Source organism: Collinsella sp. SGI.178 (genome assembly GCF_050313495.1).
GTDB lineage: Bacteria > Actinomycetota > Coriobacteriia > Coriobacteriales > Coriobacteriaceae > Collinsella.
Window position 1 is genome coordinate 1 of sequence record NZ_JBNPLM010000010.1, and the last position, 57,671, is coordinate 57,671.

At 59.5% G+C, this 57,671-nt stretch carries 49 protein-coding genes (1 of these 49 running past the window's edge); 15 read left to right on the top strand and 34 right to left on the bottom strand.

Features of this window, described 5'->3' with window-relative positions; all coding sequences use genetic code 11:
• The 26 genes from ACQRAQ_RS04340 to ACQRAQ_RS04465 all read right to left on the bottom strand — a co-directional run.
• Positions 1–1,212: LCP family protein (locus ACQRAQ_RS04340; RefSeq protein ID WP_427794049.1), on the bottom strand; the 1,212-nt coding region annotated here is incomplete at its 3' end.
• A gap of 12 nt (positions 1,213–1,224) precedes the next feature.
• Positions 1,225–2,508, bottom strand: a complete 1,284-nt coding sequence (gene murA / locus ACQRAQ_RS04345) for a UDP-N-acetylglucosamine 1-carboxyvinyltransferase (RefSeq protein ID WP_154518387.1) — start codon at positions 2,506–2,508, stop codon at positions 1,225–1,227.
• Positions 2,509–2,596: 88 nt separating this feature from the next.
• Positions 2,597–2,989: an ATP synthase F1 subunit epsilon gene (gene atpC, locus ACQRAQ_RS04350; RefSeq protein WP_154518384.1), complete on the bottom strand. Its 393-nt coding sequence runs from the start codon at positions 2,987–2,989 to the stop codon at positions 2,597–2,599.
• Positions 2,990–2,992: 3 nt separating this feature from the next.
• Complete coding sequence (atpD, locus tag ACQRAQ_RS04355; RefSeq protein WP_427747819.1) at positions 2,993–4,447, bottom strand: F0F1 ATP synthase subunit beta; 1,455 nt, start codon at positions 4,445–4,447, stop codon at positions 2,993–2,995.
• Positions 4,447–5,355, bottom strand: coding sequence for an ATP synthase F1 subunit gamma (gene atpG / locus ACQRAQ_RS04360; RefSeq protein ID WP_427747818.1), 909 nt, complete (start codon positions 5,353–5,355; stop codon positions 4,447–4,449). Before atpG ends, atpD begins: the two co-directional genes overlap by 1 nt.
• Positions 5,356–5,360: 5 nt before the next feature.
• Positions 5,361–6,959 carry a F0F1 ATP synthase subunit alpha gene (gene atpA / locus ACQRAQ_RS04365; protein WP_427719698.1) on the bottom strand — a complete coding sequence of 533 codons (1,599 nt, stop codon included), beginning with the start codon at positions 6,957–6,959 and terminating at the stop codon, positions 5,361–5,363.
• Complete coding sequence (locus ACQRAQ_RS04370) at positions 6,959–7,435, bottom strand: F0F1 ATP synthase subunit delta (RefSeq protein WP_117770553.1); 477 nt, start codon at positions 7,433–7,435, stop codon at positions 6,959–6,961. The genes atpA and ACQRAQ_RS04370 overlap by 1 nt, the downstream gene beginning before the upstream one ends.
• Positions 7,425–8,027 carry a F0F1 ATP synthase subunit B gene (gene atpF / locus ACQRAQ_RS04375; RefSeq protein WP_117716380.1) on the bottom strand — a complete coding sequence of 201 codons (603 nt, stop codon included), beginning with the start codon at positions 8,025–8,027 and terminating at the stop codon, positions 7,425–7,427. Before atpF ends, ACQRAQ_RS04370 begins: the two co-directional genes overlap by 11 nt.
• 15 nt (positions 8,028–8,042) lie before the next feature.
• On the bottom strand, positions 8,043–8,237 hold the full coding sequence (locus ACQRAQ_RS04380) for an ATP synthase subunit C (RefSeq protein ID WP_022094262.1): 195 nt from the start codon (positions 8,235–8,237) through the stop codon (positions 8,043–8,045).
• Between the two features lie 124 nt (positions 8,238–8,361).
• Positions 8,362–9,165: a F0F1 ATP synthase subunit A gene (gene atpB / locus ACQRAQ_RS04385; RefSeq protein WP_195234836.1), complete on the bottom strand. Its 804-nt coding sequence runs from the start codon at positions 9,163–9,165 to the stop codon at positions 8,362–8,364.
• A 3-nt stretch (positions 9,166–9,168) separates the two neighbouring features.
• A complete protein-coding gene (locus ACQRAQ_RS04390) occupies positions 9,169–9,480 on the bottom strand; it encodes a hypothetical protein (protein ID WP_055286330.1) in 312 nt (103 codons plus the stop codon).
• Positions 9,481–9,761: 281 nt separating this feature from the next.
• Positions 9,762–10,409 carry a uracil phosphoribosyltransferase gene (gene upp, locus ACQRAQ_RS04395; RefSeq protein ID WP_040359658.1) on the bottom strand — a complete coding sequence of 216 codons (648 nt, stop codon included), beginning with the start codon at positions 10,407–10,409 and terminating at the stop codon, positions 9,762–9,764.
• A 121-nt stretch (positions 10,410–10,530) separates the two neighbouring features.
• Positions 10,531–12,072, bottom strand: a complete 1,542-nt coding sequence (glpK, locus tag ACQRAQ_RS04400) for a glycerol kinase GlpK (protein ID WP_154518372.1) — start codon at positions 12,070–12,072, stop codon at positions 10,531–10,533.
• Complete coding sequence (locus ACQRAQ_RS04405) at positions 12,026–12,829, bottom strand: L-threonylcarbamoyladenylate synthase (RefSeq protein WP_427747817.1); 804 nt, start codon at positions 12,827–12,829, stop codon at positions 12,026–12,028. Before ACQRAQ_RS04405 ends, glpK begins: the two co-directional genes overlap by 47 nt.
• 209 nt (positions 12,830–13,038) lie before the next feature.
• Complete coding sequence (locus ACQRAQ_RS04410; RefSeq protein ID WP_427747816.1) at positions 13,039–14,289, bottom strand: N5-glutamine methyltransferase family protein; 1,251 nt, start codon at positions 14,287–14,289, stop codon at positions 13,039–13,041.
• Between the two features lie 632 nt (positions 14,290–14,921).
• The gene (gene prfA, locus ACQRAQ_RS04415; protein ID WP_154518366.1) at positions 14,922–15,989 is read right to left on the bottom strand and encodes a peptide chain release factor 1; all 1,068 of its coding nucleotides are present in this window, start codon (positions 15,987–15,989) and stop codon (positions 14,922–14,924) included.
• 299 nt (positions 15,990–16,288) lie between these two features.
• Positions 16,289–17,716: a M20/M25/M40 family metallo-hydrolase gene (locus ACQRAQ_RS04420; protein ID WP_427794050.1), complete on the bottom strand. Its 1,428-nt coding sequence runs from the start codon at positions 17,714–17,716 to the stop codon at positions 16,289–16,291.
• 72 nt (positions 17,717–17,788) lie between these two features.
• Positions 17,789–18,574 carry an amino acid ABC transporter ATP-binding protein gene (locus ACQRAQ_RS04425; RefSeq protein ID WP_427794051.1) on the bottom strand — a complete coding sequence of 262 codons (786 nt, stop codon included), beginning with the start codon at positions 18,572–18,574 and terminating at the stop codon, positions 17,789–17,791.
• A gap of 22 nt (positions 18,575–18,596) precedes the next feature.
• Positions 18,597–19,745 carry an amino acid ABC transporter permease gene (locus tag ACQRAQ_RS04430; RefSeq protein WP_427794052.1) on the bottom strand — a complete coding sequence of 383 codons (1,149 nt, stop codon included), beginning with the start codon at positions 19,743–19,745 and terminating at the stop codon, positions 18,597–18,599.
• Positions 19,746–19,754: 9 nt separating this feature from the next.
• The gene (locus tag ACQRAQ_RS04435) at positions 19,755–20,681 is read right to left on the bottom strand and encodes a transporter substrate-binding domain-containing protein (protein WP_427794053.1); all 927 of its coding nucleotides are present in this window, start codon (positions 20,679–20,681) and stop codon (positions 19,755–19,757) included.
• Positions 20,682–20,968: 287 nt separating this feature from the next.
• Positions 20,969–21,862 (bottom strand): aldose 1-epimerase family protein, encoded by an 894-nt coding sequence (locus tag ACQRAQ_RS04440; protein WP_427719707.1) that lies wholly within the window; start codon positions 21,860–21,862, stop codon positions 20,969–20,971.
• A 114-nt stretch (positions 21,863–21,976) separates the two neighbouring features.
• Complete coding sequence (locus tag ACQRAQ_RS04445; protein ID WP_427794054.1) at positions 21,977–22,843, bottom strand: hypothetical protein; 867 nt, start codon at positions 22,841–22,843, stop codon at positions 21,977–21,979.
• A 125-nt stretch (positions 22,844–22,968) separates the two neighbouring features.
• Positions 22,969–24,285: an ATP-binding protein gene (locus tag ACQRAQ_RS04450; RefSeq protein WP_427727717.1), complete on the bottom strand. Its 1,317-nt coding sequence runs from the start codon at positions 24,283–24,285 to the stop codon at positions 22,969–22,971.
• Positions 24,286–24,423: 138 nt separating this feature from the next.
• Positions 24,424–24,705, bottom strand: coding sequence for a hypothetical protein (locus tag ACQRAQ_RS04455; protein WP_427794055.1), 282 nt, complete (start codon positions 24,703–24,705; stop codon positions 24,424–24,426).
• Positions 24,706–24,929: 224 nt separating this feature from the next.
• The gene (locus tag ACQRAQ_RS04460) at positions 24,930–26,492 is read right to left on the bottom strand and encodes a PTS transporter subunit EIIC (protein WP_427794056.1); all 1,563 of its coding nucleotides are present in this window, start codon (positions 26,490–26,492) and stop codon (positions 24,930–24,932) included.
• Positions 26,493–26,574: 82 nt separating this feature from the next.
• Positions 26,575–27,900 carry a 6-phospho-alpha-glucosidase gene (locus tag ACQRAQ_RS04465; protein ID WP_427794057.1) on the bottom strand — a complete coding sequence of 442 codons (1,326 nt, stop codon included), beginning with the start codon at positions 27,898–27,900 and terminating at the stop codon, positions 26,575–26,577.
• Positions 27,901–28,198: 298 nt separating this feature from the next.
• On the opposite strand from ACQRAQ_RS04465, the gene ACQRAQ_RS04470 reads away from it, so the two are divergent.
• The 9 genes from ACQRAQ_RS04470 (at position 28,199) to ACQRAQ_RS04510 (ending at position 37,004) form a co-directional block, all read left to right on the top strand.
• The gene (locus ACQRAQ_RS04470; RefSeq protein WP_117757480.1) at positions 28,199–28,948 is read left to right on the top strand and encodes a MurR/RpiR family transcriptional regulator; all 750 of its coding nucleotides are present in this window, start codon (positions 28,199–28,201) and stop codon (positions 28,946–28,948) included.
• 824 nt (positions 28,949–29,772) lie between these two features.
• On the top strand, positions 29,773–31,311 hold the full coding sequence (locus ACQRAQ_RS04475; protein WP_117743464.1) for an ATP-binding cassette domain-containing protein: 1,539 nt from the start codon (positions 29,773–29,775) through the stop codon (positions 31,309–31,311).
• Positions 31,312–31,768: 457 nt separating this feature from the next.
• Positions 31,769–31,996 carry a hypothetical protein gene (locus ACQRAQ_RS04480; RefSeq protein ID WP_427719661.1) on the top strand — a complete coding sequence of 76 codons (228 nt, stop codon included), beginning with the start codon at positions 31,769–31,771 and terminating at the stop codon, positions 31,994–31,996.
• A gap of 154 nt (positions 31,997–32,150) precedes the next feature.
• On the top strand, positions 32,151–32,366 hold the full coding sequence (locus tag ACQRAQ_RS04485; RefSeq protein WP_117743463.1) for a hypothetical protein: 216 nt from the start codon (positions 32,151–32,153) through the stop codon (positions 32,364–32,366).
• A 126-nt stretch (positions 32,367–32,492) separates the two neighbouring features.
• Positions 32,493–33,758 carry a hypothetical protein gene (locus ACQRAQ_RS04490; protein ID WP_427794058.1) on the top strand — a complete coding sequence of 422 codons (1,266 nt, stop codon included), beginning with the start codon at positions 32,493–32,495 and terminating at the stop codon, positions 33,756–33,758.
• Positions 33,759–33,927: 169 nt separating this feature from the next.
• Positions 33,928–34,449: a Rep family protein gene (locus tag ACQRAQ_RS04495; RefSeq protein ID WP_117743461.1), complete on the top strand. Its 522-nt coding sequence runs from the start codon at positions 33,928–33,930 to the stop codon at positions 34,447–34,449.
• Between the two features lie 63 nt (positions 34,450–34,512).
• Positions 34,513–35,118, top strand: a complete 606-nt coding sequence (locus ACQRAQ_RS04500; protein ID WP_117734894.1) for a hypothetical protein — start codon at positions 34,513–34,515, stop codon at positions 35,116–35,118.
• A 72-nt stretch (positions 35,119–35,190) separates the two neighbouring features.
• A complete protein-coding gene (locus ACQRAQ_RS04505; protein ID WP_427794059.1) occupies positions 35,191–36,396 on the top strand; it encodes a tyrosine-type recombinase/integrase in 1,206 nt (401 codons plus the stop codon).
• A gap of 161 nt (positions 36,397–36,557) precedes the next feature.
• Complete coding sequence (locus ACQRAQ_RS04510) at positions 36,558–37,004, top strand: low molecular weight protein-tyrosine-phosphatase (RefSeq protein ID WP_117743459.1); 447 nt, start codon at positions 36,558–36,560, stop codon at positions 37,002–37,004.
• 170 nt (positions 37,005–37,174) lie between these two features.
• On the opposite strand, the gene ACQRAQ_RS04515 is transcribed toward ACQRAQ_RS04510, so the two are convergent.
• Complete coding sequence (locus ACQRAQ_RS04515; RefSeq protein ID WP_117763846.1) at positions 37,175–37,504, bottom strand: TIGR04076 family protein; 330 nt, start codon at positions 37,502–37,504, stop codon at positions 37,175–37,177.
• Positions 37,497–38,321: a PfkB family carbohydrate kinase gene (locus tag ACQRAQ_RS04520; protein WP_117743457.1), complete on the bottom strand. Its 825-nt coding sequence runs from the start codon at positions 38,319–38,321 to the stop codon at positions 37,497–37,499. Before ACQRAQ_RS04520 ends, ACQRAQ_RS04515 begins: the two co-directional genes overlap by 8 nt.
• A 548-nt stretch (positions 38,322–38,869) precedes the next feature.
• On the opposite strand from ACQRAQ_RS04520, the gene ACQRAQ_RS04525 reads away from it, so the two are divergent.
• From ACQRAQ_RS04525 to ACQRAQ_RS04540, 4 genes are all read left to right on the top strand, one after another.
• Complete coding sequence (locus tag ACQRAQ_RS04525) at positions 38,870–39,376, top strand: MarR family winged helix-turn-helix transcriptional regulator (protein WP_427794060.1); 507 nt, start codon at positions 38,870–38,872, stop codon at positions 39,374–39,376.
• Complete coding sequence (locus ACQRAQ_RS04530; RefSeq protein WP_427794061.1) at positions 39,369–41,210, top strand: ABC transporter ATP-binding protein; 1,842 nt, start codon at positions 39,369–39,371, stop codon at positions 41,208–41,210. Before ACQRAQ_RS04525 ends, ACQRAQ_RS04530 begins: the two co-directional genes overlap by 8 nt.
• Positions 41,203–43,122, top strand: coding sequence for an ABC transporter ATP-binding protein (locus ACQRAQ_RS04535; protein ID WP_427794062.1), 1,920 nt, complete (start codon positions 41,203–41,205; stop codon positions 43,120–43,122). The genes ACQRAQ_RS04530 and ACQRAQ_RS04535 overlap by 8 nt, the downstream gene beginning before the upstream one ends.
• Before the next feature lie 344 nt (positions 43,123–43,466).
• The gene (locus ACQRAQ_RS04540) at positions 43,467–45,614 is read left to right on the top strand and encodes a Tex family protein (RefSeq protein ID WP_427794063.1); all 2,148 of its coding nucleotides are present in this window, start codon (positions 43,467–43,469) and stop codon (positions 45,612–45,614) included.
• A gap of 224 nt (positions 45,615–45,838) precedes the next feature.
• Here the strand turns inward: ACQRAQ_RS04540 and ACQRAQ_RS04545 are convergent, their stop codons facing one another.
• Positions 45,839–46,543 (bottom strand): transaldolase, encoded by a 705-nt coding sequence (locus tag ACQRAQ_RS04545; RefSeq protein ID WP_427794064.1) that lies wholly within the window; start codon positions 46,541–46,543, stop codon positions 45,839–45,841.
• A 193-nt stretch (positions 46,544–46,736) separates the two neighbouring features.
• Entirely contained in the window at positions 46,737–47,564 is an 828-nt protein-coding gene (locus ACQRAQ_RS04550; RefSeq protein WP_427794065.1) for an HAD-IIB family hydrolase, read from the bottom strand.
• Between the two features lie 75 nt (positions 47,565–47,639).
• Here ACQRAQ_RS04550 and rlmKL point away from each other — a divergent pair, with 75 nt between their 5' ends.
• On the top strand, positions 47,640–50,207 hold the full coding sequence (gene rlmKL, locus ACQRAQ_RS04555; protein ID WP_427794066.1) for a bifunctional 23S rRNA (guanine(2069)-N(7))-methyltransferase RlmK/23S rRNA (guanine(2445)-N(2))-methyltransferase RlmL: 2,568 nt from the start codon (positions 47,640–47,642) through the stop codon (positions 50,205–50,207).
• A gap of 95 nt (positions 50,208–50,302) precedes the next feature.
• Here rlmKL and ACQRAQ_RS04560 read toward each other — a convergent pair whose 3' ends face one another.
• The 4 genes from ACQRAQ_RS04560 to ACQRAQ_RS04575 all read right to left on the bottom strand — a co-directional run bounded on the left by ACQRAQ_RS04560 (position 50,303) and on the right by ACQRAQ_RS04575 (position 55,889).
• On the bottom strand, positions 50,303–51,016 hold the full coding sequence (locus tag ACQRAQ_RS04560) for a response regulator (RefSeq protein ID WP_427727663.1): 714 nt from the start codon (positions 51,014–51,016) through the stop codon (positions 50,303–50,305).
• Positions 51,017–51,020: 4 nt separating this feature from the next.
• On the bottom strand, positions 51,021–52,646 hold the full coding sequence (locus tag ACQRAQ_RS04565; RefSeq protein ID WP_427794067.1) for a sensor histidine kinase: 1,626 nt from the start codon (positions 52,644–52,646) through the stop codon (positions 51,021–51,023).
• 187 nt (positions 52,647–52,833) lie between these two features.
• Complete coding sequence (locus ACQRAQ_RS04570; RefSeq protein WP_427794068.1) at positions 52,834–54,861, bottom strand: KUP/HAK/KT family potassium transporter; 2,028 nt, start codon at positions 54,859–54,861, stop codon at positions 52,834–52,836.
• Positions 54,862–55,019: 158 nt separating this feature from the next.
• The gene (locus tag ACQRAQ_RS04575; RefSeq protein WP_427794069.1) at positions 55,020–55,889 is read right to left on the bottom strand and encodes a nitroreductase family protein; all 870 of its coding nucleotides are present in this window, start codon (positions 55,887–55,889) and stop codon (positions 55,020–55,022) included.
• A 213-nt stretch (positions 55,890–56,102) separates the two neighbouring features.
• Between ACQRAQ_RS04575 and ACQRAQ_RS04580 the strand changes: the two genes are divergently transcribed.
• On the top strand, positions 56,103–57,671 hold the 5' portion of the coding sequence (locus tag ACQRAQ_RS04580) for an LTA synthase family protein (RefSeq protein ID WP_427794070.1). It continues 732 nt past the right edge of the window; the window shows 1,569 of its 2,301 coding nt (coding positions 1–1,569); its start codon is at positions 56,103–56,105; the stop codon falls past the right edge of the window.

The following is a 57,671-nucleotide window of genomic DNA, read 5'->3' on the forward strand; positions in this document are numbered from 1 at the left end:
GCCGTCGCCAGTGGGCTCCTCGTAATAATATGAGCTGTAATCCGAATCGTCCGAATAACTAGAATCGTCCGAGCTTTCCGACGAACCGGCCGTACCGTAGGCGTAATCGTCAGAAGTATGGTTGCTCAAATCACCGATTGTGGAGCTGGTTCCGTCGGATAGGCCCATGGTGTTTGGTCCCTTAGGATCCTTGCCGGCATCGACGCGCGCCATCATCTCCTTAAGCTCGTCCTCGTAGACAAAGACATAGCTCTGGCCGTCGATCATGGTGGTTTCATCTGCGTAGGAAGGCAGATTCGCCGAATAGATGCCATCGACATCCATGCCGCGCATAGCATTGACCGTAGACACGATGTCCTGAACGCTCATATCGGTCACAAGCATATCGGACAGCGAATTAACCAGGTCGAAGACCTTCGTAGCATCAAAGTTGTTGAGAATCTGGTTGGCAAGGGCACCAAGCACCTGGCGTTGGTGACGCATGCGCGTATAGTCGCCGTCGGCATAGGTATAGCGGCAACGGGCATAGGTGAGCGCGGTAGCACCGTCCATGTGCTGCTGGCCTGCCGTAATCTTAATGTCCAGATGCTCGGGGTCATCGACATCGTCGGTGGCGTTGATGTCGATACCGCCCACAGAGTCAATCAATGATTGCATACCGTCAAAGCTAACCTCGGCATAGTGGGAAATCTGCACGCCGCACAGCTCATTGACCGCTTGAACCATGGCCTCGGCACCGCCATAGGTATGGCAGGCGTTGATCTTCATGGTTTCGCCGTTATAGACAACCTTGGTATCACGTGGAATGGATATAAGCGTAGCCTGCTTTTGCGTAGGGTCGATGCGCGCCAAGATAATTGAATCGGAGCGATACGTGTCCTCGCCCGGACGACCATCGGTACCCAAAAGAAGCACGTAGAACGGATCCTTGGCCTCATTGGTATCCACCAAGATATGGCGCAGATTGTCGGTAATGACATTGGAATCGCCGAGCTTGCCCATAATGTTGGCGAACCACAGCCCGGCGGCAGTCGTAGCGCTCAACAGCACGCCAAGCACGGCGATAAGCGCAACGCGACGGATTGTCTGGCCGCGGCGGCGCTGACGAGCGCGCTCGGAGTAGCGTGCAACATTATCGCGACTGTAGATCTTGGCCTGTGCGCCGGTTGAAGGTCTTCGAGTATCCGCTAAGGGCTTCTTATTATTAAACATAGGCAACCTGCATTAGTAGATGACGGGATCGGGAACCGTGGCGTGCTCGACGTTTGCACCAAGTGCCTGCAGTTTTTCGACAAACTGCTCATAGCCACGTTTGATGTGATGGATGGCCGAGACCTCGGTAACGCCGTCGGCGATAAGGCCAGCAACGACGAGCGCGGCGCCGCCGCGCAGATCAGGCGAGGTAACCTGTGCACCCGAGAACCCCTTGACGCCATGAATCATGGCGTGATGGCTTTCGATGCGGATATCCGCGCCCATACGGACCAGCTCCGACGCGAACATGAAGCGGTTCTCGAAGATATTCTCGGTAATCACAGAGCTGCCATCAGCAAGAGCGGAAAGCACCATGATCTGCGCCTGCATGTCCGTCGGGAAGCCCGGGAACGGGAGTGTCTGAATATCGACCGGCCTGATGTGCTCGACACGACTCACGTGAACGCCATTCTCGATTCGCTCACACTCGATACCCATGAGCTCCATCTTCTTGAGCACCATGCCCAAGTGAATGGGGCAAAAGCCCGTAACGTCGACACCGCGGTCATCGGCCATCAGAGCACCGGCAACGATAAAGGTGCCGGCCTCGATGCGGTCGCCCACCACGCGATGGGTAACGGGATGCAGCTCGTCCACACCTTCGATGGTCACGACGGGCGTGCCGGCGCCAACAATCTTGGCGCCCATCTCGTTGAGCATATTGGCAAGGTCGACGATCTCGGGCTCGCGAGCCGCATTATCGATAACCGTAGTGCCTTGTGCGCGCACGGCCGCCATGATGAGGTTCTCGGTAGCGCCGACGCTGGCAAATTCAAGCGTAACCGTGGTACCACGCAGCCCCTGAGGAGCGTTGGCATTGATGTAACCGTGTGCAGTGTCGAATTCTACGCCCAGCGCCTCAAGACCCAAGATGTGCATGTCGATCTTACGGGCACCCAGATTGCAGCCACCCGGCATGGCAATCTTGGCACGATGGAAACGGCCCAGCAGGGGACCCATCACGGCCGTGGAGGCGCGCATCTTGGCGACAAGCTCGTAGGGAGCCTCCCAGGAATCAACCTGAGAAGTGTCGATCTCGAGCGTATGCTCATCGAGAACGTCAATCTTGGCGCCCATACCCTTGAGCACCTTGCCCATAACATGGACATCCGAGATATCGGGCACGTTCTGCAGCGTCGTCTTCCCCGGTGCCAGAAGCGTTGCCGCCATGAGTTTGAGTGCAGAGTTCTTTGCACCCGAAACGGGCACGGAGCCTCCGATGGTGTGGCCACCTTCAACACGGATAATATCCAAGGTCTACCCTTTCAAAAAGCATGCCCGGGATGGCTGGGCCATCCCGGGCATGATGTGTTCGCAAATGGTCGAACGCCAAATCGTTTGACTATTGGGCAAGCATGAGCTTACACCATGCGATTTCATTATAGAGGTAGGCGCGGCGTGCATCATCCTCCGACAAATTACCCAGCTTCTCTTCAAAACCTTGAATATCAGCTTTAAGCTTGTCGGCATCGACGGTCGCCAAATCGCAAGCGCGCTCGGCGAGAACGGTCACGACATCGTCCGCAACCTGGGCATAGCCGCCGGCCACGGCAAACGTGTGGTCGACAGTGCCCATGGCCTTATCGGAGACGCGAACGTAACCGCGGTCGATCGTGCAGATCTCGCTGGAGTGAGCAGGCAGAACGCCAAACTCGCCATCCGTGGACGGAATCGACACAAACGCAGCGTCGCCCTCATAGGCGCAGCTCACGGGGCACACGATGCGGATACGCATAACCTACTTCTCCCCCATCTTGCGGGCGCGCTCGCGCACGTCCTCAATCGTGGAAGCATAGCGGAAAGCCTGCTCGGGCAGGTCATCGGCCTTGCCGTCGACAATCTCGGCGAAGGAGCGGACGGTATCCTCGACGCGAACGTAGACACCGGGGTTGCCGGTGAACTTCTCGGCAACGTGGAAGGACTGCGAGAGGAACTGCTGAATCTTACGAGCGCGGTTGACCGTAAGGCGCTGCTCCTCGGACAGCTCGTCCATACCCAGAATGGCGATGATGTCCTGAAGGTCGGAGTACTCCTGCAGGAGCTCCTGGACCTTAACGGCGACACGGTAGTGCTCCTCGCCGACGATCGAGGGATCGAGGGCGTCGGAGGAAGACGCGAGCGGGTCGATGGCCGGGAACAAGCCGAGTGACGAAATGCTACGCGAAAGAACCGTAGTGGCATCGAGGTGCGTAAACGTCGTGGCGGGAGCCGGGTCGGTCAGGTCGTCTGCGGGGACGTAGACAGCCTGAACGGAGGTGATGGAGCCCGTCTTGGTCGAGGTGATGCGCTCCTGAAGGTCGCCCATCTCGGTAGCCAGCGTGGGCTGGTAGCCAACGGCGGACGGCATACGACCCAGAAGGGCGGAAACCTCGGAACCGGCTTGGGAGAAGCGGAAGATGTTATCGATGAACAGCAGAACGTCCTGACCACGATCGCGGAAGTACTCGGCGGTGGTAAGGCCGGCCAGACCGATGCGCAGACGCGCTCCAGGCGGCTCGTTCATCTGACCATAGACCAAGCAGGTCTTGTCGATAACGCCCGAATCGCTCATCTCGAGATAAAGGTCGGTACCCTCACGGGTACGCTCGCCGACGCCGGTAAACACCGAGGTGCCACCGTGCTCCTGAGCGAGGTTGTTGATGAGCTCCTGAATCAGAACGGTCTTGCCGACGCCGGCGCCACCGAACAGACCAGTTTTGCCGCCACGGATGTAGGGCTCGAGCAGGTCGACGGCCTTAATGCCGGTCTCGAAAATCTCGGTCTTGGTAGTGAGCTCGTCAAAGCGGGGCGCTGCATGGTGGATGGGATAGAACTCCTCCACCTCGGGCATGGGCTTGCCGTCGACGGGCTTGCCCATGACGTTCCAGATGCGACCGAGTGTCTTGGGGCCAACGGGCATCTTCATGGGCTCACCGGTATCGGTGGCGATGAGGCCGCGCTGCAGGCCGTCGGTCGAGGACATGGCGACCGTGCGGACGACGCCGCCCGGAAGCTGGCTCTCGACCTCGAGGATCGTGCTCAGGTGACCGATCGGGGTCTCGGCCTCGACCGTGAGCGCGTTGTAGATCGGGGGCACCGCGCCGTCAAACTTGACGTCGACGACAGGACCGATAATACGCACGATGCGACCATCACCGGCAGTCGTCTTCTTGGTGGCTTCCTCGACCGCAAGCTTTACGGTGTTATTAGCCATTACTGTTCCTCCAATGCTGAGGCTCCGCCGACGATCTCGTTAATCTCGGTCGTGATCGAAGCCTGACGCACGCGACTATACGTGCGGGTAAGGGTCGAGATGATCGCGGTGGCGTTTTCCGTCGCGGAGTGCATCGCCTTGCGGCGTGCACCCTGCTCGGCGGCAGCCGAATCGATCAAGGCCTGGTAGATGACCGTCAGGATATACGACGGTACAAGCTTGCCGAGAACATGCTCGGGAGAGGGCACGAACTCGAATGTGGACGAGATACGCTTAGGGGCGTCGGCCTCGTTCTTACGCGGACCGTGGGCCATAGCGATCATCTCGGGATCGAGCGGCAGCAAGTGCTCGACGCGAAGCTCCTGATCCACGCGGTTCTTGGCGTGGTGGTAGACAAGCTCGACACGGTCAAGCTCACCGGCACGATACGCATCGCAGATATGAGAGGAGATCATGCGGGCCTGATTGAAATCGGGCTCAGAGGAGTTGCCCTCAAAGTGCATGATGACGTTTGCGCGGTCACGGAAATACGTGGCCGGTTTGCGCCCACACGCGATGATCTCGCACTCGATGCCGTCGTTCGCCCAAGAAGCGGCGAGCTTTTCGGCCGTGCGCTCCACCGTCGTATTGAAACCGCCGGCAAGGCCGCGGTCCGAGGCGATAACGACAATCAGGCCATGCTTGACGCTCTCATGCTTCTGCAGCATGGGATCGGTGCCCGAACAGGAGGCGTCGCCGGCGACCGTCAACATGACGTCGGTCAGCGCCTCCTTATAGGGTTCGGCCTGCTTGGAGCGATCGAGGGCACGACGGATCTTGGCCGTAGAGACCATCTCCATCGTGCGCGTGATCTGCTTGGTCGTGGTAACCGAGGAGATTCGCTTCTTAATGTCGCGAAGGTTGGCCATAGGGCTTAGTTCTCCTCTGATCCAGTCGTATCGGCATGGTGTTTGGCCATGAACTGCTGCTTAAAGTCGCCGATGACGCGCAGGAGCTCAGCCTTGGTGTCATCGTCGATCTTCTTGGCGCGAACCTTGTCGAGCAGCGAACCAAAGCCGTTGTCCAGGTACTCGATAAGCTCGGCGCGGAAAGGCAGCACGTCGGCAATCTCGAGATCGTCGAGGAAGCCCTCGTTGCCTGCAAACAGAACTGCAATCTGCTCGCCAACCTCAAACGGTTTGTAGCGCGACTGCTTAAGGAGCTCAGTCATGCGAGCGCCATGGGTAAGCTGCTTTTGCGTGGCCTCGTCGAGGTCGGAGCCGAACTGCGTAAAGCCGGCGAGCTCCTGGTATGAAGCGAGGTCCAGACGGAGGTTGCCGGCGACCTGCTTCATAGCCTTGGTCTGTGCGTCGCCACCGACGCGGGACACGGAGATGCCCACGTCGACTGCCGGGCGCTGACCCTGGAAGAAGAGCTCGGACTGCAGGTAGATCTGACCATCGGTAATGGAAATGACGTTGGTCGGAATGTAGGCCGAGACGTCGCCGTCCTGGGTCTCGATGATCGGCAGAGCCGTCATGGAGCCGTAACCGTTCTTCTTGGACATCTTGACGGCACGCTCGAGCAGACGAGAGTGCAGGTAGAAGATGTCGCCAGGATAGGCCTCGCGTCCGGGCGGACGATGCAGCGTCAGCGACATCTGACGGTAGGCCACAGCCTGCTTGGACAGGTCGTCGTAGATGACAAGCACATGGCCGCCGGGGTTGGTCTCGCTGGCGGGCTTGCCGTCCTCGCCGTTGTACATGAAGAACTCGCCGATAGCGGCACCGGCCATAGGCGCGATGTACTGCATAGGGGCGGAATCGGCAGCGGTGGCCGAAACGATGATGGTGTAGTCGAGCGCGCCGTGCTGAGCGAGGGTCTCGCGGATGTTGGCAACCGTGGAGGCCTTCTGGCCGATAGCGACGTAGATGCAGACCATGCCCTTGCCACGCTGGTTGAGGATAGCGTCGATGGCGATAGCGGTCTTACCGGTCTTACGGTCGCCGATGATAAGCTCGCGCTGGCCGCGGCCGATAGGCACCATGGAGTCGATAGCCAACAGGCCAGTCTGAACCGGCTCGCATACCGGGGTACGGTCGATGACACCGGGGGCCTTGAACTCGATAGGACGACGGTGCGTGGCGACAATGTCACCCAAACCGTCGATGGGCTGGCCGAGCGGATTGACGACGCGGCCGAGCATGGCACGGCTCACGGGGATATCCATAATGCGGCCAGTGGTGCGGCACTCGTCGCCTTCCTTGATGGAGTCGACGGCACCGAACAGAACGGCGCCGACCTCGTCACGGTCAAGGTTCTGGGCAAGGCCGAAGACGGTCTCACCGGTATCGGAGCTCTTGAACTCCAGAAGCTCGCCTGCCATGGCGCTCTTGAGGCCGGAGACGCGCGCGATGCCGTCACCTACCTCGTCGACCGTTGAAACCTCATGCGTATCGACCGTCGCGGAGAGGTTCGTGAGCTGCTCCTGCAGTTTCTTGGCGATATCCTGGGCATTGAGGGTTTCGGACATTAGGCTTCACCTCCGTACGAATTAGCAGAGTTTGCGAGGGTCTCCTGTGCGATGCGCAGCTGCGTCTTGACGGAAATGTCACGACGCTCGCCGCGGGCCTCGAGCACCAGGCCGCCCACGATAGACGGATCGACCTGCTCGATAAGGAATACCTTGCGGCCGAAGTCCTGCTCGCATTTCTTAGTGATGGTTTGACGCAGCTCGTCGTCGAGCGGGATCGCCGTGGTGACGGTCACGCCCACTACATCCTCGTCTTCCTCGGCAACATACTTAAAGGCAGCTGCCACCTTGGGAAGAAGGTCGAGCTGGTCGCGCTTGGACATGGTGTCGAGCACGGCGATGATCTCGGGGCTGGCGGAAGCCAGGCGCTCGATCATCTCGAGGTCCTCGAACACATGGTTCTCGGCCTTGGCGGCTTCCATGAGGGAGCGCGCGTAGGTCTCGAGCACCTTGTCCTGATAGCGGCTAGTCGGCATTCAGGCTACCTGCTTCCTGGATGTAGCGCTCGATGAGCTTCTTCTGCTCGGTCTCGTCCTCGAGTGCCTCGCCCACGATCTTGGTGGCGACGGCAACGGACAGGTCGGCGATGGAGCTCGCGGCACCGGCGTAGATGGACTTGCGCTCGTCCTCGACGGTCGTATGGGCCTTGGCGATGATCTCCTCGGCCTCCTTGTGAGCAGCCTCGATGATACGGGCGCGCTCGGACTCGGCGTCCTTACGGGCCTCGAGAACAATGTCGGCAGCCTGACGACGGGCGTCGGTGACGATCGAATCGGACTCAGCGCGCTTGGCGATGGCCTCCTGCTTGGTCTTCTCGGCCTCATCGAGGCTCTCCTCGATCTTCTTGCCGCGCTCCTCCATGGTTTTCATGATGCCCGGCAGGGCGACCTTTGCCAGCACGATCCAGATGATCAGGAAGGCGATAAGCGCCGGGATGAACTCCGCCATCTTAGGGATGAGGATGTCCGCACCGGCAGCGCCGTCCTCGGCGAACGCGGAAACCGGCATAAGCAGCGCGGCCGCGGACGCGGAGAGTGCGATCGCGCTCTTCTGGGATGAAAGATTCATACTTGACGCTCCGTGCTATTTAACGATCAGCGCGACAACGAAGCCGATCAGAGCCAGAGCCTCGCCGAAGGCGGAGCCCATGATGAAGACGGTGAACACGCGGCCCTGGACCTCAGGCTGACGGGCCATAGCACCCGTAGCACCCAGAGCAGACAGGCCGATAGCAAGACCAGCGCCGATAACACCGAGACCGTAACCGATAACTCCCACGATTCCTCCTTTGTCGTGCGTGTCTTATTTCACGCAGGATAACCTTTTTATAACTGCCGGGCTCCATGGGTACGGGCACCGGCGGTTTAACGAATTGCCTTACCTTTAAGGCGCGAACGGAAGACTACTCCTCCTCCGCGACCTCCTCTGCCTCGGAGACATACACGGCGGTAAGGACCGTGAAGACGTAAGCCTGGATGGCGCCGACCACAAGCTCGATCGCATAGATCAGGATGAGGATGGCAAGCCAGGCCAGCGAAGGCAGGGCGCCGACGGCGTGGGCCGCGGAAACCTGCTGAAGCAGCGGCTGCATGAACATGCTCGCCATGATGGCGAACGAGCCCATGACCACGTGTCCTGCGAACATGTTGCAGAACAGACGGACGGCGAGCGTGATGAGGCGCAGGAAGGTCGAGAAAAGCTCGACGACCCACACAAGGACGTTCATCGGGAAGCTCACGCCCTGCGGGGCGAGGCTCTTGATGTAGCCGATCACGCCGTGAGCCTTGCATCCGTAGTAGATGAAGTACACGAAGGCGAAGATGGCGAGCGCGGCGGTGGAGCCGATTGCGCCGGTGCCGGGCTTCATTCCCGGAATCAGGCCGATCATGTTATTGATCAGGATGAACAGGAAAAGCGAGCACAGGAACGGGAAGTGCTTCTTCCAGTTCTCACCCACGACGCCCTTGCCGATATCGTTCTCGACGTACTCGATGATGTACTCGAAACCGTTGACGAAGAAGCCCTTGGGAACCAGGGTCTGTTTCTTCTTGAACACGGCCAGGACGATCAGGAGCACGATCGTGGAGACGATCAGCCAAAACGAGTACTGCGTGATGCCGCAGCCCAGATCGCCCACGACAGGGGTGGAGCTGAACTCGCTGACCAGATGATTAATCTCATCAGGCAGCTTTTCAAAAATTTCCACGACTTACCTTTCGACCTCATGAGGATCTCGCAGCGCCTTGGCGACACGAACCGTGCAGGCGGCCATAAAGGCCACGAAGCCGATCGCCTCGCCCAGGAGGAACATGCGAAATGCCTCTCCGAACAACACAAACACAACCAAGGTAAAGACGAGCAGGGCGATTGCCGAGACCGCCAGACTCACCATACCCTTGAGCATGTCCGCATTCTGTTTATCGTCAAGAACCGGCTTGAGCGTAAAGACAAAGGGAAGAAAGGCGACCGCGCCCGCGATGGCGCCTGCAACGATAGCGAGCAGATCGGCTATCTGAAACACTGGCGTCCTCACTTTCTTTTTTAACGCTTCACAGAACAGTTCCCGCCAAACATTGGTGACTATTGTACGAGCCAATCGCTAAAGTACAACCGAAAAAGCATCGGTTAATACGCACCTGTTCGTTTTCTTAAGACCTTCTTTATGCCGCAGGTACGGTAATACGTTTTTCTCGAACCCTGCAGGGCAAAACGTCCGTTAACAGGAGTGCGCGCGGTCGACTTTTGTTCGTCCGCGCGAACCGTTTCTTCGTATTTGCAGCCGCGGCCGTCTTAGCCCAGCGACTAGAGCGTGCCGTAGATGCGGTCGCCGGCGTCGCCGAGGCCGGGAACGATGTAGGCAGCCTCGTTAAGATGGTCGTCGATGGCACAGGTGTAGATATGCACATCTGGGTCCTTCTCGGTCAGCGACTTGAGGCCCTCGGGGGCCGCGACGATGCACAGCATGCGGATGTCCTTGACACCGCGCTCGCGCAGGTAGCTGATGGCCATCTCGGCCGAACCGCCCGTGGCGAGCATGGGGTCGACAACCAGGCAGATGCGCTGGTCGATATCCTTGGGCATCTTGCAGTAATACTCATGCGGTTCGTGGGTAACCTCGTCGCGCTCCATACCGATGTGTCCCACGCGAGCGGAGGGCACCAGGTCGAGGATGCCGTCGACCATGCCAAGGCCCGCACGCAGGATGGGCACGATGGCGAGTTTCTTGCCGGCGAGCTGTTTGAACGTGGCGGTAGTGATGGGAGTCTCGACCTCGACGTCTTCCATAGGCAGGTCGCGCATGGCCTCGTAGCCGTCAAAAAGCGCGAGTTCGCGCACGAGCTGGCGGAACTGATTGGTGCCGGTGTTTTTGTCGCGCAGGATCGACAGCTTGTGCTGAACGAGCGGATGATCGACAAGCGTCACACGGGACGCATCGTAGGTGACGGTCATGGGTCTTGCCCCTTTCGTTGCGGCCACAAAATGGCCTTGCTGACAAGGCGCGCAGCAATGTTGCCGCCGCGCGCCATACACAAGTTTAGCGGTTTGCTGTATCGAGTGGCCCGTCGCAGCCCTACTGTGCGGTACTGAGCGAGCGCTTGACCGCATCGCGCCAGCCCGCAAGGTTTTGCTCGCGGCGCTCGGCGGACATGTGGGGAAGGAAGGTCCTAACAATCTGGGCATTTTGCTCCAGCTCTTCCAGGTCTTCCCAATAGCCGACGGCAAGGCCCGCCAAGTACGCGGCACCGATTGCCGTGGTCTCCACCGTCTCGCATTGCAGCACGGGGATATCCAGCAGGTCGGCCTGGAATTGCATGATGAACTCGTTGCGCGACGCGCCGCCATCGACAGACAGGCGTTCGATCGAAAGCCCCACGTCCTGCTCCATGGCGCGCAGCACGTCGTAGCTCTGATATGCCATGGATTCGCAGGCGGCACGTACGATGGTCGCACGGCTCGAGGCGCCGGTCAGACCGCACACGATACCGCGGGCACGCGGGTCCCACCAGGGAGCGCCCAAACCCGCAAAGGCGGGAACGAAGTAGCAGCCCTCGTTGTCGTTAATCGAAGCGGCGAGTTGTGCCGACTCGCTCACGCTCGAGATGATGCCCATGTTGTTGCGCAGCCAGTTCATGGTGGAGCCGGCGGCAAAGATGGAACCCTCGAGTGCATAGCTGATCTTCCCGTCCGCGGCGATACCGATGGTGGAGACCAGACCGTTCTTGGATTCGACGACCTCGTCGCCGGTGTTCATGAGCATAAAGCAACCAGTACCATAGGTGTTTTTGGTCTGGCCGGGATGGAAACAGCAGTGGCCGAACAGCGACGCCTGCTGGTCGCCCGCCACGCCCATGATGGGTGGCATGTTGGTCATGATGTCGCTCGCGACGCGGCCGTAGTCGCCCGAACTCCAACGAACCTCGGGCATCATGGAACGTGGAACGTCAAAGAGCGCCAGCAGGTCGTCGTCCCAATCGAGCGTATGGATATTAAAGAGTGCCGTGCGGCTGGCATTGGTGTAGTCGGTGGCAAACACCTGGCTGCCGGTGAGGTTGTAGATGAGCCAGGTGTCGATGGTGCCAAACATGAGGTCGCCCGCCGCCGCGCTCTCGCGTGCGCCGTCGACGTTGTCGAGAATCCACTGCACCTTGGAGGCCGAGAAATACGGGTCGAGCGTAAGCCCCGTGCGGGAGCGCACCAGCTCTTCTGCGCCCTGCTCAACCAAATTATCGATCAGAGACGCGGTGCGACGGCACTGCCATACGATGGCGTTATAGATGGGCTGGCCGCTCACGCGGTCCCAGACCACCGTGGTCTCACGCTGATTGGAGATACCGATGGCGGCGATGCGATCGGAATGAATCCCGCTCTTAAACTGAACCTCCATCATGACCGCAATCTGGCTGGCAAGGACCGCCATGGGGTCTTGCTCCACCCAACCGGGACGCGGGAAGCTGGTTTTGACGCTGCGGCGCGCTTGGGCGACGATGCAGCCGTACTCGTCGACGATGGTCGCAAGTACCGAGGTGGTGCCGCAGTCGAGCGCCATGATGTAGGAACCGCCAAAGTCAAACGAGGCATCTTCCATGCCCAGACTGCCCAGATTCAACGACATCGCTTACACCTTTCTGTTGCATCGGGTCGGACAGGACCCGCTCAATCTCTGACGCGGGAAGTGCGCCTTGGCGCAGGATCTGGAGCCCGCCGTGCTGGAACGACACGATGGTCGAAGCGTCGCGGCACGGCGTCTCGCCCGCGTCGACGGCCACGTCGACCCCTTCTAGAATGCGGTCTTCAACGTCGGCAAAGCTTGCCGGCGCGGGCGCGCCGTGTGTATTGGCGCTCGTACAGGCAAGTGGGCTGCCACAGGTGCAGATGAGCGCCTGTACCACGGGCGATGCCGACGCGCGAAGAGCCACCGTGTCGTCGGCGGCACGCATAAAGGTCGGCACGCAGGGAGCCGCCTTGACCACAATAGTCAGGGCGCCCGGCCAGCATCGTCGGGCAAGTATGCGTGCCTCTTCTGGGATATCCACGCCGTAGCGGTCGAGGGCCTCGGCATCATCGACCAGCCAGGCGACCGTTTGGGTGAGCTCACGCTGCTTGAGGGTAAAGATGCGACGGTAGCCGGTACCGAGCGCGGGCACCGCGGCGCCGTTGACGGCAGCCTGCGGATCGCGCGGCCACGGCAGAGATTCGCTTGTATCTTGGGGCACGGCGTCCGAGAAGGCGTTGACTGCCACAGCGACGCCATAGACGGTCTCGGTCGGGATCAGGGCCAGGCCGCCACGGCCGAGCACCTCGGCCGTACGCTCGACGGCGAGCCGATGCGGCTCGCGCGCTCCCTCGAATACCCGATAGACCGTCTGCATGTGTATGCCAGCCCCTTACGCTCTGGTGAAAGTTTGTTTACTGAGGGGCATTCTCGCACGAAACGTTTAACCTATTTGTCCACAGCGCATGTTGGTTTGGTGAGCGGCTATAGCAGTCGGTGAAAGTGAGGGGTAATTGAGCCGTGACAAGCCTCTTTACATTTCCGGCGCAGCGCTCCCACCGCCGCGCCGCCAATACGCTTCGTACTTTACTGACGTTGTTTGGGCTCGGTGACGATAGCTCGAACGATGCGGGGACGATCGGTGAGGTCACGGACGATGCGTACGTCCGAAAGACCCGCCTGGCGGCAGAGCTCGGCCGCGGCGTCGAGGGCGCCCTCATAGAGCTCGCAGGCAAACAGGCCGCCGGCGCGCAGCATATAGGGCGCCGCATTGAGCAGGCGGCGGAAGATATCAAGGCCATCGGCTCCGCCCTCGAGCGCCAAATCGGGCTCAAAGTCCTTGACCTCGTGCGGCAGCGAGCGCATGACGTCAGTCGGGATATAAGGCGGGTTGGAAACGAGCACGTCGAAGGTGCCCCACTCCTCGCGGGGGATAGAGCTCACCAGGTTCGTGAGGCTGAAGGCGACCTCATCGGACGTAAGCCCGAGTGCATCGCGGTTTTTGGTGGCCAGGTCGATGGCGCGCGGCTCGATATCGGTAGCGGTGCAGGCGACATGGCCGCGACGCTCCCAAGCAAGGGAGAGCGAAATGCAGCCCGTGCCGCAGCCGACCTCGAGAACGCGGGCAATGCGGGGGTCGGCAGGCACAGACGCGGCGGCATCCTGCACTAGGGCCGTCTCTTGTTCGACGCCTTCGATGGCAATGCCGTATTCGTCGAGCTCGGGCTCAGCGACTTCCACGGTCTCGGCCTCAGCTGCCTGCGCGGCGGCTTCCTCGGCCTCACGATCGGCCAGCTCCTCGGCATAAGCTCGGCTGCCCAGCACGTCTCCGCCCAACGCCGCCTCATCGGCAGCCGTGAGGTTGGCGGCACGACGCTCGGCGGTCGCGCGTTCGTCAGCCAATGCGACTTCGGCTTTACGCGCCTGCTCGACCTCGTCGTTCCATGGCAACTCTACGCGCTGGCGGGTGGCAGCCTCGGGGCTCAGAACCTCGGCATCCAGATAATTGAGGACTTCCTCGACGAGCATCTCGGTCTCGGGACGTGGAATGAGCACGCCGGGGGCGCACGCGACGTCGATCATGCGGAACTGCGTGCTGCCGGTGATGTACTGCAGCGGCTCGCCCTTGGCGCGACGGACAACCGCCGCGTGCATGGTCTCGAGCTGCGCTGCATCGAGCGTGTCGTCCATACGCATATATAAGTCGATGCGCGCTAGGCCCGTGGCTGCGCACAACAGCCACTCGGCAGAAAGCCGGGGGTGCTCTTCGCCGCGCTCGGCTAGGTACTCCTTGGTCCACTCGAGACAACGCCTGATGGTCCAGATCTCGTTTGCCATGGGTCCTCCCCCCTTAAGCGCCGGGCGGCGCGCGAATGTCGGAGCAGATTGTACGCGAGGGCGGCACGCGGCGAGAGACGATTGGAAGCGATTATCGAGAATCAGCCCAGAATTTTGCACCGGGCTCGGTCAAAGTGTTCATTCGCCGACGTCTAGATTTGCATTCGTCAAGCTTTTGGCAAGGTTGCCCCAAAACTAACCAATATCTAACCAAGAACTTGCCAAATCACTTGACGAGCGACGCACCAAAAAGGGCCCCGCGACTTCTTGGACGATATTTCGAGCAATATTTTCAATTGCTGATGAAGGCTGTTAATTACTTTGAGTAGGTAGGCAGCTTAATTTCCAACAAAGTAGATTAAATAAACTCGAAAAGTAATTTACCCAACCTAGTCATTTAAGAACGTCCCCAATGACTGCCTCTAAGGCGCCGCAGGCTGAGCATAAGTCCCCAATGACTACCCGCCGCAGGTAGAGGACGGACAGCGCGCGCCGTCCAGGGCGAATAAGTTGGCATGGAAAAAGCAAGGCATAGACCTTCTGGTCATGCCTTGCCTTTTGAATGACAAATTGTCGCCCTGGGCGGCGCGCAGCGTCGGCCGGTCCGCCGTTCGGTAGAACGGCGGAACCTACTACACGGCCTGTGCCAGCTTCTCGGCACGCTCGGCGGCGGCAAGCGCCTCGATGACGGCACCGAGTTGGTCGCCCAGAAGGACGCCGTTGTAGGTGGAGTTGAAACCGATACGGTGGTCGGTCACGCGGTCCTGGGGCTGGTTGTAAGTACGGATCTTCTCGGAACGGTTTCCGTGGCCAATCTGGCTCTGGCGCTCGGCGCCGAGCTCGGCCTGCTGCTTCTCGAGTTCCATCTCGTACAGACGGGCACGCAGCATCTGCATGCAGACCTCGCGGTTTTGAATCTGGGAACGCTGCTCCTGCGACTGCACCACGGTATTGGTGGGCAGGTGGGTAATGCGCACGGCGGAGTAGGTGGTGTTAACGCACTGACCGCCAGGACCGGAGGCACAGTAGGTATCGATGCGCAGGTCGGACTGGTTGATCTGAACGTCGATCTCCTCGGCCTCGGGAAGCACGGCGACAGTTGCCGTGGAGGTCTGGATGCGGCCCTGGGACTCGGTCTTGGGAACGCGCTGGACACGGTGCACGCCGGACTCGAACTTCATGACGGAGTAGACACGGTCGCCCTCGACCTTGAACTCGATGGACTTAAAACCGCCGGCCTCGCTGGGGCTGGAGTCGAGCACGGTGGTCTTCCAGCCACGCGACTCGCAGAAGCGTTGGTACATCTTGTACAGGTCACCGGCGAAAATGGCCGCCTCGTCGCCACCTGCGGCGGAGCGGATCTCGACGATGGTGTTCTTGTCGTCATTGGGGTCACTCGGGATGAGCATGTACTTGATGTCTTCCTCAAGCTGGGGAAGCTTGTCCTCGTTCTCGGAGATGTCCATCTGGAGCATCTCCTTCTCGTCGGCATCGGTAGTGTCACGGAGCATTTCTTTGGCAGCCTCGATGTCGTCGAGCGCGCCGATGTACTCGCGCGCAGCGGCAATGAGGTCGGACTGGTGCGCGTACTCCTTGTTGAGACGCGTGAACTCCTTGATGTCGGAGGCGACGGCCGGGTCGGAAAGCTTCTTCTCGAGCTCCTCGTAAGCCTTGATGATCTTTTCGAGCTTGTCGCGCATGGCGGAACTCCTTTATATGCGTGAAGGTGAAAATCGGCGGAATTGATGGGGCGCATGGCGCCGTTGCGGGGTAAGCCCAGCTAGAACATGTCGATTTTCAGATACATGCGCATCCCTTCGCGTATAGGGTACATAGTTGCGGTCTAACCCATATATGATAGCGTGCGCAGGCAAACCTGCATATAACCCGCACGGAATGAGTGGACGTAGTCGTTGGGGACGTTCCTTAACGACGAGTCGTTTAAGAACGTCCCCAACGACTACAACGGCTAACAAAGGGACTGTCGCTTTGTCACATTCTAGAGCGTTTGAAGCAGAGCGATGAAAAAGTGGACACCTTGGAGGTAGGCACGGCGGGTAATGCGCTCGTTGGTGCCGTGGACACCGCGATCGCACTCGTCATCGTCGACCACAAACGCCGAAAAGCGAATGCATTCAGAGCAAATACGCTGATAGTTAGCCGCATCGGTGGCACCGATCACAGTTGAGGGCACAATGCCGACAGCAGCCCCGCCCGCCGCATTCGGTACGTTTTCCTCCGCCCCCTTTTGATCACGAAAGTAGCGGGCGGCAATAGTGCGAACGGCCTCGAGCCCCGGTCCGCCAACACGTGGGGACGGCGAAGGTTCTGAGCTGCCGGGGCCAAGTTCGACCTCCACGCGCCCGGTAAGGCCCGCAGCGGCAACGGCCTCGCGGCAACGGTCAACAACATCAGCCACGCCCGTGCCCTCGAGCATGCGGAAGTTAATATTGGCCCACATATCCTGCGGCATCACGTTGGCGCCAGTGCTGCCGCCCTCAATCTGCGTGGGCGCACAGGTGGTGGTCACAAGCGGGTACAGCTTTTTGCTGGCAAGGCAGTCGCGCACGATGGCATCCTTGCTGGCAGCAATCTCGTCTGCGGTATAAAGCCCCAGCTCGACGAGCTGCGCGGCAAGCAGATCGGTCACGCGCGTCGGCCACTCGATATCGCAGATTGCGGCGATAGCGCGGCTCAATACCTCGAGCGATGTGCCGCCGTAGGGGTTGGACGAATGTCCGCCTTCGCTCTTCGTCTTGAGCACGATATCGGCATAGCCCTTCTCGGCAAGGTCGGCATGCATAAGCCAGCCCTCGCCCGCGCCGTACTCGGCAGCCGAAACAATACGGTAGTCACCCTCGTCGATCAGGTATTCAAGTTCAACGCCGCGCTCCTCGAGCACGCGGCCGATGGCCCCCGCTCCATACTGCGTGGTTTCCTCGTCCTGGCCAAAGGCGAGCAGCAGCGTCCGCTCGTGCTCCCAGCCGTGCACCAACGCATACTCAACCGCCTCGAGAATACCTGCGACCTGGTCTTTCATGTCGATAGCGCCGCGACCCCAAATGTAGGTGTCGTCCACGTGACCGCTAAAGGGGGCTTGCGTCCAGTCGGCCTCGGTGCCGGGCACCACGGGAACCACGTCCATGTGGCCCATGAGCATAACGGGCTTGAGGGCAGGGTCGGAACCGCCAAGTGTCACCAGCAGCGAGTGGTCGATGAGTTCGACCTCGCCCGCCGCGAACACATGTGGCCACGCCTGCTGCATATAGGCGCGCAGGTCATCGAACGGCTGCCAGTTCACCGCCTCGGCATCCATACTCGAAACGGTCGGAAACGACAGCACGCGCCCCAGGCGCTCGCACGCGCCAACTTCGTCCAAATCGGCAAAATCATCCTCATGCGCAAAGAAGCGCCAAACCTCGGCCATGACATCCTTTCGATTGTGATGACGAGGGCCGCCCCACCGGAACGGCCCTGCCATGCAAACATTTGCGGTTGGTTATTTGTCCTCGAGATAGCGCGAGAGGAACTCGCGGGTACGCTGGTGCTTGGGGTTGCCAAAGAGCTCCGCCGGCGCGGCGTCCTCGAGGACCACGCCCTTGTCCATAAAGACCACGCGATCGGACACGGTGCGGGCAAAGGCCATCTCGTGCGTGACGACGACCATGGTCATGCCGTCGGCAGCGAGCTTGCGCATGACCTCGAGCACCTCTCCCACGATCTCGGGGTCGAGTGCGGAGGTCGGCTCGTCGAACAGCATGATCTGCGGATTCATGCATAGGGCACGAGCGATGGCCACGCGCTGCTTTTGGCCACCGGACAGGCGACCCACGGCGGCGTGCGCGAACTTTTCGAGTCCCACACTCGTCAGATGCTCCAGAGCGACCTTTTCGGCCTCGGCCTTGGTCATCTTTTTGAGCGTGACGGGCGCAAGCGTGCAGTTATCGAGCACGTCCATGTTGTTAAACAGGTTGAAGCCCTGGAACACCATGCCGATGTCCTCACGCAGCTTGTTAATGTTGCAGCGCTCGGCCGTGAGGTCCTGGCCATGGAACCAGATATGGCCCGCGTCCGGGGTCTCGAGCAGGTTGAGGCAGCGCAGAAAGGTCGATTTGCCCGAACCCGAAGCGCCGATAATGGTAACGACCTCGCCGGGGTTAACGGACAGGTCGATGCCCTTGAGCACCTCGAGCGAGCCGAAGCTCTTGTGCAGGCCCTCGACGCGGATGAGCGGCTCATTGGTCTGTGCGGCGGCCGCAGCGCCGGTAGTGGCGGTATCTGCCATGATGATTCTCCTCGTCTTGAGCCTAGTTGGAGCTGGGCAGCGTGGCCGGGGCCTCGGCGCCGAGCTTTTTGCCAAAGGCCTCGAGCAGGCGGCTCGCCACGAGCGTCAGGATTAGGTAGACCACGAGTGCCACGCAGTAGACCTCCATCTGGCGGTAGTACACGCCGGCGACGGTGGTAGTGGCGTACATGAGGTCGAACACGCCGATGACCGAGAGCACCGACGAGTCCTTGATGTTGATGATGAGCTCGTTGGTGAGCGCCGGAATCGCGTTTTTAATGCCCTGGGGAAACACGACTTTACGCATAGCCTGCCACTGCGACAGACCCAGCGAGCGCGCCGCCTCGGCCTGACCGGGATCGATGGACTCGATGCCGCCGCGCAGGACCTCCATCATGTAGGCGGTGGAGTTGAGCGAGATGGTGACGAGGCCGGCGGTAAAGGTACTCCAAATCTGGTTGGCCTGGGCGGTCTCGAAGCCCATGCCGCGCAAAACGGTGAAGCCCGCGTAATAGATGAGCAGGCCCTGGACCATCATGGGCGTACCGCGCACGATGGTGGAGTAGACGGTCGTAAAGCCGCGGCCGATGCTCTTAAAGAAGCGCACCAGGTCGTTGTCCACGCGATCGAAGGTCTGAATGCGCAAAAACACAAAGAGCAGTGCCAGGAAAAAGGCGATAACGGTACCGAAGGTCGCAAGTGCGATGGTAATCTCGATGCCGCGGATAAAGAAGTCGCCGCTCTTATAGGTCATATAGACCAGGCTCGACAAAAAGTCGCTGGGGTTGGAATCCGAGACAATGCTCACCTGCACCAAGTCGATAAACGACATGACGCAGCGATCCACGAAAAAGACCACCGCGATGGCGACCGCGACGTAGCTGCCCAAGCGTGCTGCACGACGGAAACGCTCGGATGCGAACGGCGACTTTTCGCGATAGTCGCTCCAGTGCATAAGCTTGGTGACGAATGCCGCCGTCGACACGACGAGCCACGCCCACAGGATCGCCCAAAGGCAATCTTGGAACACGCCCGTGGGGGCCAGGAAGCTCAGCGGCGTGGGGTTGCGCTGGCTAAACGCCAGTCCGAGCGCCGCGATGACGCTCGTGCCCAGGTACACATAACGATGGTCGGCTTTGATAAAGGAGACCAGACGATTGATGGCTTTCATGCTGCCTCCCTATGCCGGCTGACGGTCGAGGCACGCGTCCCACATCTGGTCGCGCTCCTCCTGGCTGACGCCCTTGAGCGTCTTGTCGATGAGCTTAAGCAGCTTGTCCGAGCCCTTGCGGCAGCCGACGTTTGCCGCGACCTCCTGCTTAAAGCCCTCGCCCTCGGCAAAATGAATGGGGACGATACCGGGATTTTGGGCCATGTAGCCCTTTTCGTTTTCGGTGTTGTACGTCACGGCGTCGCAGGTGCCCTGCAGCAGGTTCGAGAACACCGTGGGGACGGAGTCGACCGGGTTTTTGTGAACGACGCCCGGGATCTCGTCGATGACGGTATCGAGCATGGTGTCCTTTTGGCCGAGCACCGTGGCGCCGCTGAAGTCACTGAGCTTGGTGGCGTTTTGGTAGGGGGAACCCTCTTTTACGAACAGGCCGAAGTAGCCAATAAAGTACGGGTCGGAGAAGCCGACCGACTCCTCACGCTCGGGCGTGGCGCTCATACCGGCGATGATGAGGTCGATCTGGCCGTTGTTGAGCGAATCGATAAGGCCCGAGAAGCTCTGCTTGACGGCAACGGGCTCGCCACCGAGGGCCTTGCAGACGATCTTGGCGATCTGCACGTCGTAGCCATCGGCATAGGCGCCCTGTACGTTGTCGATGGGGATGGTGTACTCACTGGCTTCGGAAACCTGCCAGTTGTACGGGGCGTAGGCCGCCTCCATGCCGATGCGGATCTTATCCTTGCCGATCACGGAATCGGACAGGTCGTCGCGACCGCCGCCCGTCGTGGGCTGAACCACCTTGAGCGTGGACGGGCGCTGACAGCCGGCGAGCGCGCCGGCGACGGCGGAAGCGCTCGCGGCAAGAGCGCTACCCAAGAAGATGCGACGGCTGCACACCGGCTGTGGATGCACGTCGCGCTGATGGGGAGAATGCATAATCTGCCTTCCCTGTTGAATCGTATGCTAACGACGTAACAGGATACCGCTCAGCGTTACCTCCAGCAGATGCATATATACAAATTAACAAACAGAAAACGATTAGTAGCCGTTGGGGACGTCGATGATTCGGCAATGCCAGCGAGCGCCACCCAGAGCGAACAAGTTGGCATGAAAAAGGCAAGGCATAGACCTTCTGGTCATGCCTTGCCTTTTGAATGACAAATTGTCGCTCTGGGTGGCGCGCAGCGTCGACCGGTCCGCCGTTCGTTAGAACGGCGGAACCTCTAGAGCAGCGTAACCTCGAAGGCGCGCTTGTCGGTGGCGCCGGGAGCCAAGGTGATGGTGTTGACCTTGTGCTCGAAGACGTCGTCCTCGGTGTCCATGGTGGTATGTCCGGTCCAAGGCTCGAGCGCCACGAACGGGGCGTCGTTGGCGGCAGACCACACGCCAATGTACTTAAAGCCCTCAAAGTCAATCTTGACGCCGTGGCCCGACTTGCGACTGCGCAGCGTGAGCGTGGAGCCCGGGGTATCGGTGAACATGATGGCGTCGTTGTCGAAGCTACGGTGTGTGATGGGCAGCACGTCCGAGTTATCGGGAGCCTTGTAGCTTCCCTCGAACGTCATAAGGCCATCGGGCGTGATGATGGGGGCCTCGTTAGTCCAAGCCTCGGTAAACGCCAGCTCGTAATCCTCGAACGCCTCGTCCTCGGCACCGGGAACGGGCACGTTAAATGCGGGGTGGCCGCCCACCGAAAACGGCAGGTCCACGTCGCCGGTGTTGGTGACGGCAAAGGTCTGCGTAAGAGTGGCGTCGCCAGTCAGGGCATAGGTCATGTTGAGCTTAAAGTGGAACGGGAAGGCCTTGAGCGACTCGGGCGTATCGGTAATCTCGTAGGTGACGGACGAACCGTCCTCCGACACCTCGACCAGCTTGTGCTCCACGATACGCGCGATGCCGTGGCGCGCCATCTCGCAGCTGCCGGCCGCAGACGTCGCCGTGTTGTTGCGCAGCGAGCCCACAATGGGGAACAGGATGGGCGCATGCTTGCCCCAAAAAGCGGGATCGCCCTGCCACAGATACTCGTTGCCGTTGAGGGCAAGGCTCGTGAGCTGGGCGCCCATGGAATCGATGGCCGCGGTGAGGCCGCCGCGCCTGATGGTAGTGACGGTAGACATGCTACTTCCTCCAAAAGTAAACAATAGTGTCGAGGACTATTGTCCCACTCTTGGCGGCGGGACGGGACGGCAGGCGATTATTGAGTAGCCATAGCGGAAATGGGCGGCGAGCGCCTACTGGGTATCCACGTAAAGGTCAAACCCGCCCTGCGAGGTGGTGTCGACCGTATCGGGCGCCCGCGAGTTAAAGCTCGCGGGAACCATTCTTTTCGAGGCACGAAAACGCGTGCCGTCGGTGGCGACAGGTGGCTCATCGACCGTAAGTTCGTAGTCGCCGGGCTTGAGCTCGATACCGTCACCTTCGGAATTGACGTATTGGTGCTCGTCGATCGCTTGTCCCTTGAGCGTGCGGCCTACGATATGGATGAGCATCTGGCTGTCGCCGCGCGCGGTATCCCACGTCGCGCCGTCCTTGACCTCGACCGACACATGCACCGAGCGCGTACGGTTGAGCGATTGTTCGACGGAGATCTCGACCTTGGCGGCGTCTTGGCGCTGCTGCTCAACATGGCTCCAAACGCTGCCGATTGCCGAGCAGGCGATAACGCCGGCCATGAAGGCGATGAGGATGGGGCCGAGCGGAGAGCGCCGGCCCGCGCCTTCCTCGCGAGCCAGATCGGGGCGATGCGTGGGCGCAGGCGCCTGGGCGCCCTGCGCGGGCACGTCGAGAATGCTAAAGGATGCCGTGCTGTCGGGGTCGATAGTGTGACGCGGCTGCGGGGTCTTTGCCGGCGAGATGGACATGTCGGCCGGCTCACCCAGTGTGGCCGTAGCATCGGCCTTTGCCTCGTCGGCCTCAGCCTGGGCCCAGGCCTGTTCAAAGGTTAGGGGTTCGGCCGAGTCGGAAGCGGCATCCGTCTCGACGGCATCGTTGCCGCTCTCGTCCTCGTCGCTCGACACGTCATGCGGCGCGGGCTCGTCCCACTCCTCGTCCGGAACCTCGCCCTCGCTATACCACCATTCAAAGTTATCGATATCCATACGGGGCGCCCCTTAGGCCTCGCAAATAAACACTTGCTAGCCTTATACCCCCAGACGGCACGAGGGCTCGCACGGAATGCGAAAAGGACTGCTCCTTTGTCGCATCGAAACGGATCTGTTTACGTTTAGCCGCGGGTAATCTTATTTCTCAACAAGAAGTCGACTGCCCCCACGATTCTGATGCCATCGATGTCCGTTGGATGGTCGCCATCCCTGACAATCAGGATCTTCTCATACGAATCAGGAATTTTTCCTAGCGTGCTTAGCTTGAGCGGTCGCAGCTCGCGTTCCCTCGTCGCCTCGGCATCGATCCGTTCGGTAACCTGGATATATTTGCGGTCTGATCCCTCGCCGATTGCGACAAAGTCGATTTCCCCCGCGCGTAGATGGCCGCAAAACACTTCGTATCCTTCAAAGACAAGCTGGTTGTAGATAACGTTCTCGAGCATCCTTCCGCTATCGCTACCTCTATATCCGTCAAGATAGCTGCGAATTCCCGTATCAGCTATGTAATATTTACCGCCTGTCTTAAGAAGCTCCCGCCCCTTGATGTCATACCTTTTTACTTTGGTAAACAGGTACGTCTCTTCCAGAGCGTCAATATATGCCGACACCGTCGATGCGTTGGTCTTACCGCCCGCTGATTCGTTGAGCGTCCCTACGATTTTGTTGACCGAGGTTTGGTTGGAGATGTTGTCTGCCAGATACGCACAGAGCCGCTCGAGAACATCGCGCTTGGTGATAGCTCCGCGACCCCTACGCGTCACACGCGACAGGATATCGCGCGCGACGATCGTCTGGTAGAGGCTACGGATATAGTCGCGACACAGCTCACGTCTCGGCTCATCATGGGCCAGAAACGGCATGCCGCCATAGGTTATGTACTGCTCAAGCACGGTATTTGAATTAAGGCGATCGCCCGTCTTGGAAACAAGTTCGACCCTCTCACCAAGCCCTTCAGCGGCGACCGCATCAATCGAACGAAAATCAAGATATTCGCCAAACGTGAGAGGCTGCATCTTGACCTCGACATATCGGCCCGAGATAAGCGTTGCGAGCTCGCTCGATAGCAAAAAGGCATTGGAGCCCGTGACATAGATATCGCACGGCAAATCGACTCGGAGCGAGTTGACCGCCTTTTCCCAGCCTTCGACATTCTGGAGCTCGTCAAAGAACAGGTAGGGACGATCGATGCCATCGATGCGCTCCCGAACCATGCGATAAAACGTCAGGTAATCCGTAATACCCGCGTACTCTAGAGATTCCATCTTAAAGGTCAGCAAACGCTCGGTTGGTACCCCCTGTTGCGCCAGATGGTCCCTCATCATGTCCAATAACGTAGATTTACCGCAACGGCGTATACCCGTCACGATTTTGATGAGGTCGGTATCCTGAAAAGCAATGAGTCGATCAAGATACCGGTTTCGGCGAACGATATCCATAGAGTCTCCCTAGCGCCCGACCAGACATGAAACCTTATAAACTTGCAGCATTTGCAAGTTTATAAGATGTTACCTTAGAAACTTGCAGAATTTGCAAGTTTATAAGGCATGGAATGTGACAAACGGACTGCCCCTTTGTCACATTAGCTTGGCGCTGCTCATGTGCCTGTTCTCGGTGTCATGCATCACGCACTTCATGGACGTGGCACGCCGCCGCCATCCCAAGTCGATGGTACTCGCAAGCTCGGTTAAGCCCATGGGTTTAACGTCGGCATCACGTTTGGCACCGCAGTGGGCGGCACCGTGGTAGGCAGCGTTGGCATTGCGTACGTAGGCGCAGCGGGCGCCGCGTTCTCGCTTGTGGCCTGGGCGCTCACGCTGGTGACGATTAAGCTCGCCCGCTGGGAACGCCGTCGTCAATCAACACAGCCCCGGATGCAGGCATAGGGGCGAACATAGCCCAAGGTGGCGAGCAACCGGTGAAAACCGTCCCATACGAGTAGTGTCTATCCGCCTGCAAGCTCCGACAGTGCGATTTCGTGTATTTCAAATACACGAAATGCGCGTGGGGCAACTCAAAGGCGGCGGCAGACACATTGTCTGCCACCGCCTTTTATACTGGATTTTATAGATATGTGGGGCGTTTACTCCATACCCAGCAGCTCGCGCATCTGGGTTGCGTAGTTAGATGCCATGTTGCCGTAGACAATCTGCACGCCGCCGTTAACATGCACGATGCCACGCGCTTCGAGCTTTTCGGTAAACTCGGCGTCATCAACCACCTTGTCACAGTCATTGAGCTGGATGCGCAGACGGGTGAAGCAGGCCTCGACAGACTTAATGTTGTTGTCGCCGCCCACTGCCTCAACGATGGCGGGAATGAGGTCGCTGATCACGGTCTTGGGAGCCTTTTCGGCCTCATCGCCAGACTCTTCCTCACGGCCAGGGGTCTTTAGATCCTTCTTAAGAATGATGAACTTGAAGACGAAGTAGTACACCACGAAGTAGATGGGGCCGAGGAACAGGATAACCTGCCAGTTGGAGCCCTTGGCTGCACCCATAATGCCGTTAAAGATCAACGACAAGAGCGGGCCGCCAAAGGATGCGGAGCCGGCCACGTTGAACTGCAGGATATAGGTCAGCGCATAGGCAAGACCAGCCATGAGAGCGTGGAACACGTAGAGGATGGGCGCGATAAACAGGAAGGAGTACTCGAGCGGCTCGGTAATGCCGGAGAGGATGCAAGGCACCACGATGGCAATCATGAGCGCTGCGGTCTTCTTCTTGTTCTTGGGAAGCGCCGTCTTGTAGAAGGCGAGTGCAGCACCGGGCAGGCCGAACATGGCGAAGATAACCTTACCGTTCATGACAAAACGGCTGACCTCGATGTTAAACGGCGTGCTAGGAGAGCCCAGGATCGCGTTGTAGATATTGATAGCGCCCTGAACGGTCTGGCCGTCGATGGTCTCGACGCCACCGAGCGACGTGAAGAAGAACGGTAAATAGACAAAGTGATGCAGACCAAAAGGCAGGAGCATGCGCTCGCCAGCGCCGTAGACAAATGCACCAAAGGCACCCGTAGTCTTGATGAACTCGGACAGCGCACCGAGAGCGTTCTGGATAAACGGGAAAACAAAGGACATGACCAATGCGAGGACACTGCATGAGAGCAGCGTTACCGCCGGAATAAAGCGCGTGCCGTTGAAGATGGAGAACACGGCAGGCAGCTCAATCTTGTAGTAACGGTTATGCAGCCATGCGACGATTGCACCCACCAGAAGACCGCCGATAACGCCCGTGTCGAGCGTGGTGATACCGAGGATCGTGCTCTGGCCCGTCGTAAGATTGGCGGGATCGATAACGCCAGTCGCCGTGAGGAACGTGCCCATCACGGAGTTCATGCACATGTAGCCCAAAAAGCCACAAAGCGCCGCGGTAGCCTTCTCGGACTTGGCGAAGCCATAGGCGAGACAAATCGAGAAGATAACCGGGATGTTGCTCATAACGATGCCGGCTGCGGCCTTAAGAATCGAAAAGAAAATCGCAAAGCCCGGAGCAGCAAGCCAGGGAACAGCCGCCGTAAGGGTGGGGCTGGTAAAGGCATTGCCAAAGCCCTGAAGGATGCCGGCGATTGGCAGGATCAGGACAGGCGTCATGAGGACTTTGCCCAGGCGCTGGAACTTTGCCAGCAGCTCATCTTTGTTCATGGGATACCCCTCTTAAAGAAACGGGGCGTGCAGCTCTACAACCCACACGCCCCATAACAGTTACCAAACGCTATGGAACTAGCTACTTAAGCTCCGGCCAGTAATCCTTATTGGCCTCGATGAGCTTATCGAGCACCTTACGCGCCTTCTTTGCGTCACCGACCAGACGATTAAGCGTGAGTGCCTGCAGGGCCTTCTCGTAGGAACCCTCCATCCAAGCCTCAACAGTCAGGCGCTCATAGGCGTACTGGTTCTCCATAAGACCGCGATAGAAGGTGCCAATCTTGCCAACAGCATAGGGCTGCGGGCCATTGGCGCCCACGCTTGCCGCGACCTCGACCATGGCGTCATCGGGCATACCCTCGATAATGCCGTTGTTGGGCACGATGACAATGAAGGTCTTATTGGTGTTGCGATAAATGGCCGAGGTGATTTCCACGATCATATCGCCATGAGCATCGTTCTGCACAACCGAGGAGTTCTTTGCGGTGCCGACTTTGGCAACACGCTCGCACTCGGCGAACACGCGCTTCTCACGACCGTTGATAACCTCGTCGGAGCGAGTGTAGTCGGGGTCGAGGTGAGCGACCTTGTACTCGGGATACAGATAGTACTGCAGATAAGTGTTGGGCAGATAGTCGGGGAAGTCCTCGAGCATGTCCTTGACCATGGCGTAGGTATCAAGCCAGGACTGGTCACGCTGCTCGGCATCGGCAGGAAGGAAGCCGTTCTTCTCCGTGTACTCCTTAATCTGCGGGACGAGGTCATGGCCCTCTTCATCGTAGATGTGCTTGAACCAACCGAAGTGATTGAGGCCAAAGTACACGGGCTCCGTCTTGCTCATATCGCGACCAAGCAGGCGACCGTAAGAGCGCATGAGGTTGACAGGCTGGTCGCAGATGTTGAGAACGCGATGCTCATCGGGCAGGACGCGCTCGAGACCATATGCCACAATAGCAGCCGGATTGGTGTAATTGATAATCCACGCCTCCGGGCTATGGGCGCGAACGTCGTTGACAATCTCAACCATGTCATTCATGGAGCGCATACCGTAAGCCATGCCGCCAGGGCCCACCGTTTCCTGGCCGATGATTCCCATATGCAGCGGAATCTTCTCGTCCTTGCTACGCATCTCGTAGCCGCCGGTACGAATCTGGCAGAGCACAAAGTCGACGTCGGTGTAAGCCTCGTCCTTATCGGTGGTGTAACCAAACTCCACACCGGGCTCCTCCTCGGCGAAGAGGATCTTGCCAAACTCGCCGATCGGACGCTGGCGCTCGGCATCGATGTCATAGAGCATCACGCGGTTCAGCGGCAGAATGTCCATGTGCTTGGTCAGGGCTTTAAGAATGCCAGGGCACCACGTGGAGCCGCCGCCAACGATCACAATATTGAGCTTATCCTTCATGTTCCGTCCCTCCAGGGTTGGCTGATCGGTGTTCTCGAAGACCTTGGGCTCCGCGGCTGTCCTCGGCTTGCTTCGTTTCGATTGGTATTTTGCGACATAAGGTCGTTTGCAAGTCCCCGTGTGGGCCAATGCGAAACGGGGACACATGATTTCGCTCACGACACAGATATGTGTAGGCAGACACGCGCGTTTGCCCAGTTCATGGGCAATAGGCAATCTTGACCGATTACCGATTTCTCACCTGGCTACACAAAGCGGTACCATATGTACGGCGAGGTGCGAGGGGCTGAAACATCTTATGAAAGATCAAGAATCCTTTTATGATCATGTGCGAGCTGGCGAGAGCAAGCTCAACGATCTCGAAAGCGAGATCATGCGCTACATCATCGAGCTGCGTGATGATATTGACGATGTCACGCTTAAGAGCGTTGCCGAACGGTTCTTCGTCGCTCCCAATACAATTGTCAGGCTTGCCCATAAACTTGGCTTCTCGGGGTTTACGGAGCTCAAACAATCGTATTCCGCCTCGCTCGATCGCAATCGATTCACTATCGAGGCACTTCCTCTTGATACCCAGCTCGTACAGACCAAAGATCTGCTTAACGACCGGGTCATCGATTCGGTTGTGAGTCTTATCCAGGACGCCTCGCATATCGTGTTCTTCTGCTCGGGCTTTTCGAAATACCCGTGCCTCGAGATGGCTGAAAAGCTCAAAATAATGGGCAAGAATACCGACACGCTCAGTGAACGCCACGTCATGAGGCATTACGCAGAACTCCTCGGCAAAAACGACCTGGTCTTCAGCGTTTCCGTAAGCGGCGAGACGCAGGTGTCTATTGACGCCACATCGATAGCCAAAACGCGCGGATGCAAGGTTGTCACGCTCACCGGCTTTTCTCGAAATTCCCTCTCGAAACTAGCCGACTACCCCATCTACACCGTGCAAAAAGAAATCCGCTTGGGCAGCATGGACCTCGACAGCCGATTGATGTTCTATTACGTTTTCGAATTGATATTTGAGCGCTACTTCAAACTGGCCAAGAAATAAAACTTGGCATGCGCCCGGCTTCGACTCTTTAGCAGCCTTCTATATGAAAGGTATCGCCCTATGCAACGCGTACTGTTTATCTGCCACGGCAACATCTGCAGATTCAGAAAAATGCCTAGCTAGTTAGGATCCCGGCGAACCATATCGTGTACCTTACGACGTTTTTACGACTTTGAGCCCCGATGCGATATTGCCGTGATGGAGAAAAGCAACTCCTTTCGCCTTTCCCCAGTAGCTGAAGAACGGAGAATCGAGCATAAGCATTCCTTTCCGGTCGTCTCAAACCTCTGCAATTTGGAGGGTAAATCGCGAAAGCTAATATCTCAAACACCAGAAAAATCAAGTCGATGACCTCGCTCAACATTCACGACGCCCACCATCGCATGCTAGTTACAAGAAGCGGATGCACTAGTATTCTTTCAATCGACTTGCAAACCCCTTCAAGCGTCCAACGCAATGGCGTGCTTTCAGACGCAACGCCTCCTTGCGTCCGCATTATTGCTTTGTTAGACTCTACGGAAGAATTCAGCGCAGGCCCATATGCCAAGCCAGCGCCCCGGAAAGGAAAAGGATTCGTGAAGCTGTAGACGATACATATCGACGCCAATTTGCAAATTGCCATCTATCCAAGAATAAATCTGGCTGCACATTTGTCGTATCGTCTTTTCACTGATCCTCGTATATCCTAAACACTACCTTTGCGAGCATTGCCGTCGACTCATTTTCTTTCAGCTTGACTCGAGTCGACGGGCGTTCACGTTGGTCGGAACGAGCCAATCAGAGCATATGCGGCAAAACGCGGCCTCCCATGCCGAGGAGGCACAATGTCAAGAACCAATTTGAACAGCTCCACCACCCTCGTTCTTTCCCATATTACTTATGCATATCCTGGCAGCGCAATGCCCGCACTCGACAACGTGTCGGCGACATTTGCCCCCGGCTGGCACGGCATCGTCGGAGACAACGGGTGCGGGAAATCAACTTTCGTCCGCATTGCGTGCGGACTTCTGATTCCAGATCGCGGCGTCGTTTCACCGCGTCTCGTCTCCGCATATTGCGCGCAAGAAGCCGGAGTCGAACCGCCCATGCTCTTCGATTTTGCGTGCGACTTCGCCCCGGCGACCACGCACCTCAGAAGGATGCTCCGCATCACCGATGATATGCTCTGGCGTTTTTCCGAGCTCTCCGGTGGCGAGCAGAAGAAAATTCAAATAGCCGTCGCGCTTTGGCAGAATCCCGATCTTCTGGCAATGGATGAACCGACTAACCATGTGGACGCAGAATGCAGAAGGCAGATTTGCAAAGCACTCGCCGAGTACAAGGGTATTGGCCTCCTCGTCTCGCACGACCGTGCGTTGCTCGACTCCTTGGCAAAGGACTGCCTGTGCTTTGAGTCGGGGCACGTCACCATGCGCCCCGGCAACTACTCCCAAGCTCGCTCGCAGGCGAATCTGGAGCGCGAAAGCGCGGCGCGGGCCAAATCGATTGCGCGATCCGAAGAAAAGCGCATGAAGGCTGAGTATATCAGGCGCGTTGAAAACGCCTCACGGTCCGCATCCAAGAGAAGCGCCCGTCATGTCGATCCGAAGGATCACGACGCGAAAGCACGAATCAAACTCGCCATTCTCACTGGCAGAGACGGCGTTGCGGGCAAGCTCGCTTCGCGCATGGACTCCCGAATCCAGCGCGCGCAAGCCGCCGTCGACGCCCACCATGTCGAAAAGCGCTACGAAAGCACCTTGTGGATGGAAGCGCAACCCAGCCCGCGCAAAACACTGATTCACGTCAGCTCAGATCGCATACCGTGCGGCCCGAGGCAATCTTTGCGGGTTCCCGAGATTTATCTGGGAAATACCGATCATCTGGGCATAAGCGGCCCCAACGGAGCGGGGAAAACAACACTGGTCAAGCATATCCTGGAGATATTGGAAGGCCGCAAGGCCACGGGATTGGACATTCGCACGCTGTATATCCCTCAGGAAGTCGACGATTCATCCTCAATTGAATTCCTCTCGGAAATCAAGGACCTGCCCCAAGCCGAACGTGGAGCCCTGCTTTCGATCGTTGCGCAACTCAATTCGGATCCCGAACGAATATTGTCCGGCGAGAACATCAGCCCGGGGGAGCTGCGGAAGCTCATGCTCGCCCGCGGTATACTAGATGCCCCCGAAATCATCGTCATGGACGAACCCACGAATCACCTGGACCTGCACTCGGTGGAGGCACTCGAGCGAGCGCTTTCCGCCTTTCCCGGCGCGCTTGTTTTGGTGAGCCATGACGAGCAGTTCCTCTCGGCCTCATGCCCCCTCCGCTTGGATTTGGCCCCAGAAGAGGAGCACACTATTGGTCAGCCCCTCCTCTAGCGCTCAGGCATGTCTTCTGCAAGCCGCCTTCTTCTGATATCCCCTCCCCCGTTTTGCAAGCAACTCAGCGCAAATGGCCCATCCCCCTCAGCCTGAAGGCTCAGCGACACCAACGATACCGACGATTCAATATCTGGATGTCCATATTTGCCCCATCTGGGTGATTATTAAATTGTGTTTGTTCCGTGATTGAATACTTTGTCATCATTACGCCCCACTTCTTCTCATCAGAGGACGTCGAGAACGACAGGTCCTTGCGAAATAATCCCAGCTCAGAAGCTTATGGCATGATGTGCTCACCGAGTGCTCGATGACGATTGACGAATCGTCGGTAATATCCAATTTTAGGAAAGAGGTGTGTATGACCCGACCGAAGATCATGCGCGGACCGTTTGAATGCGGCTCCATCTCAACAACCAGTACGGCAATGTCGTCTATAAAGGAGTCTTCGGCGAGCATGCCGACTTGTTCTGAACGAGCTGTTCGACATGCCCTGAAGGCCGAAGAGATGTTCTCTCGCGTCATGTATCGCCAGATTCTTTGTGCCCACACGAAGCTCCATGGGGCAATGTTTGGGGACGATGATCTTCATGCCGCAACAAGAAATGTCGAGGAGATCTTGCGCAACGTCCTGCGCCTCTATCTCGATGTCCACGGCGAGCCGCAACGCGGAGTCAGCAAATAATTGGATTGAGAGGAGTTCGAGTATGAGGAAATTGAATCAGTTTATGAAGTTCGATTGGGAAGCTTTTGCGAAAGGCAAGCGTTTCCTTTGTGTCGGAGGTGGTAAATGGGTTGATTAAAACACCAAAGAGCATCGCGGCACCAAGATCGACGTGGTGATCACAACCGATAACACGCAGTATCACCAAAACGAAGGCGAGGTGGTCAGCAATCGTTTCGAGAAGCTTTCCATCAAGGTTTCGAACGATATCGAGATTCCCGTCAATCAGCACGTCATTCCCACCGGCGTGGTCGCAAAGGTTTACGGTGATTATCGCAACCAGTTGTCCATCACGGCGGACGGCATTACCGTCATCCCCGCGAAGGGCTAGGTGATTGTGGTGCGTTACTCCAGTGGCGCACCGGCGATCGTGTATTCGACCCCCAGCGCAAAGCTTTGTGTGCTGGGGGTCGCTTTATTTGCGGTCGCCGCGTGCGTTTATTGCATCGGGCTATTCGTGAACACCATTCTTGCGCCCATCGCCATAGAGCCCAGTACGGTGATGGCGTTTGGCGGCAACCTTACCTCCGCAGCGGCCACTCTTAGCCTCGCTGGGACCATGTTGTTTGCGGGAGGGATCACACATTACGTCATGCTATCTGAATCAACACGGTTGCATGCACGCATTAGGAAGGGGCTCTTTGATCCACGTTACGGGAATCCTCTACACCTGCGAGAAGGCGAGCTTCTTCCCGACATCTCTTGCAAAGAGACGGCTCCTGGACAGTTCGAGCTCGCCATCTCAACCTCATCCTCAACGGCAGAAGAAATATCGAAGATGGGACCTAGCATTAGCTCCCGACTTCGCGGAAGGTTCTCCCGCTACGCCGTCGTACTTGCCGAAGCAGACGTCGCATGCAATCAAGTGACCTTCTTCCTTGAAGATGTGACGTTGCATCGAGAGATCAAGGCATCGCGTGTCGAGGATTTGTGCCCGGCGAACGCCTACGAATTCCGCGTTCAAAACGGCACGAGCATCGACCTCCGCGCCTCCGGTTCCATGCTCATCGCTGGAAAGACCACGGGCGTGATCGCCCTCTTGCTCCAAGCCCTGTTGGCTGGTCCTGACGGACACGGATCGCAAGTCCTCATCATAGACCCCAAGCAGGCCGAGCTCTCCCGACTTCCTCGCGTGGTTTCACTGAATGCTGACGGGGACGCTCGCGCAATCCTGTCTGCGTTATCACGGTTCGCCGACAGCATCAAAGAGCGACAGAGCTTCCTCAACGACAGGTCGACAGAGACGGGAGACGCCGTGCACTGGTGGGATGCGGGGCTTCACGTTTCGCTTCTCTTCATGGATGAGTACGTGGCACTCCGCACGCTGTTTCCCAAGCGCGCGAGCAAGGAGGACCCCGATTACTGCCTCGCGACGTTTGATGGGCTGGTGAAGCGCATCGTAACGATGGGGGCGAGCGCGGGCTGCTACGCCATCATCTCGATCGCCGAGGCGTCTGTTGAGGAGGGGGGCTTGCCGTCGATGCTGCGCTCGGCGTGCAGCACCCGCGTCCTCTTCAAGCCGACGCTTCCCGAGGCGCGGCTCATATGGGGCGCGGAACGCCTGCTCGACCTCGGTGCACCTCGCACCTTCTCCCCGGGCGACGCTTGGTTCAGCAGTACGGACGGGGCGCACGACCGCATCGGCTTTGTGCATTTTCCGATCATGGACTTCCCCGTGTACCGCGAGCTTGGGCGGCTCCTTGACCTGTACTTCAGAGAATAACCACCGCGGGGTCCGCTTCGCGCAGCAAAAGCGGACCCCGTCGATTGTTCCATTACTTGAAATTCTGCTCATTTATGCGCCTTGGGGAGCTTGTTATCCCAAGGCGCACCCTCGGGCGCGTTCCAAAATCGTCCCGAAATAGCTCATTTACGAGAAAGGACTCGGAACCATGACCAATTCTCTGCCCATGAAGACCCGCGCGATGATGTACGAGCAGCAGCTCGATCACCTGCCCCGTCTTGTGGACGAAATGTACCGAAGAATCGAAACACTCGCCCCGAAGCGCTATGCGGGCATCGTGCACGACAGCGACACGACGGACGCGGGACGTCCGGCAGCCGCGCATCTTCACGTGATGATGGAGTTCCAGAATCCGCGCTCGCTCAATAGCATCGCGAAGCTCCTTGGAGATAAACCTGAGCGCATCGAGGCTTGGAAGGCAGGTGTGGAAAACGGTTTTTCCTACCTGTGCCACAGAACGGATGGCGCACGATCCAAGCATCAGTACGACCCCAAAATCGTGCGCTCCAACTTCGATTACCCAGCGCTACTTGCTTCTATTGAGTCGCGCGTTGCTCGAACGAGGTCCCATAGCAGCATCAAAGTCCTTCTCGATGACCTTCTCGAAGGTCGTATCGACAAGGAGTCCTTGATCTCTCAGCTCTCCGGATCCGAATATGCCCGGACATAGCGTCAGATCGAAGACGTTTATGCACGCCGCCTTCAGGTTCAGGCCCGGGAATGGCGGGGGTTGATGCTCAAGGGCGAAAGAAGGGTGGAATCAGTTTGGATCTTCGGGCCTGCTGGAACGGGGAAGTCCACCCTCGCAAAGCTCTATGCGAAGCGGAAGGGCGAACCGTTCTTCGTCTCTGGATCTACGAGAGACATCTTTCAGGGGTATGAGGGCAAGCACACGGTGATTCTTGACGAACTTCGTCCCTCATCCATCCCCTACGCCGACCTGCTTCGCATCACGGATCCCTATGCGATGGAGCATGAGGTGATGGCACCGTCCCGATATTCCGACAAAGCGATAGCCGCCGATCTCGTAATCGTCACGACGCCCTACAGCCCCTTGGAATTCTATGGAGAACAGATGCGCCGATCCGCGACTTATCGTCCGCAAAACGATGTCGACGGATTTGGTCAACTTGAGAGGCGCCTCTCCGTCGTTGCGGAGATGCAGACGAGGGAGATCTGTCTCTCTGAGTTTAGGCACGATCTCGACGGATACTGGCCGGTCGAAGGTTCCTCTCGTACAAACCCATATTCGAGTTATGCGCGAGGACTCGCCCCCTCGTCCTGCGCCAACGCTCTTTATAAAGAGCTTCTCGACACCGTTTCGCACTTGACAGCTTAACCAATCGGGCCCCGTGCGATAATCTTGAAATATCGCATCGGGGCTCTTTTCTGAACAGGAAGGAGCCTGCTAGTGACTGTGAGAAAAGACAGCAAAGGGCGAATCCTCAGACGCGGGGAAAGCCAGAGAAAAAACGGCCGTTACTGCTTCAAGTATGTGGATGCAAGAGGTAAAACGCGGAGCGTCTACTCGTGGACCTTGACAACTCATGATCTAACTCCGAAGGGGAAGAAAGCCAGTCCGTGCTTGCGCGCGTTGGAGCATGAAATCCAGCGCGATCTGCTTGATAAGGTCGCGCCGAACAATATGACAGTCTACGAACTCGCATCTCGTTACACTGAAACAAAGACTGCCGTGAAACAATCCACTCGAGCCGCCTACAAGACAATCCTCAATTTTCTTGCTACAGATGAATTCGGCTCGCGACGAATATGCGGTGTCACCTCCCTTGATGCCAAGGAATGGCTCATCAACCTGCAAAAAATCCACGGCAAGCGCTATAGCACAATCCATAGCATCCGTGGTGTTCTGAGACCGGCGTTTCAACTGGCAGAGGAGAACAGCCTGATTCGCCGAAATCCCTTCTATTTCGAGCTCGCAACGATACTGACAAACGACATGGTTACACGCAAGGCCTTGGCCACTAACCAAGAACGCAGATTTCTTGCTTTCGTGGAGGGCGATGAACACTTTCACCGCTATCGTGACGCCATCTACATCCTTCTAAATACGGGCCTGCGCATTTCTGAATTCTGCGGTCTTACCGTCGAAGACCTTGATTTCAAAAACGGAAGCATTCGGGTAAACAAGCAACTTCAGCGGACCAGCAACATGCGATACTACATCGAACGTCCCAAGACGGAGAGCGGGATCCGCTATGTTCCCATGACTCAAGCCGTGACAGAGTGTTTCAGGAGTATCCTTGCGCAACGTCTAAAGCCTTCGAGTGAGCCGGTCGTTGACGGTGTTAGCGGTTTTCTGTTTCTTGATAAAAACGAGATGCCGCGTGTTGCCCTGCACTGGGAGAAGTACTTCCACCACGCGATAGAGAAACATAATCGCATCTACAAGGATGAGCTTCCCAAAATCACACCACATGTCTGCCGACATACCTTCTACTCGAAGATGGCACGCAGGGGAATGAACCCTGCGAAGCTAAAATGCATCATGGGCCACTCCGACATCAACGTAACTTTTAACACATACACCCATCTTGATTTCGACGACGTCAGAGAGGATATGCTGAAAATTGGATGCAAAGGACGGTCAACATTGTGACAACAAGTCGTAAACCCTCGTTCTTTACGACAATTCTTACGACGCTGGAAAGAAGAATAATCCGCTCATTTATGAATCAATTTGATATTCTGTCCTTGACGAGGGATCAAAAAGCAGTGCGATTATCTGCGAAAACTCTGATATTCGAGAGGTTTTAGCCAATGCGCAAAATCCTATTTGTCTGTCATGGGAACATCTGTCGCTCGACGATGGCTGAGTCGGTGTTTGCCGAGCTGGTGCGCCGTGCTGGGCGCGAGGCGGAGTTCGTCATTGATTCTGCCGCGACCTCGACCGAGGAGATTGGCAACCCTCCGCATCATGGCACCGTCGCCAAGCTGCGCGAGGTCGGGATTCCCGTCGTTGCGCACCGCGCGCGCCAGGTTCGTCGCGCGGAGTATGGTGACTGGGACCACATCGTCTATATGGATGCCGAGAACGCGCGCGGCCTGCGTCGCATCTTCGGCGACGATGCCGACGGCAAGATTTCGCGGCTGCTGGATTGGACCGATCGCCCCGGCGACGTCGCCGATCCCTGGTACACCGGCAACTTCGATGCCACCTACCGCGATGTGCTCGCCGGCTGCACGGCCATGCTCGAGCAACTGTAGGCGCCCGGGCGGCGCGGATGCGTGAGCCACGCCATCGGCATAAAATGAGCGTGGATAATCTCCCGCATACAAATTGAGCGTGGATAATCTCCCACTTTGAACGCAAAACGGCGCTCTAAACGGGAGATTATCCACGCTCATTATCTTGGTGGGAGAAAATCCACGCTCGATTACTCGTCGACGATCTCGGCGAGCCAGACGTTCAACGTATCGACCTCGGGGCAGCAGAACTTTGCCGTACCGGGCTCGTTGCCGGGCACGGTTCCGCCGTAGCGCAGGATGTCGATATAGGGAAAGCCCACATGGCAGGCCATGGAGCACATCTTGCCGCGATCGCGGTCGAAGTCGAAGACGTCGCCGGGCTTGTGGCCATGGTGGCAGCGGCACGTGCCCAGCTGGTCCACGCAGCTAATGCGGATACGTGGGCGCTTGCCGCGTGGCGCGCCGAGCGACTTGCCCTCGCTCGCGGGCTCGGGGCCGCTTTCGCTGGCGCTACTCATGGTCGATCACATCCAGGCAGGCCTCGATGGGCAGGCCGGCAGACTTGTCCTCCTGGTCAGCGTTGCGCTCGATAAGCTCGGCCACCACACGCATGGCATCGGCCGTTGCGTGCTGCAGGCTCCAGCCAGCCATAACGCGACCGACGAGCACCGCCGAGAACGTGTCACCGGTGCCCGGGAAATAGACCGGGATCAGGTCGAAGGGAATCGTGAAGTACTCCCCCGCCACGTGGTCGTAACCGATGACGGCGTTCGTGCCGTCGACCACAGCGCTCGTAATGACCACCGACTTGGCGCCCAGCGCGCGCATGGCGTCCACAAGGGCGTGGGCCTCGTCAGGCGTGATTTGCTCGGCAATGGGCGTGTCGGTGAGCAGGCACGCCTCGGTATAGTTGGGCACCGCATAGTCGGCGCACTCGAGCAGATGCCTCATGAGACCGATCGTGGACTCGGGCACACCGGCGTAAAGTTTGCCGTTGTCGCCCATGATGGGGTCGACGAATACCTTGGTGCCCTTTTGCGCGCGGCGGTGGCAAAAGTCTGAGATGATGCGCGTCTCTTCTTCGGTCACGATAAAGCCAGTGGAGATGGCGTCGAACTCAAAGCCGAGCTCTTCCCAGATGGCGAGACTCTGACGCACGTACTCCGTGGTGTCGTGGATGTAGAACTTGGGGTAGTTGAGCGTATCGGACACAAGTGCCGTCGGCAGATTGTGGATACGGTAACCCATGTGCGACAGCACCGGCAGCATGGCGGAAAGCGCGACCTTGCCGTAGCCGCACATATCGTTGATCAGCAACAGCTGAGTGTTCTTCATGAGTGTCCCCCTTGGGTCGGGCGCGGCGCGGCGGCGCCACAGTGCGACTAAGTGTAGCGCAGGGAACGCTACGGACGAAAGCTTGCGCCGTGGAGGACAGTTTGTTGCGGAAAGGTTTCGGAAACGAGGGGCTAGCCTGCTTCATTGCGGCCCATTCGCCGCCACTCATTCAGTGCCATTTCAAAACTACACCGGATTACGGGGCTGAACCTGAATGAGTCAACCACACCCTCTATTTTCAAATCATAGCAAGCCTTCTACCTGCGGTTTTCTTTTTACCAATTTCGGTATGGTCGACAATCCGCAGTTCAGCCCCGTAATCCGGCATAGTTTTGAAGTTAGTCGTTGGGGACGTTCTTAAATGACTAGTCAAACAAGAACGTCCCCAACGACTAGTCGTTTAAGAACGTCCCCAACGACTACCCCGATGTTTTGCGGCGCCGTAACTAAATAAGTTTGGTACCTTGACATTCTTGTGTGGCACTCCTAGATTAGTTAGGCACAAAATAATTCCACTACCTAACTAAAGAAAGGAGCGATACGAATTCATGTGCGATGAACCCCTTAACCTTCGCCCGCATGAGCCCGGCGGCGATCCTTCGGAGCCGGCAGACGTGCCCGAAGCAGTTAACGGCGAAGACAAGCTCGCCAAGCGCATCCTGAGCGGCCTAGGCTTTTGCGGCCACTACATGCACTTTCACGGCGGTGGCGTGTCCGGCAAGGCGCCCATCGTCTGCCTGCTCGCCAAGCAGGAAAACGGCGAGATGTCGCAGCAGGAACTCGGCATGCACTTCGACCTCAAGCCGGGGTCGCTTTCCGAAATCTTGTCCAAGCTCGAGTGCGCCGGCATCATCGAGCGCAGCCGCAATCCAAAAGATCGCCGGCAGCTCACCATTCGCCTAACCGAGATCGGCTGGGAGAAGGCCCGCATCGACCAAGCCTCGCGCATCCGCTTTAGGGAACAGGCCTTTAGCGCGCTCACCCACGACGAGCGCGAACAGCTCGCCGAGATGCTCGAGAAAATCCGCGTAACCTGGGAGGAACTGGATGATTAAAACCCTTATGGGCAGCATCCGCGATTACATGAAGGTCACGATCGCCACGCCGCTGCTGGTGCTTGGCGAGGTAATCTGCCAGATGATGATCCCGTTTATCACCGCCGACATGATCGACGCCATCAAGGACGGCACTGCCGTTACCGAGATGCTGCCCACCGCCGGCCTTCTCGTACTCATCGCACTGACGTCACTCGCCTTTGGCGCCGCCGCGGGCATCACCTGCAGCCATGCCAGCTGCGGCTTTGCCAAGAACCTGCGTCGCGACCTGTTCTACAAGATTCAGACGTTCAGCTTCGCCAACATCGACGAGTTCTCGACCTCCTCGCTCGTCACGCGCCTCACCACCGACATCAACAACGTGCAGCAGGCCTTTATGATGCTCATCCGCATCGCCGTGCGCTCGCCGCTGGTGCTGGTCTTTGCCTTTACCATGGCATACGCCATGGGCGGCAGCGTCGCCATGGTCTACCTGGTCATCATTCCGCTGCTGGGCTTTGGCCTGTTCTTTATCATCTATAAGGTGCGCCCGATCTTTACCCGCGTGTTCCGCAAGTACGACGCGCTCAACGAATCGGTCGAGGAAAACGTCACCGGCATGCGCGTGGTCAAGAGCTACGTGCGCGAAGACTTTGAGAAGGAGAAGTTCGCCACCGCCGCGCGCGACGTCCAGATGGACTTCACCCGCGCCGAGAAGTTGCTCGCCTTCAACAACCCCATGATGAACATCTGCGTCAACGGCGCGTTCGTCGTCATCATCTACCTGGGCTCCAAGCTCATCATCACGAGCCAGGGCACCCTGTTCGATGTGGGCCAGCTCTCCTCCATCTTTACCTACGGCTTCCAGATTCTGATGAGCCTAATGCAGCTGTCGATGATCTTTGTCATGGTGACCATGGCAGATGAGTCGGCGCACCGCATTACCGAGGTGCTGGCCGCCGAGCCCACGATCGCTAACCCGACCAAGCCCGTGCACGAGGTTGCCGACGGCTCCATCGACTTCGATCACGTGAGCTTTAAGTATTCCGAGCATGCCCGCCGCCAGGCGCTCGACGATATCGACCTGCATATTAAGAGCGGCGAGACCATCGGCATTATCGGTGGCACCGGCTCGGCCAAGTCGACGCTCGTGAACCTGATCGCCCGTCTGTACGATGTCACGGAGGGCACCGTGCGCGTCGGCGGCGTGGACGTGCGCGACTACGACCTGGACGCGCTGCGCCACCAGGTAGCCATGGTCCTGCAGAAAAACGTGCTGTTTAGCGGCACCATCGCCGAGAACCTGCGCTGGGGCGACCCGAACGCCACCGACGAGGAAGTCCGCGAGGCCGCACATCTGGCCTGCGCCGACGAGTTTGTCGACGGCTTCCCCAAGGGCTACGACACCTGGATCGAGCAGGGCGGCTCCAACGTTTCCGGCGGCCAGAAGCAGCGCCTGTGCATCGCGCGTGCCCTGCTGCGTCGCCCCAAGATCTTGATCCTGGACGACTCCACGAGCGCCGTCGACACCAAGACCGACGCCAAGATCCGCGAGGGCCTGGCGAGCTACCTGCCCAACACGACCAAGCTCATCATCGCCCAGCGCATCAGCTCCGTGCAGGACGCCGACCGCATCATCGTCATGGAGGGCGGCCGCATCAAGGACATCGGCAACCACGATGAGCTGCTCCAGACGAGCGAGGTCTACCGCGAGACCTTTACCTCGCAAAATAAGATGAGTGCCGAAGGCGAGGACGCGGGCGACGTTTCCGGCGATACGACCACGGCGGCAGACAACACCGACACGACCGCACCGCAAGCTCAGACCCAGGAAGGAGGCGAGGCACATGAGTAAGGCCGCTACCGCCGAGCGCGCGCGCAACCGCAAGGGCGGCACCATGACGCGCCTGATCAAGATGCTCTTTGGCTTCTACCCGGTGCTTTTGCCCCTCGTCGTCGCCGGCGTTGTGCTCTGCGCCATCATCAACTCCATCGGCGCGACGTTTCTCCAGAGCGCGCTGCAGGTCATTAGCGAATCGTGGCAGTCGGGCGACTGGACGACCGCGCAGCCCAAGATTCTGAAGCTCGTGACCACCCTCGGCTGCATCTACGCCGTGGGCGTCGCCTCCTCGCTCTTCTGGAACCGCGCCATGGCCGTCATCACGCAGGGCTCGCTCGAGAAGCTGCGCGAAAAGATGTTCAACCGCATGCAGGACCTGCCGATTCGCTACTTCGACACGCACCAGCGCGGCGACATCATGAGCCACTACACCAACGACATCGACACGCTGCGTCAGATGATCAGCCAGTCGCTGCCCAACCTGCTCATGACGATCATCGTCATCGTCACCGTGTTCTTCATCATGCTGTATTACAGCGTGTGGATGTGCCTGGTCATCATTGCCGGCGTCGCCTTTATGACCTTTATGACCAAGCTGCTCGGCTCCAACGCCGCGCGCTTCTTTATCGCGCAGCAGACCGAGCTCGGCGTGGTCGAGGGCCATATCGAGGAAGTTATGAACGGCCAGAAAGTCGTCAAGGCGTTCTGTCACGAGTCCGCTGCCGAGGCCGTTTTTGACGAGCGCAACGAGAAGCTCTTCGAGGTCTCGCAGAAGGCCAACATGTACGCCAACATCCTCATGCCGATCCTCGGGAACCTGGGCGACTTGCTCTACGTGCTGGTCGCGCTGACCGGCGGCATCTTCCTGGAGCTGGGCGTGCCCAACCTGAGCCTCTCGGGCATGGCGCTCTCCATCGCCGTCGTGGTGCCGTTCCTCAACATGACCAAGCAGTTCTGCGGCCAGATCGGCCAGATCTCGCAGCAGATCAACGCCGTGGTCATGGGCCTTGCCGGCGCCGAGCGCATCTTTGAGCTGCTCGACGAGGAGCCCGAAGCCGACGAGGGCTACGTGACGCTCGTCAACGCACAGGTGAACCCCGAGACCTGGCAGCTCGAGGAAGCCGACCACCGCACCGGCATGTGGGCATGGAAGCACCCGCACCGCGCGACCGGCGAGATCGAGTACGTACCGCTGCGCGGCGACCTGGTCATGGATAACGTGGACTTTGGCTATACGCCCGACCACGAGGTGCTGCACGGCGTGTCCGTATATGCCAAGCCGGGCCAGAAGGTCGCGTTTGTCGGTGCCACCGGTGCCGGTAAGACGACCATCACCAACCTCATCAACCGCTTCTACGACATCGCCGACGGCAAGATCCGCTACGACGGCATCAACGTCAACAAGATTCGCAAGTCCGACCTGCGTCGCTCGCTGGGCGTTGTGCTGCAGGACGTGAACCTGTTCACCGGCACTGTGATGGACAACATCCGCTACGGCAACCTGGACGCCACCGACGAGGAGTGCATCGCGGCGGCAAAGCTCGCCGGTGCGGACGACTTTATCACCCGCCTGCCCGACGGCTACGACACCATGCTCACCGGCAACGGCGCCCAGCTGTCGCAGGGCCAGCGCCAGCTGATTTCGATCGCACGCGCTGCCGTCGCCGATCCGCCGGCAATGATTCTGGACGAGGCCACGTCGAGCATCGACACCCGCACCGAGGCCATCGTGCAAGCGGGCATGGATAAGCTCATGGAGGGCCGCACGACGTTTGTCATCGCGCACCGCCTGTCCACCGTGCGCAACGCCGACGCAATCATCTGCCTGGATCACGGCCGCATCATCGAGCGTGGCAACCACGACGAGCTGATCGCCAAGCGCGGATATTACTACCAGCTCTATACCGGAGCGTTTGAGCTGGAGTAGCTCAAAACATCCCCTACGCTCCCAACGGACCTCCCCGAGGGAGACGGGGTGTTTACTCCGTGCTCAAACATTCTCGCTTCGCTGCGAAGCTGCGCGCGGAGCAAACACCCCCGTCTCCCTCGGGGAGGTCCTGCGCACACGGTCTTTTCTCGCAGCCTGAAAAGAAGTGGTGAGGCCCTGGCCGTTTGGCCAGGGCCTCGTTTTGTAAGGAGGGACTCCACCGTCTCCCGTCCGCAGTCCCGTAGCTAAAAAAGCCCCGTCCCAAAAAGACTGCTTTGGCAGAACGTCGGGTGGTATCCTTGGTAGCCCTGTGCTGCAAACGCACCTTAAACGCAAGGAGTCCCATGGATCTTATCGCCCAGCTCGCCCGCGAGCTCAACTTTAAGGCCGCCAACATCGAGTCAGCCGTCAAGCTCATCGACGAGGGCAACACCATCCCCTTTATTTCGCGCTACCGCAAGGAAGCCACGGGCGGCATGGACGACGTCGCCCTGCGCGCACTCGACGAGCGCCTGTCCTACCTGCGCAATCTTGAGCAACGTAAAGAGGACGTCATCCTGCTCATCGACGCCCAGGGCAAACTTACGCCCGAACTCGAGCAGCAGATTCGCGAGGCCACGCAGCTCCAGCGTGTCGAGGACCTCTACAAACCCTACCGCAAAAAGCGCATGACTCGCGCGCAGAAGGCCCGCGAGGCAGGCCTTGAGCCGCTCGCCAACATGATCATCATGCAGGCCTCGGCCAAGGGCAGCGCACTCGACGCCGCCGCGGCATACGTCAACGAGGAGGCCGGCTTCGACACGCCCGAAAAGGCGCTTGCCGGCGCGGCGGACATCGTGGCCGAGACGGTGGCCGAGGACCCCGAGAACGTCGCCGACCTGCGCGCCTTTACGCAGAACACCGCCGACATCGTCGTCGAGGCCACCGACCCCACCGAGAAGACTCCCTACGAGCCGTACTACAGCTATGACGAGCCGCTGCGCCGTATACCCAACCACCGCGTGCTGGCTATCGACCGCGGTGAGCGCGAGGGCAAACTCCGCGTGCGCGTGAACGTCGACGGCACTGCCGCCACGGCACGCCTCGGCAGCCGTTGGCCCCGACGCCAGGGCGTGTTTGCGCCCGTCTTTGATGCCGCTATCGCCGACGGTTACAAGCGCCTCATGGCCCCCTCGCTGGAGCGCGAGGCCCGCGCCAAGCTCACCGTCCGCGCGCAGACCGAGGCCATCAACGTCTTTGCCAAGAATCTCGAGGGCCTGCTCTCGGCACGCCCCGTACGCGGCGCCCGTGTGCTTGCACTCGATCCGGGCTACCGTACCGGCTGCAAGGTCGCCGTCATGGACGAGACCGGCAAGCTACTCGACCACGGCGTGGTCTACCCCACCAAGCCGCGCCACGACGTCGCCGGCACCAAGCGTGAGCTCGCCCGCCTCGTCAAGAAGGACGGCGTCAACACCATTGTCATCGGCAACGGCACCGCCAGCCGCGAGACCGAGGAAGTCGTCTCGGAGTTCATCGCCGAGCAGGCGCCTGGACTGCGATACACCATCGTCAACGAGGCCGGCGCATCGGTGTACTCCGCCTCCGAGCTCGCCAGTCAGGAATATCCCGACCTGGACGTCACCGTGCGTGGCGCCATGAGCCTGGGCCGCCGCCTGCAAGACCCGTTGGCAGAGCTCGTCAAGATTCCGCCCCAATCCATCGGCGTTGGCCAGTACCAGCACGACCTTGACCAGGCCGAGCTTTCGCGCACCCTGGGACATGTGGTGGAGGACGTCGTCAACCGCGTGGGCGTCGACGTAAACACCGCAAGTGCGAGCCTGCTGGGATACGTATCGGGCATCACGCCGAGCGTAGCCAAAAACATCGTGGCCTACCGCGAGGAGAACGGCGCCTTTACCGATCGCCGCCAGCTTAAGAAGGTCCCCAAGCTGGGGCCCAAGGCATATCTCAACGCCGCGGGCTTCCTGCGCATCAGCGGCGGTAAGAACCCACTCGATGCGACGAGCGTCCACCCCGAAAGCTACGAGGTGGCCACGGCCGTCCTGGAGCGTGCGGGTGTGGCGGCAAGCGAGCTCAGCCGCGGCGGCGTGCCCGACATCGAGCGACGCATCGGCAGCATCTCGGCGCTGGCAAGCGACCTGGACTGCGGCATCCTCACGCTCATCGACATCGTCAACGAGCTCAAGAAGCCTGGCCGAGACCCGCGCGACGACGCGCCCGAGGTGGTCTTTAGCCGCTCAGCACTTTCCATCGACGACCTGGAACCCGGCATGGAGCTCAAGGGGACGGTGCGCAACGTTGTGGACTTTGGCGCCTTCGTCGACGTGGGTGTGCACCAGGACGGCCTCGTGCATATCTCCAAGCTGGCCAACCGCTTTGTCAAGCACCCCAGCGACGTGGTGCGCGTCGGCGACACGGTCAAGGTGTGGGTCGAAAAGGTCGATCGCGACCGCAAGAAGATCTCGCTCACCATGGTGCAGGGCAAATAGCCGCCAAAGCGGACGTCCCCCTCTTCGCGGCGTGCAAAATTGCGAGTATTCAGCATCTCCCGATAGCCCCGCGGCGCTTCAGAGGGCCATAAAAGCAAAAACGGCCCCCGTTTTGGCGTTTTAGGGCCAAAACGGGGGCCGTTCCGCGCTTCAACCAGCTGGTAAAAGTCTTTACCATGCTGAAAACTCGCGATTTTGCACGTCGCTGCAGGGGGTACCCTTGCTTAGGGCAGAATATGGAAACCCAAAGCGGCGATATCCTTGGCAAAACCGCGCACGGTATCGAGCGAGACCTCGTACGGGTCACGGCCGATGTTCTTGCGCTTGGCCAGGATGCTGTTGGGCACCGTGATGATCTGGCAACCGCAGGCCTCGGCCTGGTAAATGTTGATAAGCTCGCGCGTGGACGCCCACAGGACCTCACAGTTGGGCTTGGCAGCGGCCTTCTTGACCGACTCCGTCATAAACGGAATGGGATCGACGCCGGTGTCGGCGATGCGACCGGCAAAGAGCGAAATGATAGACGGCGTCTCGGCGTCAACGGCCTCGACCATCTCATCGACCTGCTTAGGCGTAAAGATGGTGGTAACGTTGACCTTGATGCCGTCGGCCGAAAGCTTGCGGACCAGCTCGGCGGTGGACTCGCCCTTGGTGGTCACGCACGGAATCTTGACGTAGACGTTATCTGCCCAGGTAGCAATCTCGCGGGCCTCGACCTCCATGGTCTCGACGTCGTCGGCAAAGACCTCAAACGAGACGGACACATCGGTGATGTGGGCCAGAACCTCCTTGGCAAACGCGCGGTAATCCGTCACGCCACCCTTCTTCATAAGGGACGGGTTGGTCGTGAAACCCTGAACGTTGCCGTTCTCGTACATGTCGAGCATGCCCTCGAGGTTTGCACCGTCAGCGAACACCTTGATTGCCATCTGCCTGATTCCTTTCGTTTGCATACGGGCATTGAGCTGCTAAACACTTTACCTACGTTTATTAAGGCGTGAACTGCGGTTTTTTATCTTCCCGGCGAACGGTATAAACACCTCAGTGTTTGGATTGATAAATCGATTGAGCATGCAAAAGCAAAGAGTCGCAGTTTGAGCAAACGTCAGAACGCGGGATTCATTAGATGAGGCCGAAATGCCGCATCGCTGTGACGGTGCCGTCGTGTGCGACATCGTCGGTCACGTAGTCGGCGACCGCCTTGACCTCGGGCATGGCGTTGCCCATGGCGACAGCCGTCTCGACCGCACCGAGCATGCCCAGGTCGTTGCCCGAATCGCCAAAGCCAAAGGTGCGCGCATTTCCTTCGCGGCCCAGATACGCCAGCGCTCGCGCCACGCCCACGCCTTTGTCAATACCCTTGGGGCTCAGCTCGCGATTCTGGCCACCGGTGTTGCACAGCTCAAACTCGCAATCGATAAAGCCGTCATCATTGGCTACGCGAGCCAAACTGGGCACACTGAGGCATATCTTGCCCACACGCAGACTGCCGTCGACGCGCATTTCCTCGGTGCTGTGCACCACAGAAGTGCCGATCAGAGACGACTGCTCAACGCCCACAGGCTCCAGGGCAAAAGTAGCCACGTTGGTCTCGAAAAAGGCCTCAATCCCTGCCGCGGCCATACGGCGCGCAAGCTCCTCGATAACGTCCTCGTCAAAGCAGTCCTCGTGTACCACGCGTCCCTCGACCTCGAGCGTGGCGCCTGCCATGGCCACGACGCCCGCGGGGTCGAGCGCACGCAGGCTATCGGCGATAAGCCACAGGGGGCGACCCGTGCAGATAAATGCCTTGTGCCCTGCATCGCGCAGTGCACGGAACGCCTCAACCACCGTCTGCGAGGGGCGAACTGCCGAAAAGTCCTTATCGGTCATATCGTCGGGATCGAACGACGTCAGCGTGCCGTCCACGTCAAAAAAGAGCACGGCGGAATCGGGGCACGCATCAATCATATGGGTTCCTTTCGAGGATAAGGGCAAACGAAGCATCCATCATATAATGGAGCGACGCAACCAGAGAGGTCACCCATGGAATTTTACGCAAGCTGCCCTGAGGGCTTTGAGTCCGCACTCGCCGATGAGCTTAAACGCCTCGGGCTTTCGCATGTCCGCCGGCTGAAGGGCCGCGCTACGTTTGAGGGCGAGCTCGAAGAAGGCTACCGCGCCTGTCTGTGGTCGCGCCTGGCGAGCCGCGTGTTCGTGGTTCTTGGGCGCTTTGAGGCGCAGGATGCCGATGAACTGTACGATAGCGTTTACGACATCGCCTGGGAGAACATCATCCGTCCCGGCGCCACTATCGCCATCACCGCCCGCGGCGTGACCGAGCAGCTGCGCAACACACGCTTCTCTGCCTTGCGCGCCAAGGACGCATTGTGCGACCGCCTGGCCGAAACCACGGGCCGTCGCGCCGATGTCGACGCCGCCGATCCCGATGTTCACCTACTGCTTTCGCTGCGCCAGCGCCGCGCCAGCATTAGCCTGGACCTTTCGGGCGACCCGCTGTTCAAACGCCTGCCGCCCGCAGCGACCCGCGCCGGCGAGGGCGCGCACGTGCTGCGCCCCGACTACGCCGCCCTGGTGCTGGCGCAGGTCGGTTGGACCGCGCTGTGCGAGCGCGAGCTCACAGCCGATGATTACGAGAACGAAGCCCTGCCCACGCTGATCGACGCCTCGTGCGCCGGCGGCGGCCTGCTGCTGGAAGCCGTGAACATTCTGACCGACCGCGCCCCGGGCGCTGCACGCGAGCACTGGGGCTTTGAGGGCTGGCAGCCGCACGACGCCGCCCTGTGGGAGCAGCTGCTTGCCGAGGCACGCGAGCGCGAGGCAGCAGCACGCGAGCGCCAGGCACGCATCGTGGCTGTAGACATCGACCCCGCCGCCCGCAAGACTGCCGAGCGCATGGTCAAGTGCGCCGGCTACAAGCGTTTTGTCGACTTTTGCGCTGCCAAGCCAGCCACCGTGCTGGACCATGCAGGCGCTGTCGCCGGTGCCGCCGTGGTCGCAGACACCACCGAGACCCCGCTTTCACTCATGCACGACGCCATGACGCTGGTCGGCGAGCTGCGCCGCGCGCCCGAGCTTGCCGCGGCGCCGGTCGCTGCGCTCACCCGCGATGGATTGCTGGCCCGCTCGCTCCACGCCGAGCCCGAGCGCTCGATCGCCGTCATGCCCAACAACGAGGAGGCGACCGTCGAAGTCTGGCCGTCGCTCGACCACGCCGCCGCAGCGTTTGAGGCTGCGACCGGCACAGATGCCGAGGCCGAGGTTGCGGATACCAACGAAGTCAACGACAAAGCCGCCAGCACCCCCATGCCCGAACCTGCCGCCACGCTCGACCTGGGCGACGGCAAGCCGCTGCCCGTGCTCATCCCCGAGTCCGAGCAGTTCGCCAACCGCTTGCGCAAGAACGCCCGTCTGCGCCGCAAGTGGGCAAAGCGCGAGGGCGTGAGCTGCTACCGCGTCTACGATGCCGACCTACCCGATTACTCCGCCGCCATCGACCTGTACGAGGGCTGCCCGCAGACGCCGGGCCGCTGGCTCGTCATCGCCGAATACGCCGCGCCCAAGACCATCGATCCCGCGCTTGCCCAGGCCCGCATGCTCGACATTCTGGCCATCGCGCCGCGCATCCTAGATGTTCCCGCCGAGCACGTGCACGCCAAGGCCCGCATGCGTTCGCGCGGCGGCTCGCAGTACGGCAAGCAGGGCGCCGGCAAGGGCGGCTCGGGCGAGCGCGCCAATATCGCACGCCGTCGTCTGCCGCTCATCGAGGAGGGCGGCCTTACCTTTGCCGTCAACTTTGACGACTACCTGGACGTCGGCATCTTCTTGGATCACCGCGTCACCCGCAACCTGGTGCGCGAGCACGCCAAGCAGGCGCGGCGCTTTCTCAACCTGTTCGCCTATACCGGCACCGCTACCTGCTATGCGGCAGACGGCGGCGTCGAGGAAACTGTGACGGTCGACCTCTCCAACACCTACCTGGACTGGGCCGAGCGCAATATGCGCCAGAACGGCTTTGTTGGTCCGCAGCATCATTTTGTGCGCGACGACGTGCTTGCCTGGATTCGCGACCAGCGCCAGACGCGCAACCGCTGGGACCTGATTTTTGTCGATCCGCCCACGTTTTCGAACTCATCAAAGATGGGCCGCCGCACCTGGGACGTCCAGCGCGACCATGTTGAGCTTTTGGCCGGCGTATCGCGCCTGCTCGCACAGGGCGGCCACGCCATCTTTAGCTGCAACCTGCGCGGCTTCCGCCCCGAGACGCGCAAGCTCGCGCGCGCGGGCGTCGTGCTAGAGGACATTACGGCGCAGACCATCCCGGAGGACTTTGCGCGCAACCAGAAGGTGCACCATTGCTATATCGTGCGCCGCCTGCCCATCGAGGACGCCATGGCCGAAGTCGGCTTTAGCGCCGAGGAGATTGCAGAGCGAACCGAAGAGCTGCGCAACCCCGAAGCCCGCAAGCCTCGCGCAACGACGCCCGCGCAAGCGCAGGCCGGAGACCGAGGGTCGCGCGGCGACGGCAAGCCTGCCTGCGCCGGCAAGCCCAAAAAGAAGAAGTTCTACGCCAGCAAGCCCAAGGGCAGATAAACCAAGTTGTGGTGGAATACGGACTGTTTTGCCTGGAATTAGGCAAATTTAGACCGTATTTCACCGCAACTCATATTGGGATGGTGGTTGGCGATCTAGCCTTGGGTGACCAGGCGATAGCCGATACCCACGTGCGTCTGGATATAGCGCGGATGCGCCGGATCGGACTCGATCTTCTTACGCAACGTGCCCATAAAGACACGAAGGCTCGCCAGGTCGCTCTTAGTTGCCGTGCCCCAAATCTCGTGCAGGATAAACTGGTGCGTCAGCACCTTGTCGGCGTTGTGCGCCAGCAGGCACAAGAGCCTGTACTCGATCGGCGTCAGATGCAGCTCCTCGCCATCCATCGTGGCGATGCCGGCATCAAAATCGATATGCAGCTCACCGGTATCGAACGAGCCCTCGGAGGCAACGCCACCCGTTTGCGCATACGAAAGGCGCCTGAGCGTCGTGCGAATGCGCGCGAGCAGCTCCTCGACCGAAAACGGCTTGGTCAGGTAGTCGTCGGCACCGGCATCGAGTGCGCGAATCTTGTCCGCATCCTCGCTGCGCGCCGAGACCACAATGATCGGCATGCCCGACCATGCGCGCACCGACTCCACCACCTTGACGCCGTCCATATCGGGCAGGCCCAGATCGAGCAGCACAATACTCGGTGCCTGCGATGAGGCGGCGGCGATGGCGGCATGGGCGGTCTCCACGGCCATATGGCGCAAGCCGTGCGCCTCGAGCGCGGCAACGATAAGGTTGCGGACGGCGGGGTCGTCCTCAACGACCAAGATGAGCGGTTTCATGGCAGAGTTCGACACAGCGTTACTCCTTATCAAACGAAACGTCGGCGGCGGGAAGCCCAATCGTAAAGACCGAGCCGTGCGGGTCCGCCGCGGCAACCTCTATGCTACCGCCATGCGCCAACATAATGGATCGACAGAGCGAAAGTCCCAAGCCCACGCTGCGATGGCTATCAGCCAAGCCATGGTTGACAGTGTAGAACGATTCAAAGATCCGGCCCTGCTCCTCGGGCGCAATACCGGGACCGTCATCGGCGACGGAACATGCCACCTGTCCATCGTTCGCCATAATCGAGATCACGATATGCGAGCCCGACGGCGTATAGGCAATAGCGTTGTTCACCAGGTTCACCACCAGCTGCACCATCAGGCGCGCATCGACGTTGACGAGCGCCGGCTCGTCGCACGGCACCACCTTAAGATCGTGCTCGCGTACAGCCGGATTCACGTGGCGCAGCGCCTCCTCGACGATATCGTCCATGAGCTCGAGCGTGGTCGACAGATGCATGCCGCCGCCCTCGAGCTTTGTGATGGCGAGCAAATTCTCGACGGTGGCGTTGAGCCATTGCGCATCCGAACGAATGGAAAGGAGCATGCCGCGGCGCGTCTGACTATCGAGCACAGCCGTGCCGGTCGAACCCTGGTCGAGTAGCACGTCGGCATTGCCCGAAATGCTGGTAAGCGGCGTGCGCAGATCGTGCGAGATGGAGCGCAGCAGATTGGCGCGCAGCTGTTCGTTTTTGGCGAGCACCGCCGCCTCCTCGCGGGCCTCCATGGCGCGGGCGCGATCGAGTGCCAGCTCGCCTTCGCTCACGATGGCGTCGGCAAGTGTCCGTTCCTCGTGCGTCAGCACGTCGGGCTCGGCAACGATAGCCAGCACGCCCACCACCGAGGCGGGGTCGCCCGAGCGCACGAGGCCGTCGCCCGTGCAAACCGTCAGGTAGATGCCATAAAACGCCGAGCCGCCATAGGTGGCATCGAGCGGCGTTCCCACATAGGCGGACGCCGAGAGCCGCGGCGGCATCTGGGGCGTCAGCTGGTGCACCGGCGCGGCGTCACCCACGGCCGTGTACGTCGCACGCGGCAGCAAGTCATCATCGTCGGCGTCGGCGCTGTACCACACGACCGGACAGCCCGAAAGACGCGCCAGCTGCGTTGCCATGGCATGCACAATCTGCTGCTGATCGGGACACCGCTGCAGCATGCGGTTGGTCTCGAGCACCATATGCGTGCGACGGTCGCTGGCGGCAGCCTGTGCCAAGGCGCGGCGCAGGGCCAACGCAATCGAGCTCGACACAAGCGAGACCACAAACATGATGAAGAACATGCCGGGATAGACGCGGTCGATAAACGATAGCGAGCAGCGCGGGTCGACAAACAAGAAGTTGTAGAGCGCTACGGCGGCAGCCGAGCTCAGCAAGCAATACAGGCGGCTCCAGGTAAAGAATGCGCACAGCTGCACGGCGAACACATAGACGATCATGATGCTCGGCGCGAGACCAGGATGGTCGAGCAGCGCACCCACAATCGTCGCCGCGACCAGCAGCCCCGCCGATACGCAGGCGTCATACAGAGGGCTGCGACGTGTCAGCGTTGTGCGCCGCCACCAAAAGCTATCGGCAATATCGCCGTCCGCACGGACGTCCATCGGCACCCCGCCCCTCTCTTAAAAACAAAAACCACCACAGAGGGACAGCACCTTTGTGGTGGTTTCCCTTGTGGTGGTTCCAAGTGTATAGCCTTTGCAGCCTGCGGTCGTTAGACAAACAGCACGTGCGCGAGCAGGGCACACACTCCTGTCCATCGAAGACCAACTCCATGCAACCTGTCGGCGACTACGGGCGCTCGTTGGGGGCCAGGCGCTGCATCTTGTTCACAGCCTTGAACTTGGTGAACAGCGGCACATACTCAAAGCTCACGTTGGAGTTCTCCAGGCCATACCAGCGCGCCGGCGTACCAGCAAAGCGGCGGATGATGTACTTGAGCGTGATGGCCGTGCGCTCGCTCGGCTCCACGTCACTCTCGGGCGCCAGGAGCTTGCGGATCATGACGAACTTAAACGTGCCGATGTTGCCCGGATCCTTGTAGACCGAGTAGTCATGCATCTGCGGCGGCAGCTCGCCAGTGGCGGCCAGATCCTGAACAACCTGGCGCAGGTAGGCGTTCACGCGCTGGTTAACCTTGTAGCCCAGGTACAGATGCACGCGGAAAACAAAGTCGGTGCCAAACGTCTCGACCGAATAGGCAAAGGTATGCGGTTCGTCCATGGTCTCGACGTTCACGAACCACCAGGCGCGGGCGCGCTTGGGATGCTTGTCCAGAATCGAGTAGACGATATCGCGGTCGATGTAGTCGGTATTGGTGTCCTTGGTCAGGTACACGATGTTGTCGCTCATAAGCTCATAGCGATCGTCGTCGCGCAGGCGCTTGAGCTGCGGCAGATAGCTGCGCAGCGGCAGCAGCGTAAACTGACGCCGCTCGACCGCCGTGCCGTTGTACCAGCACAGCATAACGCCCATGATGAGCATGGCCATAAGGATAGTGAAATAGCCACCGTGGAAAAATTTGGTGAGCGAACTCACAAAGAAGAAGCCCTCGAGCATAAGGAAGAACACAACGAAGATATACGGGACGACCTTAAGGCCGCGATCAACATGCAAGTAGAAGAAGAGCAGCAGCGTCGTGCACATCATGGTCAGGGTGATCGCCAAGCCGTAGGCGGCCTCCATGTGCGCCGAGCTCTGGAACAGCAGCACCACGATGACGCAGCCCACAAGCATGACGTTGTTGACCATGGGAATATAGAGCTGGCCCTTGGTCTCGGCAGGATAGAAGACCTGCATGTGCGGCATGAGGTCCAGGCGGCTGGCCTCGGACACCAACGAGAAAGCGCCGGTGATGAGCGCCTGCGAGGCAATGATGGCCGCGACGGTGGAAAGGCCGACGGCAAAGGGACGCAGGCCCGGGGTAAGCATCTGGTAGAAGGGGTTGAGGTCGGCGATACCCATGAGCTCCGGGTTGCCGGCGTTGTTGATAAGCCACGCGCCCTGGCCCATGTAGGACAGCAGCAAGCAACACTTAACGAACGGCCATGTTGCGTAGATGTTGCCGCGGCCCACGTGGCCCATGTCGGAATAAAGCGCCTCGGCACCGGTGGTGGCGAGGAAGCAGCTGCCCAGAATCATGATGCCCGCATGGTTGTTGGGGCTCAACAAAAAGGCGATGCCGCGCACCGGGTTGAGGCACAGCAGCACGGCGGGGTGCTGGAAGACAAAGAACAGACCCGTGCCGCCCAGGAACAGGAACCACAGCGTCATGATGGGGCCAAAGGCGTGGCCGATCTTGGCCGTGCCGATGCGCTGCACCAAGAAGAGCGCAATGATGATGGCAAGCGTGATGGCCACGACGCGGGCCTGATCGTCGCCCAGCACGGCATGGACTGCCGGAATGGTGCGCAGGCCTTCGATAGCCGTAGTCACGGTAACGGCAGGCGTGAGGATGCCATCGGCGAGCAGTGCCGCGCCGCCCAGCATGGCGGGGATGATGAGCCATTTGCCGCAGCGCTTAACCAAGCTGTACAGAGCAAAGATGCCACCCTCGCCATGGTTGTCGGCGCGCAGCGAGATGAGCACGTACTTGACGGTCGTCAGCAGCGTGACCGTCCACACGACGAGCGAGAGCGCGCCGAGCACGAACTCCTCCGTGACGCTTCCGATGCCGCCGTTGCCGGCAACGAGCGCCTTGGTTACATACATGGGGCTGGTGCCGATATCGCCATACACCACGCCCAGCGTGACGAGCATCGCCGAGATGCTCACAGGAATCGCAGCGTGCGAGGCTGCCTCCTTGGCCTTTTGTTCCATAAGCCGGTTTCCTCCCAACTTTAACGTTCGAGGGGATTATAGATAATCGTCCCATGTTTTAATGCACTGTTTTCCCAGCTAGATAAACATTTATACGGCCTTTAGGCCACCGCGGCGATATGGAATGTGACAAAGGGACTGTCCCTTTGTCACATTCGTCATTTTCCGAGCCAGTTTTTGAACCACCACTCCATGGATCGGCTCATCTCGGCCATAAAGGGGCTCGTGTGCTTGCGGGTGTAGATATCCACGACGCGCTCCCCCACCTCGCGGGCATGCGGACGGAACATTGCGTCCATCTCGGCCACCTGCGCATCCATGGTCGCGGCATCGGCGCGGCGATAGCGCTCCTCGTGCACCAGGTTCACCACGGGATGCGCAATCGCCGGGCGCTCCTTGCGGGGCGTGCCGATGATGAGCATCGACAGCGGCATGGTATAGGGCGGCAAGTCCAGCAGCGCAGCAACTTCCTCGGCGTTCTCGACGACATCGCCGATATAGCAGCTCCCCAGCCCCAGGGCCTCGGCGGCGACCACGGCGTTTTGGGCAGCGATCACGGCATCCTGCGCCGCGATGGCAAAGTCGCCTAAACCCGGCGCGCGGCGGGGCGCCTTGCCCGTGCGCTCGACAAACTCGGGCTCAAAGCAACCCACGTGCTCAAACAGATCGATCCACTTGGCATAGTCGACCACAAATATAAGTGCCCAGGGCGCCTTGGCGATCATGGGCTGGTGGTCGCACAGGTCGGCCAGGCGATCGAGCGTTGTCTGCTCGCGGATACTCACGATGGAATACATCATCATGGCGCCTGCCGACGGCGCGCGGCTCGCCGCATGCAGAATCGCCGCCCGCTGCTCGTCGGTCACCGCTACGGGACGGTCGTTGTCATCGCGCGCAAAAGCGCGCGTGGACGAACGGTGCTCCAAAATGTCCAGCACCGCGTTGCCCGTGGTCTCGACCGGATAGCCGCCCGCGCCCATGCCAGCGCCCACGTCGCCCGCACCCGTCATACAAACCTGCTCGTTCATCGCCTCAACCTCGCCATTTCTTTAAGAAGCCTTTACGTTTCCGTGTAATTCCCGTCCATTATCGCGCAGGTCGCCACTACATTGCGCCACACCGCCACACATGCGCGCTAATATGGCTGGTTGTTGTGCGCAGCCACCAATCGCAGCGCATATCTTGGTAACAATCGGGTAAACCCCCGCTTTCGTAGTTTTAAGTTTGTGAGGAGTCTCAGCATGTTCGCAGCCGCCATCTCGCTCGTCGGTCTTGCGGCGACCGTCTTCCTTGTCTTGCGCGAGGCCAAAGCCATTCGCGCGCAGTCGGGCACCGTTGCCAAGGGCGCTCTTGGATGGAGCGTCGCCTTCGGTCTGTTCCAGGTCTTTTTGACCATTTGGGGCGCCATGGGCCTCGTCGCCCAAAACGAGCCGCTCGCCTTTGTGATGCTCATCCTGACCAACGCCATCCTCACCGGCTGCGCCTGGGCCAGCATCGCACGCGACCGCATCGCCCCGCGCGTCTTTGCGTTCGCCGCGCCCGACGCCCCCGCCCCCACCGGCAAGCTCGCCCGTCTGCGCGGAGCCTTTGTGGGCAAACCGCTCGTCGCCGCCGTGCTGTGCCTGCTGCTCGCCGGCGTCTTTGCGCTGCTGGGCATGGAGGTCTCGTCCAACCACGACTTTACCTGGGTCTACCCCCTGTGCATACTGCTCGAGTGGGCCATCATCACCACGCTCATGGTCGGCCTGTTCTTCCTGTTCCAGCGCCGCGGCGCAGCTCCCGCCGTCCTGACCTTCGCCCTCTTTATCCTGGGCATTGCCGAGTTCTTCGTCATCACGTTTAAATCCATGCCCATCCAGCCGGGCGACCTTTCGGCCATCTCCACCGCCGCCGCGGTCGCCGGCAACGGCTACACCTACTCGATCTCGCTGTTCTGCGTGCTGTCCATGGGCTTTACCGCCATCGCCATGCTGCTATGCGAGTACGCCGGCCTGGTAGCACCGCACCGTCAGAAGGGTGCCGCCAACGCCAAGCGCATGCTGCTCACCAACCTGCTCGTGGCGGTGCTGTGCCTGGGCGGCGTGACCGCGCATGTCACGCTTATCGACTACTACAACACCCTCGGCATCACCGTCTACACCTGGCGCCCGCTCGAGAGCTACTGGCGCGAGGGTTATCTGCCTGCCTTTATTAGTGCGGCACAGTCCATCAAGCCGCCCAAACCCGCCAACTACTCCGCCGACGACGCCAAGGCAACGCTCAAAAAGTATGCCAAGGCCTATGACAAGTCCGATGCCGCCACAAGCGACGCCCGTACCGCCGCCCAAGAGCAGTTCGATAGCGAGAAGCCCACGGTCATCGCCATTATGAACGAGACCTTCTCGGATCTTTCGATCTATCAGGAGATGCACGCCGGCTACGAGGGCCCGCAGTACTTTAAGAACCTGTCCGACTGCCTCAGCCGCGGCAAGCTCTACGTGAGCGCCTACGGCGGCGGCACCGCCAATACCGAGTTTGAGTTTATGACCGGCAACTCCATGGCCAACCTGGGCTCGGGCGTGTACCCCTACACCATCTACAACATGGAAACGACCGGAAACCTGGCAGAGCAGTTCAAGTCGCTCGGATATTCCACAACGGCCATGCACCCCAACCACGCAACCAACTGGAACCGTGAGAACGTCTACAAGGACTTTGGCTTTGACCAGTTCCTGTCTATCAACGACTTCCAGGGAGCCGACACCTTGCGCGGCATGGTGACCGACCAGGCAACCTACGACAAAATCCTTGAGCTGCTCAACCAGAACGCC

Coding starts and splice junctions, on each gene's coding strand:
- atpC (WP_154518384.1), bottom strand. CDS start 2,989: ATGCGTATCCGCATCGTGTGCCCCGTGAGCTGCGCCTATGAGGGCGAC.
- ACQRAQ_RS04515 (WP_117763846.1), bottom strand. CDS start 37,504: ATGAGTAGCGCCAGCGAAAGCGGCCCCGAGCCCGCGAGCGAGGGCAAG.
- ACQRAQ_RS04470 (WP_117757480.1), top strand. CDS start 28,199: ATGAAAGATCAAGAATCCTTTTATGATCATGTGCGAGCTGGCGAGAGC.
- ACQRAQ_RS04425 (WP_427794051.1), bottom strand. CDS start 18,574: ATGGCAGATACCGCCACTACCGGCGCTGCGGCCGCCGCACAGACCAAT.
- glpK (WP_154518372.1), bottom strand. CDS start 12,072: ATGTCGTTGAATCTGGGCAGTCTGGGCATGGAAGATGCCTCGTTTGAC.
- ACQRAQ_RS04450 (WP_427727717.1), bottom strand. CDS start 24,285: ATGGATATCGTTCGCCGAAACCGGTATCTTGATCGACTCATTGCTTTT.
- rlmKL (WP_427794066.1), top strand. CDS start 47,640: ATGGAATTTTACGCAAGCTGCCCTGAGGGCTTTGAGTCCGCACTCGCC.
- ACQRAQ_RS04475 (WP_117743464.1), top strand. CDS start 29,773: ATGTCAAGAACCAATTTGAACAGCTCCACCACCCTCGTTCTTTCCCAT.
- atpF (WP_117716380.1), bottom strand. CDS start 8,027: ATGAATCTTTCATCCCAGAAGAGCGCGATCGCACTCTCCGCGTCCGCG.
- ACQRAQ_RS04420 (WP_427794050.1), bottom strand. CDS start 17,716: ATGGCCGAGGTTTGGCGCTTCTTTGCGCATGAGGATGATTTTGCCGAT.
- ACQRAQ_RS04545 (WP_427794064.1), bottom strand. CDS start 46,543: ATGGCAATCAAGGTGTTCGCTGACGGTGCAAACCTCGAGGGCATGCTC.
- ACQRAQ_RS04540 (WP_427794063.1), top strand. CDS start 43,467: ATGGATCTTATCGCCCAGCTCGCCCGCGAGCTCAACTTTAAGGCCGCC.
- ACQRAQ_RS04525 (WP_427794060.1), top strand. CDS start 38,870: ATGTGCGATGAACCCCTTAACCTTCGCCCGCATGAGCCCGGCGGCGAT.
- ACQRAQ_RS04570 (WP_427794068.1), bottom strand. CDS start 54,861: ATGGAACAAAAGGCCAAGGAGGCAGCCTCGCACGCTGCGATTCCTGTG.
- atpD (WP_427747819.1), bottom strand. CDS start 4,447: ATGGCTAATAACACCGTAAAGCTTGCGGTCGAGGAAGCCACCAAGAAG.
- ACQRAQ_RS04495 (WP_117743461.1), top strand. CDS start 33,928: ATGACCAATTCTCTGCCCATGAAGACCCGCGCGATGATGTACGAGCAG.
- ACQRAQ_RS04465 (WP_427794057.1), bottom strand. CDS start 27,900: ATGAAGGATAAGCTCAATATTGTGATCGTTGGCGGCGGCTCCACGTGG.
- prfA (WP_154518366.1), bottom strand. CDS start 15,989: ATGCGCGACAAGCTCGAAAAGATCATCAAGGCTTACGAGGAGCTCGAG.
- ACQRAQ_RS04565 (WP_427794067.1), bottom strand. CDS start 52,646: ATGGACGTCCGTGCGGACGGCGATATTGCCGATAGCTTTTGGTGGCGG.
- ACQRAQ_RS04530 (WP_427794061.1), top strand. CDS start 39,369: ATGATTAAAACCCTTATGGGCAGCATCCGCGATTACATGAAGGTCACG.
- atpA (WP_427719698.1), bottom strand. CDS start 6,959: ATGTCCGAAACCCTCAATGCCCAGGATATCGCCAAGAAACTGCAGGAG.
- ACQRAQ_RS04510 (WP_117743459.1), top strand. CDS start 36,558: ATGCGCAAAATCCTATTTGTCTGTCATGGGAACATCTGTCGCTCGACG.
- ACQRAQ_RS04480 (WP_427719661.1), top strand. CDS start 31,769: ATGCCGACTTGTTCTGAACGAGCTGTTCGACATGCCCTGAAGGCCGAA.
- ACQRAQ_RS04405 (WP_427747817.1), bottom strand. CDS start 12,829: ATGCAGACGGTCTATCGGGTATTCGAGGGAGCGCGCGAGCCGCATCGG.
- ACQRAQ_RS04460 (WP_427794056.1), bottom strand. CDS start 26,492: ATGAACAAAGATGAGCTGCTGGCAAAGTTCCAGCGCCTGGGCAAAGTC.
- upp (WP_040359658.1), bottom strand. CDS start 10,409: ATGACCGTCACCTACGATGCGTCCCGTGTGACGCTTGTCGATCATCCG.
- ACQRAQ_RS04550 (WP_427794065.1), bottom strand. CDS start 47,564: ATGATTGATGCGTGCCCCGATTCCGCCGTGCTCTTTTTTGACGTGGAC.
- ACQRAQ_RS04440 (WP_427719707.1), bottom strand. CDS start 21,862: ATGTCTACCGTCACTACCATCAGGCGCGGCGGCCTCACCGCGGCCATC.
- ACQRAQ_RS04435 (WP_427794053.1), bottom strand. CDS start 20,681: ATGCATTCTCCCCATCAGCGCGACGTGCATCCACAGCCGGTGTGCAGC.
- ACQRAQ_RS04430 (WP_427794052.1), bottom strand. CDS start 19,745: ATGAAAGCCATCAATCGTCTGGTCTCCTTTATCAAAGCCGACCATCGT.
- ACQRAQ_RS04410 (WP_427747816.1), bottom strand. CDS start 14,289: ATGGCAAACGAGATCTGGACCATCAGGCGTTGTCTCGAGTGGACCAAG.
- ACQRAQ_RS04520 (WP_117743457.1), bottom strand. CDS start 38,321: ATGAAGAACACTCAGCTGTTGCTGATCAACGATATGTGCGGCTACGGC.
- ACQRAQ_RS04575 (WP_427794069.1), bottom strand. CDS start 55,889: ATGAACGAGCAGGTTTGTATGACGGGTGCGGGCGACGTGGGCGCTGGC.
- ACQRAQ_RS04370 (WP_117770553.1), bottom strand. CDS start 7,435: ATGCCGACTAGCCGCTATCAGGACAAGGTGCTCGAGACCTACGCGCGC.
- ACQRAQ_RS04445 (WP_427794054.1), bottom strand. CDS start 22,843: ATGGATATCGATAACTTTGAATGGTGGTATAGCGAGGGCGAGGTTCCG.
- ACQRAQ_RS04535 (WP_427794062.1), top strand. CDS start 41,203: ATGAGTAAGGCCGCTACCGCCGAGCGCGCGCGCAACCGCAAGGGCGGC.
- ACQRAQ_RS04500 (WP_117734894.1), top strand. CDS start 34,513: ATGCTCAAGGGCGAAAGAAGGGTGGAATCAGTTTGGATCTTCGGGCCT.
- atpG (WP_427747818.1), bottom strand. CDS start 5,355: ATGGCCAACCTTCGCGACATTAAGAAGCGAATCTCCTCGGTTACCACG.